Source organism: Psychrobacter sp. CX5 (genome assembly GCF_057621535.2).
This window is the reverse complement of sequence record NZ_CM177735.1, coordinates 1,384,118-1,441,788: the sequence shown is the minus strand read 5'-3', so window position 1 is coordinate 1,441,788 and position 57,671 is coordinate 1,384,118. Positions and strand designations below refer to the sequence as shown.

Sequence of the window (57,671 nt, the reverse complement as noted above, 5' to 3'; positions counted from 1 at the left end):
TCATAGGCTTAGGCGAAAACCAAAGCCCTTATTGGTGGGAAATCAGAAAATTAAGCCATTAGATATTGCAGTATTTGTTCGTCAATTGGCAACCATGATCAAAGCAGGGGTACCTTTGGTTCATTCGTTTGCTATCGTCGCTGAGTCGTTGGAAAAACCTCTTATGAAAGCATTGGTTTTACAAGTAAAAGAAGACGTAGAGTCAGGTATTACGCTTGCAGAAGCCTTAGGCCGACACCCTCAGTATTTTGATACGCTATTTTGTGCCTTAGTATATTCTGGTGAGCAGTCAGGCTCTCTAGAGACCATGTTAGAGCGGGTGGCGACTTATAAAGAGAAAAGTGAACAACTCAAAGCTAAAGTACAAAAGGCTCTAAAATACCCACTAGCGGTTGTGATGGTCGCTATAGTCGTCACCTTTATTTTATTGATTAAAGTCGTGCCTGTCTTTGATGATTTATACGCCTCATTCGGTTCAGAATTACCTGCCTTTACTCAGTTTGTGGTCACGCTATCTAGCTGGGTCAGTCGGTTTTGGTTTATCTTATTAGGTGTCGTGGCGATCAGTGCTTTTGGATTTATAAGCGCCAAAAAACATAATCAAAGATTTGGTATTATTTTAGATAAGTTGGTTTTAAAGTTGCCTATTTTTGGTCGTATTACGTATGAGGCCATTATTGCCCGATTTTCTCGCACACTTGCCACCACTTACGCGGCAGGGGTGCCATTAATTGATGCCCTAAACTCTACGGCGGCCGCCACAGATAATTATGTTTTTTTTGATGCAACGCAGCACATTAAGCAGGCTGTAGCAACAGGCCAGTCATTAACCGATGCCATTCGGCATAGTGAGCTATTTCCTGCATTGGCAATTCAGATGGTTAGTATCGGTGAGGAAGCAGGTAGCTTAGATGAAATGCTGGATAAAGTCGCCGACTATTATGAAAACCAAGTAGATAATGCAGTCGATGGACTGACAAGCCTGTTAGAACCAATTATCATGGTAGTACTGGGTATACTGATTGGCAGTTTAGTCATTGCAATGTATCTTCCCATTTTTCAAATGGGCTCAGTCATCGGTTAACCGTCATTTAACTGAATAAGATTTATACAAACCCTAGTATGGTCTACCCTATCTTTAAAAGGCTATTAAAGCCCACTATTTTTTATGCACTCTATATTTTTTATTCACTCTATATAAGGCATGTCTATGCAAATTTGGCAATTATTACAGCAAGATAATACCCTGGTTTTGGTGTTATTTGCCGTAGTTGGTCTCATAGTAGGCAGCTTTTTAAACGTCGTCATTTATCGCTCACCCCTGATCATGTTTCGGCAGTGGCGAGTGGGATCGGTGCAGCTTTTGCAGTCACAATCTGATATTGAGTCCTCGTTAGTCAGTCCTATTGCCAGTATTGTCAGTAAAGATACCCCGTTATCATTGTCGACACCTGCGTCGCATTGTTCTAGTTGCGCTCATCCTATAAAGTGGTATGAAAACATCCCTTTACTTAGCTGGCTTATTCTCAAAGGCAAATGCTCACACTGTCAACAAGCGATTAGTTGGCGCTACCCTGTCGTTGAGCTTACAACCGCACTATTAACCGTTTTGGTCGTTTACACCATGGGGGTTCAATTACCTACTCTATTTGCCCTACTATTTGTATGGACGCTAATTGCCTTAGCAGGTATTGACTTTGATACTCAGTATCTACCGGATAAACTAACCTTTCCATTAGCAGGCTTAGGACTTGCGGTTAATACGCAAAGCTGGTTTGTATCACCGACACAATCTATATGGGGCTTAATCCTTGGTTATTTGAGCCTATGGATTGTGGTACAGATTTTTTATCTTATCACCAAAAAGCAGGGTATGGGTCAGGGAGATTTTAAGCTATTGGCGGCACTTGGTGCATGGCTTGGCCCTTGGATGCTTCCTTTTATCATCTTGCTATCTTCCCTGCTCGGCTCTATTATTGGACTCATACTCATGTATAAAGCGAATAAAAGTCAGCCTTTTGCGTTCGGGCCTTATCTTGCGATCGCCGGTATAGTCGCCCTTTTGTATGGCCCTGCTATTACGCAGTGGTATCTGTATTAATGAATCGCTAAATTGCCCACACAAGTATTAACGCTATGATTTGTTACTAAATCTAGAAATTAATCTATCTAAGAAGACATCTCCAAAGGCAACCAATCAAACACAATAAGCCAAACGCGACAAATAGTAGGGTCAATGGGCTTGACCGCATCTAGCAATGATAGGTTGTTTTATAAATGATAGGTTGTTTTATAAAAAAGTATGACAGCGTCGCTGATTGAAAAGTATGACTCTATACTTTTATCTTGCAGAACCACCGTTTTAAGGTATTAATATGACACAATCCAATTCTATCCATTCAAATACTTATTCCAAACATCAAACCGTCTCAAAAGATCAGAGCGTACAGAGTGACCGAGACGCCCCTCAAAAATTTCAGCAATTTTATGTTGAAAAACCGATAATAGGATTAACGGGAGGCATCGGTAGTGGCAAAACGGCGGTATCAGATTGGTTCGCGCAAAAAGGCATCGATGTGGTGGATGCGGATGTGGTTGCCCATCAGATTATGCAAAAGGGTAGCCCAACTTTACAAAAGTTAGTGGCGGCACTGGGCGATTGGGTCGTAGATGGCAATGGCGAAATGGACCGTCGCGCCGTACGTGAGCATGTTTTTGCGAACAATAAGGCATTATTAACGCTAGAATCCATCACCCACCCTGACATACGAGCAGAAATCAAAAACCAATTAAGCGAAGCCACTTCCCCTTACGTCATACTTTCTGCGCCCTTATTATTAGAAAGCTATGAGGCAGGGCTGGTGTCATTATGTGACAGAGTATTGGTAGTCGATGTGGATGAAGACACTCAACTTAAGCGTGCCAGTAACCGCGATACCCAGTCGATAGAAAAAATAAAAGCCATTATGGCCAATCAACTGTCACGGGAAGCCCGTCTTAAAGAGGCAGATGATGTGGTTCGTAATGATGGTGATTTAGATCATCTTTATCAACAACTTGAACCATTACACCAAAATTATTTAGTGCTTAAAAAATACAAGTCTTAATAAAATGTCCTAAATATTGAACAAACCTCGTATGAATAGCACTGTCGAACTAATAGCGCTGACGGCTCACCTCGTATAACACCATGCCAGTTGCGACACTGACATTTAGGCTTTGGAGTGAGCCATGCTTATTGCCCGTCATCGGTATATAAATTAATTCATCACAGCGCTCAGTGGTTAAGCGGCGCATACCCTCGCCTTCTGAGCCCATGATAATAGCTACTTTACCTGTCAAATCAATATCTGGTAGGGCTTTAGCAGTTTCATCAAGCGCCGTACCATAGACAAACACACCTGCTTGCTTTAGGGCTTCAATACAGCGGGCTAAATTAGTGACCGCCACAACAGGCATGATCTCCATCGCTCCAACGGATACCTTTGCCACAGTCGGGGTTAAGTTGGCAGAATGATGTTTGGGACATATCACGGCATCCACCCCCATAGCGGCAGCGGTACGTAAGCAAGCTCCTAGGTTATGGGCATCGGTAATTTGATCTAAGATTAAAAATAGGGCATTGTCTGATTTGGCCAACGTCGGCAACTCTCCTTCATCAGCCATTGCCAATGGGCGCGCATGTAGCACGACCCCTTGATGTTGCGGACTACCACATAGAGCCGTTAATTTATCTCGGCTGGTCTCTTGAATACTGACGCCCATTTGCTCAGCCAACTGTAATATTTCTTGCAGATTAGAATCGACCTCACCGTCACCTGCCTCATTACGGCGACCCTGCTGTATAAATAATGCCATCGCATCCGTTGGGCGATGATTTAATAATGCATGGATAGCATGGATGCCATAAAAATAAACTGGCTTAGCCATAAAACACCTTTTTTAATTGATATAGTCAGCGAACTACTAAAAGGTTACGTCGTTAACCTCGTTAAGCCTACTACAGTAGTACTGGCACTCGGTTGCCTTGTAACCATTTTAGACTTCTTTTACTATAGTTGTGTCAGCGATTATTCGGTTCAGTAAAGATTCTTTTAAATGAGTAGGTCTTGAGCATAATAAAAATTATAATTTTTATTTAAACCAATGACAAATAAAGGCACTCGTAGCTAAAACTAGGAGCGCCTATAAAACAGATTACTGGCTTAATAAGAGTATATTAATAATCCGTAAATGACATTAACATCTCTCAAAGCCATTATCCTTCAAGATGGCAAACATACTGTACAATTTGATCCGTACGTAGTGAGAAGCTACTATCGCCAGCCACCACAAAAGCTTGTCCAGCACGGTAATAGGTGTATTCTTTTTCACCCGTAATCTTCACTTCACATTCGCCACTAATGATCTCCATGCGCTCAGAGGTGTGGGTTTCAAACTCATATTCACGCACTTTTTCATCACATGGCAGGATAATGCCAAGCATTTTTTTGCTACCACCTTCAAACAATACGGTGTGACTACTGCAACGCCCATCGTAGGAGATAGTGGCTTTTTTTACGACAGAAACCTGATCATAAGTCGTCGTTGGCATGATGACTTCCTCAATTTTAGTCTACTTTATGATATCTATGGGCTAAAATCAGACGATACTAACCGACAGCCCCACCTATTTTTATAGATGCAATATGGATGCAATTTTATGTTATTCAATCCTACCACAATATTGCTACTATAATTGTGACAAGTCATATACTTTTTTAAATTTAACAGTCATTAAATTCAATTAAAGCCTCGATTGAGTCGATTTTAGTCATTAGCAATCGAAATTTGACTGTTCAACTCTCTCCTTTCTCTTAAATAAACATGGATAAAATTTATCAATTTTCTTACACTATTATTTTTGAAATAAAGCCATAATAATACGATAAAAGCGATACAGTTATTGAATCCTTTATATAAATTGAACCCTTAAGCTTAACCATTACTGTTAAGGCACTTGATGTTAAATGTAGTTGCTGTTAAATAAAGGGTCGTTTGCTTTTATACGGTCATAGCGATACGATAGTCCTATCTTTATAATCTAGTTTTTAGTGTTGTTAATAATAAACCATTTTGAGAGTGCTGATGCTAACTTCGCTTACACTACAAAACTTCGCCTTGATTAATCATCATGAGCTTTCTTTTTTTGATGGTTTTAATGTGATAACCGGAGAAACCGGTGCTGGTAAATCGTTACTGTTAGATGCGTTATCCCTATGTATTGGCGGTCGTGCTGATAGTAGCATGGTACGCCACGGCAAAGACAGTGCGGACATTTACGCTCAATTTGATTTTGAGACTGCTGCCGGCCAAAGCACTCCTTATAACAATGACAACAACGATGACAATAATGACGACAATACCGCCTCTATTCTTGATTGGTTTATCCGACATGAGCGTGACTTCGATGGCGAGATCCTAATACGTCGTCAGCTCAGTAGCAATGGACGCTCTAAAGCATGGCTTAATGGCGCACCCGTCAGTATCACTGAGCTAAAAGAGCTTGGCGCTATGTTGGTCAATATTCATAGCCAACATGCCCAACAAGCGCTTTTAAAACCTTTGTTTGTGGTCGAGTGGCTTGATAGTATCGCTGGCTTAAAACCATTAGCTAAGCAGACAGAACAGGCCTTTAAGACCTATCAAAAGCTCAAACGCCAGGCGGATGATATTGCGACTAAAGAGGCACATCGAAATGATCGAATCGAGCTACTAAAAAGCCAATTAGCAGATATTGCCCCTTTATTAGAAGTGGATTATGAGCAAGTCGAAGCGGAGCATGATGAGTTATCAAACTTAGAAGCATTGATGCTAGAGGCAAGTCAAGCGGTACAATTATTGGACAACGACAGTGATGATCCAGATGCCATGGAGCTACTAGGGCGAGCCATTCGACTCTGTGAAAATCAATCAGACGTCAGCCCGACTTTTAGTCAGGTCAGTGAGTCTTTGTATCTAGCTCAGCAGCATATTAGTGAAGCAACCGCCTCATTGACTGATTATGCAGAACAGCAGTTGCCTGATCCTGAGCGTCTAGAAGAGTTAAACGCTTTGATTAGCTTAGGTCATCGTTTGTCTCGAAAACATGGCTTACCTGCTTCAAATCTTGTTGAAGAGGCTAAAGAGTGGCAACAAGAGCTCGACTCTCTCATGAGCCAACCAAGCTCAGAAGTGCTAGAGGCTCAGATTAAAGACGCTTGGCAGACTTATAGATCTATTGCTAATAAACTTGGAGATGCCCGTCAGCAAGTAGCGCCTAGCATCAGTCAAAAGCTAGTTACCCAGTTACAGCCTTTAGCCCTACCCAATGCTCGCTGTGAGTTTGTCTTTACAGAAAAAGAGGAGGCTAACTATAACGGTCAAGGGAAACATGATATTGAGCTGATGTTTAGTGCTAACGTGGGCATGCCCATGCAGCCTTTATACAAGATAGCATCTGGCGGTGAATTGTCCCGAATGGCGTTGGTCATGCAAGTGTTGTTAGCAACTCAAGACCCACAAGCGCCCGATAAAAATACTAAAACGGATGATATAAAAGCCCCCAAACCTATGCTGGTATTTGATGAGGTCGATGTCGGCATTAGTGGCGGTACGGCGCAGATTGTGGGTGAGCTGCTTCGTCAATTAGGCGCCCATCGCCAGTTACTTGCGATCACTCATCAAGCGCAAGTCGCGGCACAAGCGCATCAACATATACTAGTACAAAAGCATCATGATACTGATGAGGGGCAAACCAACAGTCAAATTGATATTATCAGTGGCGATGCCCAAGTTGATGAGTTGGCGCGTATGTCAGGTGGGGTGAATATCACAGAAGTAACCCGTGAACATGCTCGTAGCTTACTGGCAGATGTGTCTCAATAGGGTGTATCTGATTGAGTTTTGAGGGCAGCGTCCTCGACCTGCTTTGAAAAACTTGCTTATCACTCATTTAACCCCATCATAGTAGGGTGTACCCTCACTTCGACAATGAGTCGTCCCTTAGTTTAACCTGTTGCACACTACCCTTTTAAATTGAGCTTATACTGTCTATGACCCTTGATAATTTAACCCACCACTTCTTAATTGCTGCGCCGAGTATGCCAGATGAGCGTTTTGCGCAGACATTAATTTATATCTGTCGTCATGACAAACATGGGGTGTTAGGATTGGTGATTAATAATCCTATCTTAGATGCCACCGTTGGTAAATTATTAGAGAACTTAGAGATTGAGATCAATGATAAGTCGGTCATGCATGACTTAGCGCTTGATGGCGGGCCGGTATTTCCTGAGGTTGGCTTTGTGCTCCATACTGGGCAGCCAAATTGGGCCTCATCTTTTGCCATCTCCGAAAATGTTTGTATTACCACCAGTAAAGACATCTTGCAAAGAATCGCGGCGGGTGAAGGCGTCGGTCATTATCACCTGTGTCTCGGTCATGCCAGCTGGTTTAAAGGACAACTGGAAAAAGAGATTAACCAAGGCGATTGGCTCGTGTGTCCCGGAGATTTGTCTTTATTGTTCGAAATTCCGTTTGAAGAGCGTTGGTATCATGCTGCTGAAAAAATCGGCGTTCATCTAGACTTTTTAAGTGATGATATTGGGCATGCTTAATCTTTTAAAAGACGCAATATATGAATGACACTTTAAAAGACACTGTGGATACTACCCTATCTCAGCCAGAACCAATGCTAGCCCCTGAATTACAGACGGTCAAAGACGAGAGTGTCTTATTGGGTCTCGATTATGGGGTTAAAAAAATGGGTATGGCATTGGGCAATACGGTCACACAAGATGCTCGCCCCTTTGATATCTTAGCTATGAACAATGGCCAGCCCGCGGACTGGGATAATTTACTAGGCATTATCGCCACTTGGAAAATTGGTACCGTGGTGGTGGGGTTGCCTCTAAATATGGATGGCAGCAGCTCAATGTTAGCGAAGCGTGCGCATAAGTTTGCGCGACGCTTGGCGCATCGCCTTATGGAGCAGCGCATCGTTGTACCGGTTCAATTATTTGATGAGCGCCTCACCTCAGTTGCAGCGCGAGAAATGGCGTGGGAGTTGGGCTTAATAAAAAATGAGCGTGATCCCATTGATGATATTTCAGCATGTTTGCTATTGCAGACTTATTTTGCGGCTCCAGATCACGCCAAAGACATCCTGACCTATAAACCTGATGCTTAAAGGTTGGCTCTTAATGACTGGCGCTTAATGATTGATGCTTAAAGACTGGCGCTTAAAGACTAAACGTGCTAAACAGTCCTAAAAATCAGGCTTTGCCATTGCCGTTACCATGTTTTAATAGTCCATAGTCTTTATTATTCCGTTATTTAAACCCTTTTAATGAAAGCAGCTTGCCATGAGCCCAGATACAAAACCAGATACTAAAGACAAACGCACTACCCAACGCCCAGCGCTTGCAAAAGACACTATCGTTGAAGATGCAGCTAGCCATACAACAGGTTCACAACATAGTATCGCTGGGTTTCCCCGCTTAGCTATCGAGGCGTTACGAGGTGCTCAAAAGTTAAATAAAGTGTCAGTTTTACTGATCGTATTGGCTATCTTTGCGTTTGTGGTATTTGGAACACTCGCCAGTTTGAAGATGTTTCATGGCAGTCGTAATATGTATTTATTGTTCCACTACCTGCCTTATATCTTGGTTGGGCTAACCATTCCCTTGACCTTATATCAGGCTTTTTTGGTACATCGCTACCGGTTAAGTCAGCCATCCATGCTACTAATCAGTGTCGGTGGTGCCAGTTTATTACTGGTGATTTGTTTACTTTTTTCGTTATCTGATTGGTTATGGCTAGCGATGGCGGCTTGGATTGGCGTTGCTTATTGGTTTCAGGCAACCTTCAAACGTTTCTTTAACTTTATTGACACCAAACAGCAGTGAAGTCAAATTTAGATTAAGTTTAAACTGAACAACATTGAAAGACTAAACGGTAAATATCATTCTTTTAATAAAACCGATGACATTAATAAAACCGATGGCACTCTTATGACAAACTCTTACACCTCATTCGAATCTGAAACGGCTACTCATGATAGCGACGATATCCAACATCATCTGGACACTCAAGGACTGATTTGCCCCGAACCGGTTATGTTGCTGCATCGCACCATTCGTAAAGCGGAAGCTGGTGATTATATTGAAATTTTAGCTACTGACCCTGCGACAACTCGAGATATCCCAAACTTCTGTCGCCATCTGGGACATCATTTAGTCAAGAAGTCTGAAAGTAATAATCCAACTGGTAGTCCTGATAATCACACCGATACCCTTTATCGATATGTTGTACAAAAGAAAAGAAGCTAATTAAACGTTCAGTTGTTTTTTCTTATGGCTACTATTAATAGTATGCAACCGCTGTCTTTATTTTGTCTATTGTTCTGCTTTAGAGCCGATTTGTATCAAGTTTGCTTACTAACACCTTTTATCTGTATCGCTAATCTGATAGATACATTATCTAACAGGGGCTTTAACATCGTTAAAGCCCCCTAACACGCTTGTTTATAAATTAAGATTTTATTAATAAACCCATCTAATAAGTTACTTATTATAAACAATTGTTCATTGTCAATAAACAGTATTGAGTTCAGTTTATGATACGATTTAGTGACTTAGTTGCTAAGCTCTGTGCTAGGCTTTAAAAATATAAGTTTTGATTTTAAACTCTGATTGTGACCTATCATATTAAATATATAATCTAATAAGGACAAATAAGATGAGTAATAATAACAATACAACTCCCTATAGTAATTTTGATTTACAGTTTATCGGCGGCGAATGGGTAAAAGGTAAAGATGACAGTGTCAATAAAGATACCAACCCATACAATGGCGATACTCTTGTTGAAATTCCTCAAGCTACCAAAGAGCAACTGGATGAGGCGTTCAAAGCAGCAAGTAAGGCTCAAACTGAATGGGCCAAAAAGCTACCTGGTGAGCGTACAGCTGTTATGCATAAAGTTATAGAGCTTATGGATCAGCGTCATGATGAAATCGTTGACTGGCTTATTAAAGAATCAGGCAGCACCCGTATGAAAGCGGAAGTGGAATTAAAAATTGCCCGTGCAGTGACAGTGGAAGCCTCCACCTATCCCAACCGTATGCATGGCGAAATTCGCCCTTGCAATACACCGGGTAAACAAAACTATGTGTTCCGTGATCCTGTTGGCGTTATTGCCTTAATCAGTCCTTGGAACTTCCCACTGCATTTAACTCAGCGCTCACTTGCGCCAGCTATTGCTTTAGGTAATGCAGTCGTCTTAAAACCTGCCAGTGATACCCCAGTGACGGGCGCCTTATTATTGGCCAAACTGTTTGAAGAAGCAGGCCTACCAAAAGGGGTTCTCAACGTGGTGGTCGGCGCAGGTAGTGAAATCGGCGACGCTATCGTGACCCATGATACGCCAAGCCTTGTGTCATTTACAGGTTCAACACCTGTTGGCAAACACATTGGTGAGCTTGCCTTTAGCGGCGACTATATCAAAGACGTGGCATTAGAGCTAGGTGGTAATAACCCATTTGTGGTACTAAAAGATGCGGATATGGAACAAGCGGTTAAAGCGGCGGTCTTTGGTAAATTCTTGCATCAAGGTCAGATCTGTATGGCCATCAACCGTATTATTGTCGAACAAGATATTTATGATATATTTGTCGAGAAATTTAAATCTATGGTTGAGACCATAAAAGTGGGTGATCCAAATGATGAAGATACCTTTGTGGGTCCTATCGTCAACAAAAATCAGGTAGAATCATTACAAGAAAAAATCGCCACGGCTAAAAAAGAAGGCGCTAACATGATTCTTGAGGGCAAAATCGACGGTCAGCTAGTACATCCTTACATCTTCACGGATGTCACCCCTGAGATGGACTTATTCCGCAATGAGATATTTGGTCCCTTAGTTGGTATTGTTAAGGCCAAAGATGAAGAAGACGCGTTAAGACTGGCCAATGATACTCAATATGGCCTATCTAGTGCAGTATTTACCAGCGATATGCAACGTGGTATGAACTTTGCTAAACGTATGGAAGCCGGTATGACCCATATCAATGATATGCCAGTGAACGATGAAAGCATGGTTCCGTTTGGTGGAGTGAAAAACTCAGGTATCGGTCGTTTTAACAGCGACAAAGTGTTAGAAGAGTTTACTAAAACTCATTGGGTATCTTTCCAAAATGAACCCCGCGATTATGGACTTTAAGAAATTATTGACTTTAAAATATAAAGTATAAATATAAACATAGATAAATTTTATAGGCTACACTTGCTCAAATGAATTTTGAGCAAGCCAATCAAAAAGCAAATTAATAAGCCACTTAAAGCAATCATATAAAAAAAAGAGGCAACGTTATGTGGCCTTTGATTTTAATGCTATGCTATATTCATTCTCTATCCAAAATAAAATGTATTAAGTGAGCATCTTCAATGAGTCGTGACAGAGCCGTTCAGCCAAGACAACCCAAAGCCTTAGCCGTAGATGACGAACCTGCCTATATCACCGAGTTTCGTCAGGCGATGCTGTCCCGTGGTCTGTCCACACGCACTCGCAATGCCTATGTCCGTGACTTAAAACTCTGCGAAACCACTAGTCCAAAAGCCATAACCGTCTGGACTGACCTTGATGTCATGCAGTGTCTGACCACACTTAACAAACAAGGCAAAACGCCGCGTACTCAAGCCCGTATGTTATCCAGCCTACGCCAATTTTATCTATGGATGGTGGGTAATGAGCGCCGTGAAGACAATCCTTGCGAGCGTATTAAAACCCCTAAAATCGGACGCTCACTGCCCAAAGACTTGTCAGAGAGTGATGTCGAAAATCTACTCTGTGCGCCCGATACCAGTACCGCTATGGGACTGCGTGATAAAGCAATGCTTGAGGTATTGTATGCCTGCGGTCTACGTGTCAGTGAGCTGATGAACTTATCGCTTGAGCAGGTCAATCTTAATGCCGGCTGGTTACAAATCACAGGTAAGGGTAATAAAACCCGCCTTGTACCACTCGGTGACTATGCCAGTGAGGCATTAGACGATTATCTGCAACATGCTCGCGGAGAACTGGTGGCGCATCTTAAGTCTGGCAACTGTCAGGCGGTATTTTTGACCACACAGGGCGGCTATATGACGCGGCAAAACTTCTGGTATATGCTCAAGAAATACGCCAAACAGGCCGGTATAAAAAGCGACATGTCACCCCATACCTTACGTCATGCCTTTGCTACCCATTTGCTCAATCACGGGGCGGACTTACGCAGCGTGCAGTTGCTCCTTGGGCACAGTGACTTGTCCACCACGCAGATTTATACCCATGTGGCGACAGCTCGATTGCAACAGCTGCATGAAGCGCATCATCCTAGAGGTTGAAAATCTTTAAAACACAGTACTGCTTTGTAAGGCTTTCCTTATTATATATCAGAGCAATTAAGTTTATAGCTTGTAGATCGTCAGCTTTTTTAATTTTTTCGTGCCTAGATGTATCAGTCAATAATTCATCAATATTTTAAATTCTTCAGTTTTATCAGCTAGTTTATTGCCATTCACATCAATCACATATACCTCTTTATTTGGCATAAATGCTGTGTATAGACCCCTATAATTACCAACAACGTCATAAGTTAAAAAAGGATAGTAAAGAGGTAAATTTAATTATGCCACTACACTCGCACCTTTAAAATAGAGTGTTATTCATGGTGCACGGGGCGCACCCTACTACTCTCTATCGTGTAAAAGATAGAACTCAATGAGTTATCTTAGTGTGCAAAGATGGGTTTGCAAAGCGTAACCCACCAACTAAATAAAATAAACGTCATTTTTACAATAAATTAATGGTGGGTAACTATTATTTAAATCGTCAAAAAAAAACAAAAATCGAACCTACCTCCAACCTATGATGATACCCTTTTTACCGCATTTCTAGTTTATTCATCTCTTTGAAATTACCATGTATATACTTTCTGCGCTAAATCTTCACCTGTTTTATTATCGTAATATACTAAATCAGCTTTAATAGGTACTGCTGTAGTCACAGAAGAATCTTTTGCATTCTCAGGTAATATATCAAAGTAAACCATCCCTTTCACTCCTAAACCGTTGTATGCATTTACAATATCTTCTATTTTTTTTGCCTTTGCTTGATCTTTAATTATAAGACCACAGCGCAAGTCATCATACATAACGAAGTGAGAACCATTAGAAGATTCAATATGAGTATTAGGCCCATATGAAATTTCTCTTGGTAGAAAATTAGACAGAGCAAGATCATGGTCATCTACTTCTCTACTAATTAATTTTATATCGAAATTCTGATTGTTATCACAAACCCTACTTCTAAACATTTTATTTTCAAAATCATATGAATCTAGTAAGAAATCATAACCATCTATATAGCTTACTTTATTACCTTCTGGAAACGAATGTTCTTCGTTATAGCGCTTTTCGCTCATCGATACAGGTATTTTAATACGTGCGCCATTATTTTTATAAGTTTCAATCTCAGCTTTTATCTTTGGTAAATCCATATCCATGATTTCTTTTTTTTCAATCGAGTTTGAAGTGCTAGCATACTTATCACTCATTTTCTTCATGAGCAACTCATTACTCTGTTCATTTTCAACCCACTTCTCTTCACCTGGAGCGTTATCAACCCAATATGAATTTGAATTAGGTGAAATGTAAGTAGATTTAAAATAATTAAAAGCATGTACAAAATCAAACCCTCCTAGATTATTTACATCTTCATAATCAGATAAGGAGGTTGCTGGCAGTTTTTTAAATTTATATCTTGGATCATCCTCAGTTGGTAGATATTGTTCAGTATCTTCTACTTCTGATAATTCCGCATCTGGAGTCTGCAGAATATTCTGATGCTTACTTTCTGAACTTGTAGTGTCTTCATTGTTAATCTTAGAGGATTCGTTATTACTATCACTGTTGCATGAAACTGATAGAACTAATACCGCAGGAAGTAAAGCAATATACAAAAGCTTATGCATTGTTATTTCCTTCTAACATAAGAAAAATTAAAATCTAGTCGAAAGAGATATAATTAATTAAATTATTTACATCTCTCAGACTTTTGCTAATCCATTATCCCACTTTTAAAAATCTAAAATGAATTAACACTTAGACCCGCTTAATGCCCCCTTCTCAACAAGACTTTGGGATATATAGCTATTCCAAAGAGAGCAGTAGTACTTATTTAATTATTTCTTATTGAATTTATGTCTTGTGCTAATTTATCAGCAATTTTTTCTGCTATGATTTCTCTCTCGGCCTCAAGGGCATTTCTGCAATTTTCTTTTAATGTACCTTCAACTTCATAACCTTTTTCGCTCTCGTTATGACATTTCTTTAATACCTCTTTAGCTTCATCTCTATTATCGACATAATAAGAAACAGTTCTGACTTTCTCTTCACAAGCACTTAAGGTAAATAATACTGACAAGGCCATAAGTGCCGTAGAGATTTTTTTAGTTGTCATAAATAATATCCTTAACGTGAGATTATAAACCATAAGTATAACTATTTAAGATTAATAACTTTGAGTGAAGTTCAGTTTATACCAAGGCTAGAAATCTAAGAGCAACAAACTTTGTACCTAAAATATGCCAATAATATCATGTACTTAACATAAGTTCAATTAACAACTTACGCAAATCTTTACATTCATCAGAACATGAATTACTTTGTGGCTTTTTGAAAACCAAAGGGAATCTTTCAGGTTATCACAACGTGCCATAGGCATTCGTATGGGTATCATTTATTCTTTTATAGGTAAAGAGAAGACTGGATGTGATTGAGTTTATTGAGCATTTCGATGCACTAAATTTGGATGCAAGTGACGTTATTAGACTAATCCAAGATAAATCTATGGCAGGTGATGAGGATTAATTTAGCAGCGTAGCATAGTTGTTATGTAATGAAACCCCTATTATTAACGTGTTAAACATAGTGGGTTACGCTTCGCTACACCACACGCTACGGCTAAATGTTAACTTTGAAGGATATAAAAGGGTCGACTTGAGATGCGGTTTAGCCCCGATTGTAGCGGATATACTGTTTAAATAGACGAGTTGCAGTCGCTTGCTGTGGCGGGGCGCACAAAGTAAGCGACACGCCACATCTTAGCCACTGCCTCGGGTAGATAAACAGATAGTAGCGAAAAGCGGGAAATAGCTCCAAATATGCCTACTTCTTAACCAGTTCATACACCACAAATTTGGCCTTTGTATTAAAATCTTGTGTCTCGGCTTGAGTTAACAACGCCTCACGTTTTTCCGCTTTAGCACGGTAGGAATACGGGGTCATGGTCAATAAATCAGCGAGTGATTCAACGTTAAGCGATAAGTCGCATTGCACTTGATGAGTCTTTTTAAGCTCAAAATAAGGCGCAAGCTCGTCTAAAAACTTATCCGAATCATGCGGACGGACGTCATCAAACAAAGCATCCCGCATACGTTGTAGATGCCCAGCGTCTGGCTTGGCAATAATCAATCTGCCGTCAGTTTGTAACACTCGTGCAAACTCTTTGGGCAATATCGGGCTAAAAATAGTGCTGATGGCGTCAATACTAATATCCGCTAATGGCAGATGGGCGGCACTAGCAACCATGGGATAAATGGCGGCTGGGCGTTTAGTCAGGCCATTGGTTATCACCTCCTTATTTATAGACGTCGTATTTATAGCCGTAGGGGCTTGGTCATCATTTGACTTAATCTGATACCAGAGTTGCTGATTCTGTTTGGCGGATTTTGCCTGCTGAATGACCGCAGGTTTGCTGATATCTACGGCTATCAGATTATTCATCGCTTGACCTAAGCGATGGGTCAATGCTGTCGCTATCGCGTCAGTGTAATACCCTTCTCCACTGCCAATATCAAGCCAAGTCAGGCTTTCTGCAGTATCTTCATTGTCATTAATCTTAGTTGCAATACTAGCGATCAGTTGCTGTAAGGGTTGATAAAAGCCTTGATGTAAAAACCGATGTCTTGCTTCTATCGAATCTTGTGAGTCACCTGGGTCTTTAGACTTTTTGTGCTGTACGGGCAATAAATTGACATAACCTTGACGGGCCACATCGAAGGGATGCTGGGTATGTTTGTCATTTAAGCTGCCATCACAGTGCCATGTTTTGCTATCAATAATCAAAGGTGATTGACAATAAGGGCAGGTAAAATTGGGATGAGTGACGTCTAACGTTGCAACAGGGGTAGGCATGATAAATAGCTCGTTTGTGCAAATGAATATCAAATAAAGGTAATAATACCAAAACTAAAAACGGTGCTGATACTGCGTGAGCATCACCACCGTTACTGTTTGACATTGCTAAGCCTTATTGAGCTTTGGTAGATAGGGCTTTGTTAACTGTATCAATGGGCGTTAGCGAAGCTTCAATGTCATCAAACCAAGTACCACTAGCAAAATTGCGATAATCCAAAATCGAGTGACCACTTGCGTCTCTTTCCAGCCAAGCTCCTCAAAGTGGTGATGTAGGGGCGCCATTAGGAAGATACGTTTTTTGCGCAGTTTATAAGAGCCAACTTGCAATATAACCGACACCGCTTCGGCGACAAATAGACCACCCATAATAGCAAACGCAATCTCTTGACGGGTCATCACCGCAATCGTACCGAGCATAGCGCCTAGTGCTAATGCGCCCACATCGCCCATAAACACTTGCGCCGGATGCGCGTTGTACCACAAAAAGCCCAAACCTGCACCAATCATTGCCGCGCAAACAATGGTGACCTCAGAGTTATAGGCGATATAAGGCACATGCAAGTACTCTGCAAATCGCACGTCGCCAGAGACATAACTAAAAGCCCCGAGCCCCGCCGCCACAAAGACCACTGGCAAAATAGCCAAGCCGTCTAGTCCATCTGTTAGGTTTACCGCATTAGATGAGCCATTAATAACAAAGTAGGTGAAGATGATAAAGGCAAGACCAAAAGGCGCGGCTGAAAAAGGAACATACCAATCTTTAAATACGGGCAGTAGTAAGTCCTGCATAGCCCGAGTTGTTTCGACGTCTGGTTGCTGTGACGCTATATAATATAATGATCCACCGACAAATAACGCACCCAGCGACAACCAAAAATATTTTTTTCGGGCGATCAAACCTTTGGGGTTTTTATATTTAATTTTGAGCCAATCGTCCGTCCAGCCCACGCCGCCAAAGATTACCATGACCACCATCAAAATCCAGACATAAGGATTGGTGAGGTCTACCCAACATAAGGTGGCAAAGCCAATGGAGGTCAATATTAATACGCCCCCCATCGTCGGCGTGCCTGTTTTTGCAAGGTGAGATTTAGGCCCATCATCTCGGACTGCTTGTCCGTATTTGACGCTTCGTAAATAAGCAATGGTACGCGGACCGAGCATAATACTAAAAGTAAGCGAGGTAATAACGGCCAACAAGGCACGTAAGGTTAATGACGAAACCGCTGAAAACGGTGAGTATAGTTGACTCAGTACACTGTCAAATAACCAATATAACACCGCTTACTCCTCATGAATGACTAAAAAATTTTATTATGAATTAAACCACACTATGTATGACAAGTTTAATGAAGACCAGAATAAAGCTAAGACCATGTGTGGCTATACACGTCCGTCTAATAAACGATGCCACGCAAACTACCACAAAAATCAACAACTAAAAAAGTCCTGTGTTTGATTTTCATCAAAAAACCACATTACCCTGTGATTTTCTAGAAAGACTCGCTGTCATCAGTCTTTGTCACTAAATCTTCGATCAGCGTTTCTATAGTCGTACTACGTGATCCTTTGAATAGCATCGTACATACCTGATTCTGGCTTGTTTGTTGTTGTAAGATGGCCTCAAGTTTTTGTAACAAAGCTGACTTGGATGGGAAAGCATATGCTTGCGTCATACCTTGTTCAATCGCACCAGCCACCGTATCCGTCGCGAACTGACCTACACATAACAGGGTATCTATGCTTTTGTTGGCAATGGCATGACCAAGCTTAGTGTGTTCCTCTTTGGCAGCATCACCTAACTCCCCAATATCACCCAAGACAAGGATTTTGAAGCCTTGTTGGGCTGCTAGGACATCTGCCGCCGCCCGAACTGAGTTTGGGTTGGCATTATAAGTGTCATCGATAATGTGATGCTGACCTAAACGTTGCCTGCCCAGTCGACCTTTGCTCGATTGGGCATGGCTCAGTCCTGCTGCAATGACATTTGGTTCAATACCAACGGCATACGCACAAGCGGCTGCGGCTAGCGCATTGCTGACATTATGCTTACCTGCCATAGGCAAGGTGACTGCCACTATGGACTCACGGGTATCGTTGGCCTGTGGGAAATGGATATTAAATGTGCTTTGCAGTGCGGTGGTGGTGACCTCAGTGGCATAAATTTTAGCGAGCTTTGACTCACTGTCGTTAAGCTGTTGACATCCAAACTGTATGAGGTTATTGGTATATTTTTGAGCGACTGAGGTTAGCTGCTTAGTATAATCATCATCAAACGGTACTACTGCTGTGCCTTTGGAATTAAGGGCTTGATAAATCTCCGACTTGGTAATGGCAATATTGTCTCGACCGCCAAACTCGCCTAAGTGCGCTGTGCCTATATTCAAGATACACGCCACATCAGGTTTAACAATATTGGCGGTATAGCCGATTTCGCCCACATGATTGGCGCCTAATTCGAGCACGGCATAACGATGATGCGCTTCTAACTCGAGTAGCATCATGGGCACACCAAAATCATTGTTTAAATTACCTCGGGTAACTAATGCTGATAATGGCTGTGTTGATAATGGCTGTTCTGATAATGGCTGTTTAGCATTGGACGTTTGAAGATCTGGGTATTTGAGAGGCGTATGGAGATTGGACGGTTTTTGATCAGATAATTCTAGATTGGCATGACTGGTTTCGGACTGAATAAAAATGCGTCGTAGCATTTCTTTAACGGTTGTTTTTCCACTTGAGCCAGTAATGGCAATCACTTTTAAATTATTGTGTTGCTGACGGCGGTAAGCAGCGATATGACCAAAGGCAAGGCGGGTGTCTTCAACCACTAACTGCGGGATAGTCGTATTCTCAATGAGATGGCTGACAATAACCGCGACTGCCCCTTTATCGATAGCGGTCTGCACAAAATCATGACCATCAAACTTGTCACCGACTATAGCCAAAAATATATCGCCAGATTGCACTTTACGCGTATCAGTGATAATTCGAGTAGCGGTAAACGACGGTTTAATCGAGCCATCTATCGCATTTAACGGATGCCATTGACCATTTACTGCGACTGTCGCTGCTTGTAAATGCTCCGTATTCCAGATAAATAGCCCGTTACTGGTGTCCGCCTCGCTGTCTGTTTGGTTCATGTGTTCAGTATCTCAATGGGTCAGTGTCGAAAAAAGATTGTCAGCGTTTTGAATAAAACTTTCTAGTGTAACAAAAAAGATTTGTCTGTTGCACCTTGTTAATGCAAAAAAGCTTAATGCAAAAAAGCTTAATACAAAAAATAAATGCCGAAAAAATAAACGCTAGCGTTGATTGCTATTGGTGGTTGTTTAAAGTGGTATTAAATCTTTTTAAATGCGTGTTCGTCAATTATTGACGTCGTCTTAAAGCCTGCTGTAACACGTCTCTATCGTCAAAATCATAACGCACGCCGTATATTTCTTGATACGTCTCATGCCCTTTGCCCGCGATGACCACAATATCTTTAGGCCCAGAATGAGCCACCGCATAGCCAATAGCATCACGTCGGTCTGCTATCACCACTGTCTTAGCGTGTTGCTCGTCACTCATACCTTGTTGCATATCCTCTAAAATGACAATCGGATCTTCATTGCGAGGATTGTCTGAGGTTAATACGACCTTATCAGCCATTGCCAGCCCTGCTTGTGCCATTAATGGGCGTTTGCCGGTATCTCGATTACCCCCAGAGCCAAATACGGCCCAAAGATTGCCTTCACAATGCGGTTTTAAACTGGTCAATACTTGGGTTAACGCATCAGGCGTATGGGCATAATCAACAATAAAACAGCCTTTGCCGGTATCAGCACTAATACGCTGCATACGTCCGCTAGCGCCCTGTAGCTGACGTACAAGGGGTCCAATATCAGCGAGGGTAACGTCAAAATCTGCACTTAATGCCATAAAACCAGCAACCGCTGCCAGCAAATTTGCCACATTAAATCTCCCTAGCAGCGGACTGTCTAACCAAACCGTCCCAAATTCAGAGACCAGCTCAATCTTCACACCATCAAGACTTGGTTGAATTTGCTGAGCGACAAAAGTAGCCTTGCTGTCTGCTTGAAGGCTATAAGTCCACACCGTCAAACCAGATGCACGGGCCGTTTCAATCATTAGGGGCGCAAAGTCATCATCAAGATTAATCACTGCATGGGTCAAGGTTGGAAAATAAGCCGTATCAAACAGGCGAGATTTTGCCCGTGCGTAATCTGCCATATCAGGATGATAATCCATATGATCTCGGCTTAAATTACTATATATAGCAACGCTAACAGGGACAGCTTGCAACCGCTGTTGATCTAATCCATGAGAGCTTGCCTCTAAGGCGATGAGATCAACTCCGTCATCCTTCATTCGTCGTAAAAAGCTCTGTACTGCTTGGGCATCGCCTGTGGTATGTGTCGCTTGGACGAGACTGTTTAAACGTCCGTTCCCTGCCGTTCCCATGACCGCGCTATTTTTTAGATTTTGCAGCTTAGAGAACTGACAAAGCTGGGCGACCAATTGGCTAATGGTAGTCTTACCATTAGTGCCAGTGATCGCAATAACTTTCGGTAAATAGTGAGACAATTCATCGGTACTTGTGAGTGAGTGTCGTACCGGCGAAGGCAACAGGCTTAACTGAATTAAGCTGCCTAAAATATCACGGATAAAAGGCACATAAACGACAGGACAACCAAACTCAGTTGATGGAGCATCTGGCTGAGGCTGCTGATCGAGTTGAAGAACGTCAACCTCTGAAAGGATAAAAGCGGCTTTTTTTAAAGCTTCTTTGGCGTATTGTTGGCTTTTTTCGAGGGGTTGTGTCTGACTTTTTAAGAGCACAAAACCATCTTTAGCCGTTTGTTGGTGCTTAGTATCTATTGACTGGTCGTCGGTTGATGACATTAATTGGCGACTGTCTAAGACAAAGCGACCAAACACAATATCGACAATCTCAGTGTGTGCCAATAACACACTCAAAGCCTCTGCCTGACTTGGCAGTAGTATTATCAGCTTTTTAATTAATTGACGTAAGGTTTTTTCATTACTCTGTTGCCTGCTATCTGATGGTATTGTCGATACAGTATCAGTCATCTTATTAGCCTTATTACTTTTAGCCTTATCACTTTGGTTGCTTTATGCGGCTTATTTTTTGTTTCTTATGCTTAGGTATTCTTGGTGGTTAAGTGCTCTGTCTGATTAGGTTTTACCCTTACAGCGCGACGATTTAAGAACTTAAATATCTATTGCGCTTTTAAAGGCTTATCCAAAGGCACATTATATAAGCGTAGTGCCTCTTGCATCACATTATGGAATACTGGCGCTGCAACCACACCGGCATAGTGTGCTTTTCTTGGATCTTCAACCAGTATGACAGCAACGAGTCGAGGATTTGACGCCGGCGCTATCCCTGCAAATACGGTACGATATTGGTCAGTATAGTAGCCCCCATTTGGGTTCGTACGGCGTGATGTCCCCGTTTTACCTGCAATACGATAGCCATCAATAGCTGCTGCTACCGCTGTACCCCCCGGCTGAGTGACACTCTCCATCATCTTAACCACGGCCATTGCATTGTCTTCAGCGATGACCCGTTTTCCAGGTACTTTTTGATCTTGTTTTAACAAGGTTAACGGATGCATTACACCACCGGAGCCAAGTGCTGCATATGCTTGGGCAATTTGTGCCAACGTGACTTGAAGACCGTAACCATAACTTACGGTGGCGCGGCGCGAAGTTTCATTCTCTTTTGGCGTCGGAATAATACCCGCCTGCTCTCCTGGTAACTTTAAGGAGGTCTTAGATCCAAAGCCAAAGTCTTTTTGAATGTTGGTAATAGCATCAGGCGGTAGTGACAATGCTATCTTGGTGGACGCCACGTTACTCGATTTTTGAATTAAAGTGGCCATATTAATGACCCCAAGATTGTTATGATCTCTAATGGTATAGCCTTTGACTCGAATTGACCCTGGGTTAGTATCGATTAAAGAGCGCTCCGTATATTTTCCAGAGTCTAAAGCAGCGGCTACCGTAAACGGTTTCATAACAGAGCCTGGCTCAAATACATCAAGCACAGCTCGATTGCGCTGGTTATTACCGGTCATCTCATTTAAGTTATTATTATTAAACGAGGGCCAAGTCGACAAGGCCAACACCTCACCGGTATGGACATCGACCACCATCCCAGTTGACCACCGGGCTTCTTGTATACGCCCCACATGTTCAAGCTCTTTATATAGCAAGTACTGTAATCGAGAGTCTATCGACAAGGCGATATCTTCACCAGGTACTACAGGTTTAACCTGTTCTAGCTCTTCTATACTATTTTGATAGCGGTCTTTTAACACGCGAACCTTTCCGTCCTCGCCCGCTAGCCTCGCCTCATATTGGCGCTCGATACCGGCACGGCCCTCATAACCACTGTTTGGATCATTGGCATTGTAGCCCATAAATCCAAGTAATTGAGCGTTAGGCTGCGGCTGGGGGTAGTAGCGACGGAACTCTTGCTTTTCATAGACACCAGGGAAATGAAGTGCCATCACCGCATCTGCAATTTCAGGGGTTACTTTATTTAATAACGGAACATAGTGTGACCCTGGACCCTTTGGTAGTGCATTTTTCACTGCCTCTTCATCCATTACATCTACTGAATTATCAATGGCGACGGCCTGCTGTAACCGCTCAAGCGAGATACCTGAAACACTGGCCAAATGCGCCAAATCCATTTCTTCTCGTTTTGCTAAAAGCCGTGACTGGGCCTCTTCATCGTCTGCATTTTTCAAGATACGCTTTTGGAGCTCATAATAGGTCTGCGCATAATCGTAAGGACTAAATGTCACGCTAGACAAGGGCGCACTAATCGCTAATGGCTGATTATTACGATCTGTGATCATGCCACGGTAAGAGCGCTGAGTGCGCTCACTGGTAATGATCTCATTGCCTTTTTGAATCAGAGTCTGTGCGTTTATCACTTGTAAATAAAAGGCGCGTCCGAGCAATATCGTTAAGATAACTAACGCGATACCCCAAATAATCTTAAAACGAATCAGATCGCTTTCAGCGCTACCTCGACTTGAAGCACCGACCGTTGCTGGTTTAAAAAATTTACCGCCACGGTGTTTTACACTGGTATAAACGCTTTCGTTTTCCTGCTTTTTCCAAAACATGAGTTTACTGAGAGCACTACTATTTCCAGTATTTTTACCAGATGCTCGTTTAGACGAAGCCTGTCCTTTAGACGCCGTACTTTTTGACTGGCTTTTTGACTGACTTTTTGAAGACTGGGATTTCTTAGGTTGTACTAAAGGTTCAGTGACTTTGCCATGCATTGGCTTATTAGCCCCTGATGTTTTGGCAGACGTTTTATTGGTCTTTGAGGATGAAGAAGGCTTTTTAGTCATCATTGCCCCCTTGACTGGTTGGCGCAGCTGTTGACGTTGGCGCTGAGGCTGTTTCTACTTGATCAGAGGGCATTTGTGGATCTTCGTTTAGTCTATCACCCGGTTTGGCGCTCATAGGTTGAAGGATAAGCTTGTCTTTAGTTGATGGCGAATACATACCTAATTGAGTCACTGCGCGACTGGCAATTTGCGGCGTGGCGCTAAAGGTTTGTTGTTCGATGACTAAGCGTTGATTCTCAATCTGTAAATTACGGTAGTCAACTTTCATTTTTTGCAGTGTCATATAATCTTTATGATACTGTTGTACCTGTTCAGCAGTCAGTATGGCCGTCCAAATAATACCAATGGCTATCAAAAACATGACAGCACCATATACACTAACGCCACCATAGCGCTTAGTGAGTATTTCACTAATTTCCAATGACTCTTTATCAATTTGGCTATCAAGGTTCTGCTCAAACTGGTTGTCAATTTGGGAGGTGTGTTTAGATTTATTATTTGCCATATAGTGACTGATAGTAAGACCGTCAGGGACGTGTTTTAGGTGAAGGTTCATTAGGGCTAAAGGGTTATTAGCGGTAAAGTGTCTTAGGGCCTGCCGCACATTCAAGCCACACATTTAAACAGTTACTAGCGGTAGCGACGTTTAAGTCACACTAGAAGAGGTAACAGATTCAGACCCTAATCATACCACTCAACGCATCATGAAAACCTAATATTTATCTTAATCTCTTAAGGTTTAACTGTGTTGCGGACTAGGCTCGGTATTATAGGGGGAATCGGTGCGGGTTACCACTCTTAACCATGCACTTCTTGAGCGATTATTGCCCTGAACTTCTTGCTGACTTGGGGCAATACGTTTAGGCTTACTAAAGTAGCGCGGTCGCACTGGCGGCATCGGCAGATTTTGATCTTCTGGATACTGACCACGACTGTGACGCTGCATAAACTGCTTAATACGGCGGTCTTCCAACGAGTGAAAGCTTATCACAGCTAATTGTCCGTTTGGCGCTAACAAGGTCAAGCTTTGCTCTAAGAAACTATCGATATCGCCAAGCTCATTGTTAATAAAAATACGCATCGCTTGAAAGCTTTGGGTGGCAGGATGTTTACCCTTTTGCCACTTGGGATGAGCAGCTTTTATGGTTTCAGCCAGTTCGAGCGTTGAGGTATAGCGCTCCATTTGTTTAATAGCACGCGCAATACGGCGACTGTGACGTTCCTCCCCAAAGTCATACAGCACATTGGCCAGCGTTTCCTCATCGACAGTCTCAAGCCACTCGCCAACTGACTGCCCGCGACTGGTATCCATGCGCATATCAATAGCACCATCACGCATGAAGCTAAAACCGCGGCTACCATCATCAAGCTGAGGTGAAGACACTCCTAGATCTGCCATAATACCGTCGACTTGAGTAACCCCTTGCGCTTGTAGACAGTCCGTTATATTGGCAAAGCTATCATGCACGACAGTGACACGTTTGTCATTTTTTGCTATTTCATTGGCAACGGCAATCGCTTCTGGGTCTTTATCAAACACAAAAAGCTTCGCTTCATCACTCAAATAATCTAGAAGTAGCTTACTATGCCCACCTCGGCCAAAAGTGGCATCCACGTAGATGCCTGAATGCTGTTTATTCGCCTGACTCAATGACTTTTCACCTAATACCGCTGCCACTGTTTCAAAAAGTAGTACCGTATCGTGGCTGAACTTTTCTTTGCTATGATCATTAGACAGTGCTTTGTTCTGATTTTTAGGTTGTGATTCTGACTTTGACTCTAACGAATTGACATCGGTCACAATAAATTGGCTCCTAGATAACACCACATTAAATAGCGATAACGATTGGGTCTACTTTTTCAGGTTCTATATAGCGACTGATATATTTTCTACCTTTTTTAAGGGTAATTATCCAATGCAATCCTTGACCGGGTAATGAAATATCATAGTTTATTACCTCATTATTATTAGAACGATGATTTAATCAGTGAATATTACTGCATCAATAAGCCTATGGCCTTCATTATCGCAAGCCACACCCGCATGTCAAGTAAGCAAGATAATAAATCTGAATATCCAGATAACTTGACCGTTTGTTATGACAAATTATGCCATATCTAAACGTTTCGAGAACCTGCCTAGTATTTACAAAACCGTCTGGATTTTAACGATATGTAAGTCCGATAACCTCATTCTAAACTCTTAACGTAGGCTGTGGCTTTAGCCCAGCGTTTTTGATTACAGGTCTTGATTTGATGGGCTAAAAGCGCCAGCCCTGTACAGTAAATTTTAATAAGTTGAGAACGGGGCAAATATTTCTAATCATTAATTTTCTAGCACTTAATTTTCTTAAAAGGAGCTGTCTAGTACTTAAAGTGCCAAAACAACCCCCTACAACTTATGAACACTGTGATTTATCAGTACTGAGGTTTATAAGCACTGAGCCAAACCTGTTATAATACAACTTAATAGCCTAATTTATATCGACACACCGATTTTGCGGTGTGAGTTTTTCGCATTCTAAACAGACTACCTAAAGAAACTATCAGAGAATTTTCATGACACAAACCAATTCAAACCGCCCTGTTCGCACCCGTATTGCCCCATCGCCTACTGGCTTTCCTCATGTAGGTACTGCCTATATTGCACTATTTAACTTAGCGTTTGCTAAAGCCAATGGTGGCGAATTTATCTTGCGTATTGAAGACACTGACCAGAGCCGTTCTACCGAGCAGTCTGAGCAAATGATTTTAGACGCCCTACGCTGGGTAGGATTAGATTGGGCAGAGGGTCCAGATATTGGCGGACCACATGCGCCGTATCGTCAAAGCGAGCGTAGTGAGATTTATAAAAAGTACGCTCAAGAGCTTTTGGATAAAGGTCATGCATTTCGCTGTTTCTGTACGCCCGAAGAGCTAGATGAGATGCGAAAAGAACAAATCGCTCGTGGTGAAAACCCTCATTATGACGGCCGTTATGCTGACTTTCCCAAGGAGGAGTCAGACAAATTAGCAAGCGAGGGTAAGCCTTTCGTCATTCGCATGCGCGTTCCTAAAGAAGGGGTTTGTAAAGTACAAGATATGCTACGTGGTGAGGTCGACATCCCATGGGAACAGGTCGATATGCAAGTCTTGCTAAAAACCGATGGACTACCCACCTATCATCTTGCCAACGTGGTGGATGACCATCTGATGCAAATCACCCATGTCATTCGCGGTGAAGAGTGGCTAAACTCTGCGCCAAAGCATCAATTATTATATGACTACTTTGGTTGGGAAATGCCGGTTCTTTGCCACATGCCACTGCTGCGTAACCCAGATAAATCAAAGCTGTCAAAGCGCAAAAACCCAACCTCGATCACCTATTACCGTGATGCGGGCGTATTGCCTGAAGCGTTGCTCAACTATTTGGGGCGTATGGGCTACTCCATGCCCAATGAGGAAGAACAGTTCACTCTTGAGGACATGATTACAAGCTTTGACATCACCCGTGTATCTTTGGGCGGTCCGATATTTGATATTGAAAAGCTGCACTGGTTGAACGCGGAGTATCTACGTCAGCTAACCCCTGAACAGCTAAAAGACAAAATCTTAGCGTGGGCCAATGACTCAGACAAGCTAACTGCTATTGCAGCAGCTATTCAACCCCGTATTCACTTGTTATCCGATGCGGTCAATTGGGGTGGATTCTACTTCCAAAACTTACCTGACATTAAGCTTGAAGACTTTGAGCACAAGACACTGACCCAAGATCAAATCATTGAGATATTACAATTTGCGACGTGGAAGCTTGAGACGCTACCAGAGTGGACAGAAGACAATATCTTTAAGACGCTAAAAGGCTTAAGCGCAGCACTTGATATTAAGCTGCGTGACATGATGGCGCCATTCTTTATCGCAATTGCGGGTAGCACTTCCTCAACACCTGTGATGAACTCAATGTACATTATCGGTGCGGATATGACTATGGCTCGCCTGCGTCATGCTATTGAGGTATTGGGCGGACTGGGCAAGAAAAAGCTGAAAAAACTTGAGAAAACGGCGGCTGAGTTGCCAGACTTTTTGGTGGAAGCAGAAGGTTAAGTAGTTATTTATTTAATTAATTGGCTCAAAAAAACGCAAGTTTTACACAGATAGAACTTGCGTTTTTTATTGTCTGTCATTTGATTGAGTGACTGTAGCTAGTCCTGCCAACTGATTTTTTACACTAACAAGGAAGTTTAGCCTCGATTGTAGCGGATATACTGCCCTACTAGGTGAATTGTTGTGGCATGCTGTCCTTGTGGCTACGCGAAGCAAGAGACACAAAGCAGCTTAGCCACTACTTCACCTAGCAGGGCAGATAGTAGCGAAAGCGAGATGAGCTACTAATAAACTATCTAATTCGCTTCTCTAATTCGGTCATCTAACCTCCCTCCCCCAACTCCAGCCACAATAGCCAAAGTCTCGTATCGAGCTCAACTTGATGATAGTCAGGCTGCATATGACAGCACAACTGATAAAAGGCTTTGTTATGGTCGCTCACTTTAAAGTGCGCCAACTCATGCACCACGATCATCTGCAAAAACTCTAATGGCGCTTCTTAAAAGATACTCGCCACCGTGATGCTGTTATGCGCTTTAAGCTTACTGCCCTGCACTCTATATTGATGCGTATGAATACCAAGCGCATTTTTGAGTACCGATAACTTGCTGTTGTAGCTTACTTTGGTCAAAGTTCCAACTTTGCCTAGATGGCTGTTTTTAAGATCGTTAACGTACTCATACAGAGCTTTGTCATTTTGTATAGAGTGAGGATGGTTAAAGGTATCGGGATATTGCTGCTGTAAATAGGCGCCTAACCGCCCCTCTTTAATAAGCTGCTGCGCTTGGTGTTGTATTTGCGCAGGATAATGGCTGATGAATTTCGATGAATCCAATGAAGATATCCTTTTTATAGATCGAAGAACGTTTTATAGAGTCGAAGAGCTCTCTAACATGGTGACAAGGCAACCGAGTGCAAGTACTAATAAAAATTAGCTTGGCGAGGTTTACACCCTAACCGTTTCTTAGTTCGCTGACTATAGGTCGACTTTTAATCAAATGATAACTAGCTTATCACGATAAAACTATTGAAAAGAGCGATTGCAAAAACGAATGCTATTGATAAGTAATTCTAAATCTTAGAATACTTAGTATTATGATATCTTTAAAATAAAAATAAACTTATCACAGACCAACAACACTCTAACCCCTTGAATTTTAAGCAATGAGTACTTAAATACAAGGTATAAACGAGGCTAATAAGCTAATAATAAGGCCGAGTTCAGACTAATATGGAGATCATTATGACAACCTCTAATGCAAATAATGTCAGTGACAGTGTTTTTGTCAATGGTAATGTTAGTATCAATCGCCCACGTTCTGTAGAGTATTTATATGAAGGGATAGACACTCAAGATGGTGCAGGTGTCAAACTAACCCGTGTTTTGACTCAGAACTTACAACAACGTCTTGACCCCTATTTAATGTTGGATAACTTCAAAAGCGACAATCCTGATGATTATATTGCAGGTTTCCCAAGTCACCCTCACCGTGGCTTTGAGACCATTACCTATATGATTGAAGGCCGTATGCGACACAAAGACAGCGCAGGTCATGAGGGTCTTCTTGAGAATGGCGGCGTACAATGGATGACGGCGGCCAGCGGTGTGATTCATTCTGAAATACCTGAACAAGAAGACGGCGAAATGGAAGGGTTTCAGTTATGGTTAAATCTGCCTGCCAAGGATAAAATGAATGACCCTTGGTACAAAGATTTCCAAGATGCCGATTTGCCTAAATTTGAAACTGAAAATGGTACCAAAGTTACTGTGATAGCCGGTGAATCAAACGGTGTTGAAGGTGCGGTAACCCGTCCCGACACTGAGCCGACATACTTAGATATTCATCTGCCAGCAGGCGCAAACTTTAGCCATAACATCCCCGCTAATCATAATGCTTTTGTGTTTGTATATCGTGGTGGTGCTAGCATTGACGGTCAACAAGTGCCTATCAAAACCATGGCTATCTTGAGCAACGACGATGACTCTGATGGCGTAACAATAACCGCTGGCCAGGAAGCAACTCGCGTTATCTTAGTCACTGGCCGTCCACTCAATGAGCCTATTGCTCAGTATGGACCCTTTGTGATGAATACGAAGCAAGAGATTATCCAAGCGGTGACTGACTTTCAAGAGGGTCGATTTGGTGAAGGTGCTTAGTATTTAGGATGAGTACATACCTCGTTTTATCATTAATAGCGCATCAAACAGTTGACTTGATGCGCTATTTTTATCGTTCAAAGTATATCTTTATACAATAACCTATCCTTTTTAAACTCGGTCAGGCTGACTGAATCTACTATTTTGAATCTGCTATTTTGAACCTTGTATTTTTAATTGAGCGTCAGTCTTACTATAGTAGGTTTTGGGCTAAGGCTTTACAAAACATATCCCAAAACAATTAAATGAATAATTAGCTTAATACCGTTATTTTAAACCCTAATATGCCTTTTTTTGGGCGAAACAATGACTTTTTTTAATGAATTCGCCAATTATCGTCAATTAATCCAAAATAGGTATTGACAACCTGCTCTTACTTGCATAAAATACGCCCACTCTTAGCGAGGGGCTATAGCTCAGTTGGTAGAGCACTTGCATGGCATGCAAGGGGTCAACGGTTCGACTCCGTTTAGCTCCACCAATAGCTAGGATTAGTTGATTTTTGTACTATTCAATCGTTTATGACGGTTTGATAGTAATAATATCAGCGGCACCAACGTAAGCACCTAGGCAACGCTCATTTAATAAATAAGCACCTTACGTTGTAAAACTATCTCATGTTCGCATGATTTTGTGTCCCGTTCGTCTAGAGGCCTAGGACCCCGCCCTTTCACGGCGGTAACAGGGGTTCGAATCCCCTACGGGATACCACCTATTCGAGCTTATAGTTAGACTATTTTAAAGTCATTATACTTAATTGACGCTAAGCTATAAGCAACTAAACCTCCAATCGAAGTGATTGGAGGTTTTTTTATAACTTGCAATTTAGTTATTACAGCTTGCATCTCTTTGCTGTCTATTAACTGTCTCTAAACTACTCCCCTGTTCTTACCCTCTTTATTTAAGTTTTACACCATGAGTTAACAGTTAGAGGTCTTAAAAGCCCTTTAATAAAAATGGTTAAGGTAAACGCAGCTCCTATAATATATTTCACATAACCGCTAATTTCTTTATTTAACGTTACACAATTAGACACACTACAAACATTTATCCGTACTAGTATACATTTCGTGTCAAAACCTTACCAAACATAATCATTTTAAATTTTGGCTGTGATAGTATTCGAAAATCAAGACTAAATACAAATTTAAGTCAAATGTTAAGTCATAGAGTAAAAAAATAAATACCCTTTATTTTCAATGCTGAGCACCTGACAATTTGGCTTTAAACGAATACTTTCTATGAGGATCTTAATATGATGCCATCTTATACACCACAACGACGCCCATCTTGGCGCGGCGTAATAGCAGGACTTTTGATGGGTTTGATCGTGGTTATGGCCATGATTGCACTAGCTCTAGTCTTAAGCTCTTTCCTACCTTTTAGTCTGCAAGGCACTAGTATAGCCGCTGGTATTTATGCCGCCGTTACCGCCTTAGTCAGTGCTTATGTGGCAGGCTATTTTGCTGTTAAATATTCAGCACCTGAGACCCTTTTTGGTGATGGAACTGAAATTGATCCTAAAGATGCCACTTTAACAGGTCTATTAACAGCAGCAGCGATGGTTGCGTTAACCACGTTGATGGCTGTTAATGGCGCTACAAGTATTTTATCATCAGCAACTAATGCTGTCGGTAGTACAGTTAGCACTGTAGCGAGCACTGCGGCATCAGCTGCTGGCGGTGTTGCCACGGCTACTTCTGGTGCAGTTGGCACAGCGGTAGAGCAGTCAGACGTTAATGTGCAACAAGAAGCTAAAGATATCTATAACAAAGTAACCGGTGACATCAGCCGTAGTGATATCGAAAGCTGGGTTGCTAAAAACACGCAAGGCCTAGACCAAGAACAGATCAGTGCGACCACTGATGTGGTTGAAGAGATGGTCAATGAGCAAAAATCAGAAGTAAAAGATCTTGACTTCACTAGCCTTGATACTTGGAAAAACATTGATGAAGTTGCTAAAAACCGTTTAGCTGATATCGAACAAACGTTAACCAGTGATGAAATTATCACTCGTTTACAAGCTGAAGGTCTAAGCGAAAGTGAAGCTCAAGAAGTTCGTAACGAAGTTGTTGCCTCTTACAATGAGTACAAAACTGAAACTGAGCAAATGGTTGCTACTGCCCAACAGAAAGCGGACCAAGGTATGCAAAAAGTTGATCAAGCCTTAGATACTGCTGAAGATGTAGCACGTAAAACTGCGTTATATTCAGGTCTATTTTGGTTAATTAGCGCCTTATTAACTTTCCTTGCCAGTACTATGGGTGCAAAAAGTGCCGCTGCTAACTACCGTTTAGACAAACCAATCGTTAGAATGGGTGACAATGTACGTTAATCAAATCGTACGTTAATTGAACCGTTTCTTTTAAAACAATGTTATTAAAATAATGTTATCGTTTTAAAGAGAGTCGCTCATTTAATACTTATATCCTAATACGGATATTCCAAAATTGAAAAGCACCCTAATAGGGTGCTTTTTTTATGGCTACGTTTAAGGATGAAAAAGGTAAGTTTAAAAAAGGCGATAAGTTATAATAATTTTAAGTAGTTAAGTTAACTGAGTCTCAGACCAATAATTGCCGGAATACCTTGTCGTATAACTTCAATCGTCACCACCCCCTCTGTTGGAAGTTGACTTAACGCCTTTTGGAAGTCTTCAATACTGCTAATCGGTCGTTGATGTAAGTTGGTAATGACATCTCCTGGACGAAGACCTGCACGGGCAGCCAGTCCTGTCGGATCTATTTCAGTAATTAACACGCCTGCGCCTCCAAACTGGGCTTGGTTTGATTTCGGAATACCTTGAATACGAATGCCTAAACGCAGCTGGTTCTCATTGGCTTTAGTATTGGTATCAGAAACCGTATTCCCTGGCATTACTGCCACCTTACCGGTAATGGTCATCTGCTTGCCTTGACGCAATATTTGAGCATTAAAACTATCGCCGGGCTTACTGCGACTCACTAAGTTGACGAGATCGGCAGCCTCTAAAATAAGCTTACCATTGTAATAAGTAATGATATCCCCGGATTTTAAGCCAGCCGCTTCTGCAGGCGAGTCTGGTGACACCTTAATTAATAAGGCACCTTGTGGTTTACTTAACCCATAGGCTTCGGCTAAATTGCGATCTATATCTTGTGGGAACACCCCCAGATAAGCACGTGATACGACACCATTATCTTTTAATTGCTGATAGATATCTATTGCGGCATTGATCGGGATTGAAAAGGAAAGCCCCATATAACCGCCGGTACCACTGAATATACGCGAATTAATACCAATAACCTCCCCATTGCGATTAAATAGAGGCCCACCTGAGTTACCTGGGTTTAAAGCCACATCGGTCTGGATAAAGGGCACACTAGTATCCCGAGAGAAGTTTCTTGAAGTGGCACTGACGATGCCTGCAGATGCCGAATAATCAAATCCAAATGGTGAGCCGATAGCCAGTACTGGCTCGCCTACCCGCACTTTACTAGAGTCGCCCATAGGCAGAGCTGGATAAGGCTTGCCAGTCATAGGTTTCACTTTTAGTACCGCGACATCTGAACGCTCATCACTGCCTACCAAGGTGGCATCAAGTTCAGTGCGATCTTTTAAAGTTATGGTGATTTTATCGGCACCGGCAATCACATGATGGTTGGTCAGTAAATAACCATCCGATGTGACAAAAAAACCAGTTCCGTAGCTGTATTCAATAGCTGGTGTCTGGGCCCCTGGAATTCGTACCCGATCGCCAAAAAATTGACGTAATAACTCCGCTGTTTGGGCTTGAGCCAACTCTTCTTCGCTCACTTGTTTCACCACATTCACGCGTGCCACCCCAGGGGTCACCTGCTCTACTAGGTCCGAAAAGTCGGACGCCACCACCGCTGCCTGAGTAGTGACTGGGGCAGTAGCAAATAAAGCACCGGCTGTCACAGCACTCATTCCGATACCGCTCATCCCTATACCACTAAGCCCTAAGCCACTAAAGCCCAAACTACTTAGCGCAATAAGTGACCCTGCCCCCACTGACTTAACCGTCTGCTGACTCTTGTTTATTCCCTTTGCCAATAAGCGCTTCAGTGCGGCTTGTTGCAATGGCGTTTGTTCCAATGGATCACTTTGTATAGGCAGAGGTTGTGAATCAAATCTTAGCGTGTCAGGGCTATCTAATTGACTATCGCTCAAGATGCCCTTTGTCCTCTCTTCCGTATTTTTCATTATTCAATATCCTCCAGGATAAATAGCTGGTCAACATAGAGGCTGATCAGTCATAGACAATCAATTTAATAAGCTTGCAGGCAAAATACTACCCACTGTAGGCTAAGCGCGTTTGACGAACTTAGGTTCTTTTATTACTGGCAACATTCAAAACTGGCAACATTCAAAACTGGTAATATTCAAAAAGGCTAAACTCTGAAATACTCTCATGATAAGTGCTTTTGTGTCTATAAGCTAGACTGTTATAGCACAGCATTCACACACCTCAATTACAGTTACTTTTGAATTTAGTAAACATACTATGACATCTATCCACTGAGCTTGTTATTCACCAATCTTTATAAAGTGATGTGGCTTTAGGCATTAATAATAGGTATTTTTAATTGGGGTCTGCTAGGCGTGGCCATTATTTGAATGTCATGTGCTATTTCGTGATATCATAACCTTCGAATGTTTGCTGATTTTTAACAGGATTTCAATTGACTGTCATGTTACTCTCTTAATATAAAAGAGTGTTAATTGCGTTAGAGACCATTCGTTTTAAATAGGGGCTGAATAATTAATGGTTTTTCATCGGCTTTTTTTATTGATGCTTCTTAGTTAAGAATTGCTTTGTTCACCTTATTTTAAACAAAAACCTTGAGTCAGCACTTTGATATTTCATGATACGTCTAATGACAGATGTAAAAACCTAGTGCTAATACTTAGATATTAAAAGCTGGGTATTAAAAACTGGGTATTACCCCTCATTATTAAACGATAAACGTTAAAACCCATCTGTTAGACGAAATCTGTTAAAAACCTTTGTTTAAAGAACAGACGTTAAATAATAAAAGCCGAATAATGAACGCCGCTACTCCGCAAAGCCTAGAAATTTTAACTAGGCTTTTTTTTACAATGGTGATTAGCCTCTGTTGAACATTATGAACTTTAGTTATTGCATTTAAACCATACTGTAACCGTTTAAACGGCATCTCTTCTCTTTTGATAAACTGTGCAACAGAATTGATGACAGATCGAGGTCTCAGCTGACACAAAATGGCATCGTAATGATGTCTTGCATCTACAAGGAATTATTCATGGATACCGCGTTATTATTATCTGGCGTGCTTGGGCTTGGCATTGCTGCCCAATGGCTCGCTTGGTATTTAAAACAGCCCTCTATATTGTTTTTATTACTCATCGGCATTTTTGTTGGTCCAGTAATGAATTACTTCGATCCTGATGCTGTCCTTGGCGAGTTACTTTTCCCGTTTATATCCTTAGGGGTTGCCATTATCTTATTTGAAGGGTCCTTAACTTTAGAATTTGATGAAATTAAGCAACACGGTAAAGTAGTACAGATGCTGGTCTCAGTCGGTGTGGTCATTACCATCGCCATTGTTGCCCTATCGACTTACTTGCTCTTTGATGTTGATCCGCTGATTGCCTTGTTATTTGGCTCATTAGTCTGTGTCACTGGTCCGACTGTGATCATGCCTTTGCTCCGCAGTGTACGCCCCAATAAGACCATCTCTAATATTCTTAAGTGGGAAGGTATTATTATCGACCCTGTGGGGGCAATTGCTGTCGTTTTGGTCTATGAATACATCATCTCAGGCGGTGAGGCCAATAGCATCTTCTTATTTGCTGAGATTGTTATTATCGCTAGTATCATCGGTATGTTTGGTGCCTTTGTATTAGCAAATCTTATCAAACGCCATATGATTCCTGAGTTTTTGCACAATGTCTTTACCTTAGCGTTTGTGTTGTTACTGTTCTCAATCTCGAATCACTTAGAGCACGAATCTGGTCTATTAGCCGTCACCGTCATGGGGGTAGCATTAGCTAACTGGAAAGGTTTTCCACGCGATCAAATTTTAGAATTTAATGAATCATTAACCGTCTTGTTGATCTCTGTATTGTTTATCGTTTTAGCAGCTCGCGTTGAGCTCGACAGCCTGCTAAGTGTAGGCATCCAAGGGCTCGTGCTATTGGCTATTGTGATGTTTATTGCCCGTCCGCTATCCGTTTGGGTCTCATCGATGGGCTCCAATTTGAAAACATCAGAAAAAATGATGATCAGTTGGATTGGTCCGCGCGGTATTGTCGCAGCCGCTATCTCATCTTTGTTTGCTATTCGCCTGCAAGAATATGATATCCAAGGTGTCGAACTACTGGTACCTCTGGTATTTATGGTCATTATCGGTACAGTATTGATTCAGGGCTTAGGCGCTAAAATGGTGGGGAATCTATTGGGGGTTCGTGAGCCTGCCAGCAATGGGGTACTTATCGTGGGTTCAAACCCTGTCGCTATCAAAGTAGCCGAAGCTCTGCAAGATCAAGGATTTGATGTATTGGTGGCGCATAATAACTACACCAATATCGCTAAGGCACGTATGTCTGGACTGCGAACCTACTTTGGTAATCCCATCTCTGATCATGCCGATCGCCATTTAGACTTAATTGGTATTGGTCATCTGTTTGCGATGAGTATCGATAAAGAGATGAACACCTTATCAGAGTTGCATTATCGCCATGAGTTTGGTGATCAAAAGATTTACCGCCTTAAATTTGCTGATGATAAAACCAAGACTGAACGCGAGTCTAAACGTTCAGGGTTCACCTCACACTGGTTATTTGGTAAAGATGTCACCTACACCAAGATGGCGAGTATGCTGTCTAAAAAAGCACGGGTAAAGATTACCAATATCACTGATAGCTATACCTATAGCCAATACCAGGCTGACAACAAACAATTTGTGCCGTTATTTACCATTGATAAAGAAGGCCATTTGCATGTCATTACTGATGGCTCAGAAAACGAAATTACCCGTGATCAAAAATTAGTCGCGTTAGTGATTGAAGATAACGTACAACCTAAAAATGTTGACGTTACTGACAAACAAAACCAAGCCCGCGCCTTAGCAGACTCTCAGTTTAAAGCGTCGTCCAAAGCACCTGAGAAGCGCAAAGAAAAAGCCTTATCTGATGATGTTCGTGATCCCTCTTATGAGAGTGATTCTGATGTCACAAAAGCATCAAATAGCACCTCAAAACCGACGCAGGCATCGACAACTGATAACGCTACAAAATCGGAAGTGGATACTCAGTCGGCACCCACTGTGCTACCCCCCAAAACGTTAGAGGCTGAGCTTGCAACGAAGCTTGAAAAGACTATACAAAAGCACGCTGACAGCTCTGAGGGAGCACCCAAGACGGCTAAATCACAAACGTCTGTCAAATCATTACAGTCAAAGGACAATGGTAACTCTCAAGCCCCAAGACAGGCCAATGGCAGCTTAGATCCTGAGCGCTTACCAGACACAGCGGCTCGTAAAGGCAGTGAAGCTACCAAGAGTGAGACTACTAAGAAAGATGACAAATAGTTTCATATTAAGCCTACTCGCCATAATGGTAGACAAAAAAAGAGCACTCAATTGAGTGCTTTTTTTATGCCTGGCTTATTTGGATTGTTTCATTTTGCCTGGCTTATTTTGAGTGAGTCATTATAACTGACTGATACTGCGAGTGACACTAGATTGCTTGCATAGTCAAATCATTCGCAATATTGACTAACCGCCTGCCAAATCCGCTCAGACACGACCGCTATCTCACCACTGGCATCGATACGCTTGATACGCTTCGGATAAGCTTGGTACTGCTCATAAAAACCTTGATATACACGCTCAAAAAAGGCCAGCTTCTCTTGCTCGAAGCGATCTGCCTTACCGCGCTTACCAGCACGCGCCACCCCTTCTGCCACGGGTAAATCCAGCCATAGCGTCATGTCAGGCAATCGGGGTACAAACTGCCTAATCAAGCTGTCAATTTTGCTTAACATCGTGGGATCAGCGCCCCCTCTTCCATAGCCCTGATAAGCAACCGTAGAGTCTATAAAGCGATCACATACTACCCATTTACCTGCATTTAAGGCCGGCAATATCACCTTGTGCAAATGGTCACTACGGGCAGCAAACATTAATAATAGCTCTGTGTTATCGTGAATATCGGTCTGTGGATCGAGCAACAACGCTCGCAGCTGCTCAGCAAATGGACTGCCTCCCGGCTCACGGGTGCGAACATAGTCGATACCTTCTGCATCTAACTGAGCACATAAGCCATTAATGGCAGTGGTTTTACCCACACCCTCCGTGCCCTCAAAGCTTATAAACTTACCCTGACTGGTCGTCGTTGGCACAATCGCTGTCATAGATGCTGTCATAAAGGATCACTCACTTATTGATTGCTCTTTTGTTGACGCATGACGTTGAGATACTCTCTTACCGCTTGATTATGCTCAGCGAGCGTCTTCGTAAACTTATGACCCCCTGTACCGGTTGCGACAAAGTACAATGCATCACTGTCTGCTGGGTGCATCGCCGCCTCGATAGAGGCGATTGACGGTAGTGATATGGGCGTCGGTGGCAAGCCATCGATTTGATAGGTGTTGTAAGCGGTTTTCTCATCGATATCTTTACGGCGAATATCGCCATCATAGCGCTTACCCATTCCATAAATAATAGTAGGGTCTGTTTGTAAGCGCATACCTTTTTTTAAACGGTTAACAAATACGGCTGAGACCACTTCACGTTCGCTTGGTACACTGGTCTCTTTCTCGATAATAGAGGCCATGATGAGCGCATCATAGGGCGACTCATACGGCAGATCGTCTGCTCGATTTTCCCACGCTGTATCAAGCGCTTGTTGCTGACTTTGATACAAGTCAGTCAATACCTGCTTGTCGGTTACCCCTTGATTATAGTAATAGGTATCTGGGGTGAACCATCCTTCCAAGTTATCAGCAAACTCTCCATCAGGTGTATAGGCATCAATACCCAATAGCTGCTTAAAGTTGTCTTTTGGCGTTCCGTCAGCTTCTAAAACCTCTAATGTAATGTTGTCATTACTCGCCAAAACTTTGTAAAGATCCTCTGCCCGCTTTCCTTCAATGATTTGGACGGTCGCCATTTCAACCTTAGGCCCTTGCTTAAATATGTCCATCAACTGCATTAAGCTTGCATTCTCAGGTACTTCATACTTCCCTGCCTGCAGTGGCGTATCAACAGTAGACTTGATATATAACTTAGCTAAATTTGCTGAAAACATGGGCACATCGCGCTGAAACTGTGGTAAAAACCCATAATAACTCTGGCCTTCTTCTACCATCATGTCGCCCTTAGGTTGCGACGAATGACCAAAGAGGGTTTGATAGCCCATCGCTAGTACAAAGGCAAACATCAGTCCTAAAACCAACAGCAATTGGTAGCTTCGCTTTGAGGTAGTTCCTGAGGCAGGCTCTTTTTTAGTCGAGTGTTCATCACATACCAAAGACACATCGGTCTGAGGGGATGCCGATTTGTTCTCACTTTTTAGGGCGCTTGCCTTTGTTTTGTCTTGAACTGGCGGGGTTTTTGAAGGAAGATCGGTGTTATCTTCTGGCAAATTTGGGTTTGAATCGCTCATACATACTCACGAGATAAAAGTTTTGTAGAATTTAGCACTGTATGCAAGTATATTCAATGATGATTACACAGATAAGTCTGCTATTTTTAACGATCATACAAGATGCGGGACTCAAATATGAACTTACAGTTTGATAAACAGTTAGCAAAAGGCTATAAATCGCCCAGTCAAATAGCCAGAGTCCTGAGTGAAGATTGGGTAAGTAAACAAGGTTACTGTCCCAATTGTGGCAATACCCCTTTACAAAACTTTGCCAATAATCGTCCTGTCGCTGATTTCTTTTGTCAAAGCTGTCAAGAGCAGTATGAACTTAAAAGTAAAAGAGCGACACTAAGCAACGTCATTAATGATGGGGCTTATAACACCATGATAGAGCGCATCAGCAGCGATACCAATCCCAATTTTTTCTTTTTAACTTACTCTAATGAGCTGACAGTTAATAACTTTCTAATTATTCCTAAGCACTTTTTTACACCTGATATTATTATCAAGCGGCCTCCCTTGCCTGAAACAGCGAAGCGTGCAGGATGGGTCGGTTGCAATATAAACCTGAGTAAAGTGCCTGACCTTGGTAAAGTATTTTTGGTAAAAAACCAAACCGTAATTCCGCCAAATCTTGTCACTACTCAGTTTCATAAAACAACTTTTTTACGTACTCAAAATGCAAAAAACAGAGGCTGGACGTTAGAGGTCATGCAATGCGTGGATAAATTGCCCATTGCCTTTAATCTTAAAGATGTTTATCGGTTTAGCGACTACCTTAAATCTCGTTATCCCGACAATAATAATATTGAAGCCAAAATTCGTCAGCAATTGCAGATATTGCGTGGCAAAGGCATTATCGAATTCTTAGGTAACGGACAATATAGAAAGCGTTCATAAAATAGATAAAACACCCTGCATCGTTACAAACGACGATCAGAATTAAAGCATTAGCCCTCTATAATTATAAAAAACCCTCTCAAAATTAAAAACATTAATATCTTTGGATCATTAAAGACAAATAAGGTAATAGCAATGAGTAAACAGACTTTCTCGATTGAAATTATCGAAACCTTGTCATCGGTAGTTGAGGTAGTAGCGGACAATAACTTAGAAGCAGTAGAGAAGATTCAAGCACAGTATAAAGACGAAGATATTGTTTTAAATAGTGAACATCACATAAGCACTGAGTTTCATGTAAAGGGTTGCAATGACAACGCCAAGCGCTGATCCTTCACCAGCAGCTCACGCACGGGCATAACACCACGCACCGCATTGCAAAAAAACATCGAATGAATATTTTTTAAATCTTTACTGGTTAATATTCGAAGGGTGACGGGTTGATTGGCGCACTCAAGTCTATCCATAATGGCTTGACGCAATGTGCCTGCGACCCCAGAGGCTTCAATAGGCGGTGTTAACCACTTATTTTTAGTGCATTGAGACTTAGAATCAGTCGGTTTTAATTGATAAAAGACATTACTAGATACCCCCTCAACCCAGTGACCTGCCATATCACTAACCAAACCTTCTGCGACTTCAGTGTGCGTCATCTTTACACGCTGGAGCTCACCAGCGATCAAGACACTGTCTAGTCGATTTAAGGTTTTTAGACCCGCAAGAGGCTTAGGTAAGCTTGCCAGTTGTGAGGTTAGACATGTGGCAACGATTGGCGGTTGCTGAAGAATAATACCTGTTCTATAAAATAACCTATTTTTGTCAGGCTCACTGAACCTACTATTTGTAGTGTTTGCATTCGCCTTCCTCAATAGATTAATTTCTAGATTTGGTATAAGGTCGCAATTCACCATGTCGTCTAGCTGTTCAAGTGAGTTTTCAAGAGGAGAGCATTGACGGTCTTCATTAGGATTGGATGACATTATTGGGGTATCAACATGAGCAATACCATCAGAAAGGAAGGTGGCTGTTTTATCAGATAATGGATTACTTTGCAGCACCCCAATCCAGACCAAAGCGGAATTATCCTCTAAAGTCGCGGCATGCGCATAGCCCCTCAAGTCTTGTTCAACACGTGAGATAATAACTTTGATAATACCGTGTTGTATATTGTTAGCTAAGTCTATAATCGCTCGCCATAGCAGCTTTTGACGCTCTAAATGAAAATAGAGATAAAGCGCCTGACAGTGACTGTGGACTCTCGCTTGATGGTAGTGCAGCCCTAAAGGATCGCCCTTATGGACACCTATGGTGGTAAAAAAGCCATCACCATAGGCCATCGCGCGCGAACTGGGTATATCAGAGGGATCTAGGTATGAGGATTGTATAAGTGAAGGTCTGGCGACAAAAGCGGTATCGTCAAATTTAGCCATACCTGCATCGGTCAGTTGATACCAAGTCATGGCCTGAGACATATTTTATTCCTTTCCTAAAATGGCGTCACCTGCTATGACCCTGATTAGAACATGACGCTGATTAGAAAGAGTTATAACACTAAACCGTGATAAGGTGATATCAGCATCTAAAAATACACAATGAACATCGCAGTTAAGAAGCGATAGCGCGTTACATAATCACCTTAACTACCTTTGTTTAAAATCAGCATACAACTATAAAATTCACATTTTGCCAGTTCAACTTGCTTGCCACCGACTTCGCTATCTTTGGTTATTTGACGCCCTAACATGCTGGCAACTAGTTGACCCCCTTCATCGCCCATAAGGGCAGTGGCCACCTGATAGGCCTTTTTAGCATGATCAACACTTATCTGTTTTTCTTTATCTGAGTCATTGGGGTTTGCATAATACCAGCCAAACTCTAAATAGTTAGGAGAGTCGATAATATCTAAATAAGGTTGATCCCCTTCCATAAATCGGTATTTTACGGCGCTATTACTGGCGTAATCCAAGCTATTTTCATCCGTGGCGGTCACTTTACCAAACATTTTCTTCATTTGGTCAATGTCTTCTACACCAATATTAGTATTGCTGTTTGCTTTCCAATTTTGCACATCATAGCTAACAGGCTTTCCTTCAGGCTCAGCGGTTACGGCATTACTATCCTTAATATCTTGTTGATGCGCCTGCAACGCATCGTTGGTCGCTTTTGTTTCAGCAGATAGAGCTTCTGATGAGCTTTTTTCTACAGCACCTGCGCTACTTTCTTGATCCGTTTGCCCACAACCCGTGACTACCAAGCAGGTTGCCAATCCAATCGCTGCTATACGAGGCAACATTGAGTATGCTAAAAGCTTAGGGCTCTTAATAGACTTAGTACTGGAAAACTTGGTACTAGAAAGCTTGGCACTAGAAAACTTAGTCAAAATCATGCTGAAATTCATTCACGCACACCTTTTATTTATACTTATTTGATCTTTTAGGGCGAAAACGTTATCCAGATTTGAAAACGTTATTAGAGTTAGTAATTTGTTAATATACCTTAACCTTGGTACTTCAGCCTAACCTTTTTATGCAACCGAAACTTTTTATTAATCCTAACCATTTTGTTTAACAAGTATCTATTCAATAAGTTTCTTTTCAATTAGTTTCTATGTCATAGGTAGCTAGTGTATCCAAATCGCCGCCCATTGCATAGTGGAAAAAACATGAACCACTGCTAAAATCTTGCTAGGGCCTCTCCCTAAGATAGAGTGTTTGTTATCTTAACTTAGGGGATGTATAAAATCGACTAAGTAGGAAGACTGATAGCCTAAAAGCACGAGACTGTTTTGGTAGATTTTTTATCCTTTAACAACCATGAGACAATAGAGATCACATAATAACCATCAAGCCTTTTTATAGACTCTACCTTATTTATAGAGTCTTATAGACTCTAATACTACCAAATCGAGAAATAAACGTATCGAGCAAGGCCAGTCCAAACGCAACCAATCAAACTAATAAATCAAATGCTACCAATAGTAAGTTTAAACAACCTGACCGAGTCTAACAAACATTGGTTATTTTATAGAGCAGGTATGACTTATAATAATGCTTAATAAATGTACGACCTATCTCTTACTAACGAGTGACTTATGACAAACCCTGCAACTCACAATTCAGCTGCTAAGCAACACTCAGCTGTTAAGCAACACTTCATTGTTATTGGCAATCCGATTGCCCACAGTAAATCTCCTGACATCCACCAGCAGTTTGCAAAACAAGCTGGACTGTCCATCGAGTACAATCGTCAGTATTGTCCAGATGATGCGGCAAGCTTTGAGGCCGTGGTTGAGGCTTTTTTTAATGGCGGCGGTATCGGCGCGAATGTCACCGTGCCTTTTAAACAGGTGGCTTATAAACTGTGTGCGCAGCGTGGCGGATTATCCGACCATGCCAAAGTCGCGGGCGCCGTCAATACGTTGATGTTAAAAGATTCTAAGATATATGGCGACAATACAGACGGCCAAGGCCTCGTCAACCATCTTAAGACACTCGGTTGGCCGTTAAAAGCAGCTAACGTTGCTATATTAGGGGCAGGCGGCGCTTCTCGTGGGGTTATATTGCCGCTGATTGAAGCAGGGGTCAGTCAATTGACGATTGCGAATCGCACCGTGAGTAAAGCCGACGCATTGGTTCAACACCTGTGTGATGCCAGCCCTGATATTAAAGAGATTCACCCTAAAAGCGTAGCACTGACTGACTTAACGGGACCATTTGATATTATCATTAACGCCACCTCCATTGGCCTATCTGGGGACATGCTGCCACTTGATGAGAATCTTAGCTGCCACTATGCCTACGATATGATGTATGGTCGTGAACTTCCTTTTTTACGCCATTTCCAAGCACAAGGCGCTCATACTTCAGAAGGCTATGGTATGTTAATCGGACAGGCTGCCTTAAGCTTCGAGCACTGGACAGGGGTCAAAGTCGACCCCACCGCTGTTGCCACAACCGCTTAGCTTTTGTGCTTAACTTGTATGCCTATAGTTTGTGCTTAGACTTTTTGGGTAACCTTGTGCTTAATCATTTTGGCCTCAAGTGTCATCAGAGGCCGTCTAAGCCAAGTAGAGTGCATCACCACACCGCCTACTAACGCTATGGAGCATCCCAATACCGTATCCCAAAATCGTGCCTGAATGATGGCATTATGAGCAATAGTACCCGCCCCTTCTAGCGCGGCATGACCTCTTCCGTATTCGGCAATAAAAATAGTCATGGGGGTAATCATCACAACGGCTAACGCATAATGTCGCACAATGATGCCCTCAATCCAAAGAAACATCATAAAAATAACCAGCACCACCCCCATATTGCTCAGCGGCAGTGCCAGTAATAACCACGCCACCCCAACGCCGATACCCGTCCCCAATATACGATGTAACTGCTTAATCCATATTGTTCGCAGATGTATGCCTTGCAAAATAATATAACAGCTAACCGGTACCCAATAAGGATAAGGCATATGTAGCCACATCGAGGTCTCTAGCGCCAGTACCACAAAGGCAGTTACAATAACCGTCTCAGTCAGGAGTCCTTTCTCATAACGTCCTCTTTTAGGTGCTAGCTCGTCTGACGGCTTGACAATAAAAAGGTTATACAACAGGCCAGCGAGCCAAGCAAATGCCGAACCACTTGCCACCACCGCTATTTTTGCAGGCATCTCTGACCACCCTACTGGACTAAACATCGCAATAGTAGATGCCATCATAATAAACATACCAGCAGGCGGGGGTAAATGTAGGTAACGACCGATAAAGACTAACACCAATGCCACCATACTAAATATGGGCATCCGCAAGTGGGGTAGATTGTAGGCGATCAACCCCAAACTATAGCTGCTAACCATCACGAGTGCCATAAACAACAGCAGCCCCTGACGTTGGCGCAAATTGCCTGTGGACGGCTGATTTAGAATAATCATAGCGCCAAGTGATGCCAAGATACCCGTCGCCATTTGATGATATAAAACCCCAATTAAGATAGTCGCTGTGATCGTCGCTGCGGCTGTAACGACGAAATGCCAAGGTCTCGTGGTCGTCTTTAGGGTAAACAAATGACTGGCTTCACGCCTCGCAAGCTCTTTTATGCGCTGTTTGTACATAGGTCAGCTAATCTTTTAAACGGTTGGATGAGAGGATTATGATCGTATAGAGATCGAATAGGATAGAGGATGATGGTTAATGCATCTTTGAGCAGTCGTCAACAAATATAAACTCAAAGTGACATATGAACAACATCAATATAATGCGCCTAATTTTTAAACGCTATACTATATTGAGGGGTTCCTAATACTAAATACTAAGATACTAAATACTAAATACTAAATACTAAATACTAAATACTAAATACTAAATACTAAATACTAAATACTAAATACTAAATACTAAATACTAAATAAAAGAATAGAGCATCAGTATGAACCTTAGCCATAAATTAAATTATTATAATAATGTCAGTTCAGATATTCCTAGATATTGAACCATAAATATAATTATATCAAAATCTTACATGAACTCTAATAAAGTGTAGCTATACTCATAAAATCATAAAATATCTGTATTTTTGAGGGTTAACGCAACTAATTATTATAATATAGATGTTCACTAATGAATAATAGTTATAGATCATAGGTTTTTATATTAATTACCGTTATACTAAATTCAATGTCGTGATGCCATTATCGAATGCACTATGGCTGACTACTATACACCCAATTTCAAAGAGACCAATTATGTTAAGTTATAAAGCCCCCCTCCGCGATATGAAGTTCTTACTAAATGATGTTTTTGACTTTCAAACTCATTTTAAAGACTTAAGTAATGGTGAAAATGCGGATCCAGAAACCGTCGATATGATCCTTCAGGGCATTGCCGACTTCTCTGAAAACGTCATTGCTCCCCTGTATCAGCCTGCAGATGCAGAAGGGTGTCATTTTGAAAATGGTGAAGTGACAACCCCTAAAGGCTTTAAAGAAGCTTACGACATGTTCGTAGAAGGGGGTTGGCAAGGCATTTCATACCCTGAAGAGTACGGCGGTATGAACTTGCCAATGTCCATCAACCTTATTAAGTCTGAAATGATCGGAACCGCTAACTGGCCGTGGACTATGTATGCTGGTCTAACTACTGGCTGTATTAATACCTTACTTCAGTATGGTACTGATGAGCAAAAAGACACCTACTTGCCAAAGCTTGTCGAAGGTACGTGGTCAGGCACTATGTGTTTGACTGAACCACAATGCGGTACTGACTTGGGTCAAGTAAAAACCAAAGCAGTACCTCAAGAAGACGGTACTTATAAACTTAACGGTACTAAAATCTTCATCTCAAGCGGTGAGCATGACCTAACGGATAATATTATCCATATCGTTCTTGCCCGTCTTCCAGATGCGCCTGAAGGGACTCGTGGTATTTCACTATTTATTGTGCCTAAGTTTGATATCAATGAAGAAGGTGAAGCTGGCGAACGCAACGGTGTTTCATGTGGTTCAATCGAACATAAGATGGGGATTTCCTCTTCAGCTACCTGTGTCTTGAACTTTGATGACGCCAAAGGTTACTTAATCGGTGAGCCTAACCGTGGTCTTAAAGCCATGTTTACCTTTATGAATACAGCGCGTATTGGTACAGGTATTCAAGGTCTTGCCCATTGTGAGCTTGCGTTCCAAAACGCCCTACCTTATGCCAAAGAGCGTCGTTCAATGCGTACCCTATCTGGCACCAAAGAGCCGGATAAAGTAGCTGATGCCATCATTCATCATGCAGATGTACGTCGTATGCTATTGACCATGAAGGCATTCGCTGAAGGCGGCCGCTCAATGATTTATCATGCTGCCCGCTATGCGGATAAAATGTCACAAGGCGTCGCTGAAGGCAACAACGAAGAGTTTGAGAAGTGGGATGATAAATTAGGCTTCTATACGCCTATTATTAAAGGCTTCTTAACTGAGCTTGGTATTGAAGCGGCGAAAGAAGGTCAGCAAGTATATGGCGGACACGGCTATATTAAAGAGTGGGGCATGGAGCTTATCGCTCGTGATGCACGCATTGCTACCCTATACGAAGGTACCACTGGCGTTCAGGCGCTTGATTTATTAGGTCGTAAGGTGATCTTACAGTCTAAAGGTAAGGCTATCCGCGACTATACCTCAAGCATTATGAAGTGGTGTGGCGAATATGCCTTAGACAAAAACATGCGTAAATATGTTTGGGCACTTACCAAGCTATGTGCTGAGTGGAACACCTTAACCGTTCGTCTAATGCTAAGCGCGCGTAAAGATCGTGAGATTATATCTGCCGCTTCAGTCGATTACTTAATGTATTCAGGCTATGTGATGATGGCCTATCATTGGGCACGTATGGCAGCAGTAGCGCAAGAAAAGCTTGAGAACGGTGGTACTGAAGCGCCTGAGTTCTATACCGCTAAAATCCAAACGGCAAACTTCTATTTCGATAAGATTTTGCCACGTACCTCAGGTCATGCCGAAAGTATGGTAGCGCCAAGCTCGTCAATGACGGATATGGACATCGAGAACTTTGCGTTCTTAGATTAAGTCTTAATCTTTATAAAGTTTAACCTCCACAAAAAAACGCCCTAATTTATTAGGGCGTTTTTTTGTGAAGGTTGATTTGTGAAATTCTTTTAAATATTGATATCTTTGTCGCACTCTTTATTTTATAAAACCAATCAGTAGCTAATCCTGCCAACCGCTTGTATCTACTAAGTTAGGCGGTGCGAGCTCTAAGGCTATCGGCATTCCTGTTATCTCGATACTACCGCTAGCCAAGTACTCGCAACCGCCTAACTCAGTAGGATACCGCTCATGTCAGGGCTAAACCGCTCTTTCTTTTGACAGTCATTTCAGGGATAGAGTCGTTAAATGAGTGATTACTCACTCATAGACAGCGACTTATAAGTGCCGTATTACACGCCGTTTAATGGCGACAAACAGCTCAAAAAGCTGGCTATCGTACAGAAGCGGTGGTACTACCTAAAAGCGTCAGTAAAGACTTATGTGACTCGTAGATAAGTATAACTATTACCCCATTCTCAACTCTTAACGTAGGCTGTGGCTTTAGCCCAGCATTTTTGATTAAAGGTTTTAATTTGCTGGGCTAAAAGCAGCAGCCTACAATGAGTTTTAATAAGTTAAGAACCAGGTAGCTATTGCTTAAATGCACCAGTTCTACAGGTATCACTTAAGTCAACTTATCATTAAACTAAAATATAGTCAGCGAACTAGTAAACGGTTACGGCGTTAACCTCGTTAAGCCTACTCCAGTAGTACTTGCACTGGGTTGCCTTGTAACCATTTTAGACTTCTTTGACTCTACTTGAGTGTCTCAGAGACTCTTGTCGTTAATAGACTATACTTGTGTGGTTTACATGGTTTGAGTGACTTGCCTGTCATAAAATGCTAAAAAGCTAAAAGGCTAAATCCTACTCTTTTTATACGCGGCGCTTAACTCCACCACCTCTACACAGTATTGTACTTTAACCCTGCCGGACTGCTGACCTTGAACCGTGTCTTGCAAACACTGATGTAGTTTATCAGCCAAATCATCTCGGATCTGCTGACTGCGTCCCGGCATCAGTCGCAACTGGATATAGACAAACCCTTCAGCCTGTTGGTCATCCTCTGTGCCGACTAAGAAGGTTTCTAGATCCATTATTCTGGCTTTAATCGCGTGCGGAGAGCCAAAATGACCAGTATCCCATAAGGTAGTATTCAGCTGCTTTAATAAATGTTCAGGGTTTTTGATAGTGACGTTGGGTGTGGCTTGTACGATGACATGTGGCATAGTGTATCTCTTTAAAGTAAGGTTTGAATGAGGTCTAGTCAACAATATCGGCAAAATTAGCCGACAACGCGTTGCTCAGCTGCTGTGGCGGTAGCTCAATCTCAAGCCCGCGCTTTCCACCGCTGACATATATACTCGCCAATGACGCAGCTGACTGATGAATAACCGTCGTTAGACGCTTCTTTTGACCTAAGGGACTTACCCCTCCGAGCACATAGCCTGTCGTGCGCTCAACCACTTTTGGCTCCCCCATTTGTACCTTTTTAACTCCCAAAGCCTTAGCCATCTTTTTGAAGTTTAGCGTGTCACTTACGGGCAAGATTGCCACGGCTAATTTATCGGCATCGGTTGTCACTACTAAGGTTTTAAAAACGTGCTCTGGTGCGACGCCCAATTTGTCAGCAGCCTCTAAGCCATAAGATTCTGCGCTCGGATTATGTTCGTATTCATGGATTTGATAATCAAGTTTTAGCTTTTTGGCTACATTAACAGCGGGCGTCATGGCGTTTGTTTCCTACCTCTTAGTATCTTAAAATAATTAAGTTTAAGGTTAAGGTCAATTTTTTATCGTTATCCCTATCTTATAGCAAATCTAGAAATTAAACTATTAGGGCGTGTGGAACATTCGCAAATTAGCACTGCTGATAGCTAAAATCGTTCCATTGAGCATGACCGAGTTTAACTAGGATTGGATGTTTTTTAGAAATGATGTCAGTAAAAAAGGTGTGAAAAGAAAGAGCGGTTTAGCCTTGATTGTAGCGGATATAATGTACGGTTGAGTGAGTCTTTCAGAAAATCGCAGATTTTCTCTTGCGTCGGGGCAAAGCAGTGCTTTGCTTTATCCCTCCTCAGGCTAGGTTTGGGGTGGCGACGCGAAGCAAGCGACGACCCAAACGGTAGTCACTGCCTCGCTCATAGCAGTAGATAGTAGCGAAAGCAAGATTAGCTCCTAACTACTATCTGAATCTTGCGGCGAGTGCTAAGGTTTAATAGCGACCAAGATTCGAATACTATCTGGCACCAGTGATAGATTGCCCAGCGCTTGCTCCCCTTGCGCTTTAAGGGACTGTAATCGCTCAATCTCTTCGTCACGCACGTTGGGGTTCACTTGTTGTAGGTGCTGAAGACGGCTAATTTCACGCTGCCAAATCTGGCTAAAGCGTGCTAACGCTTGCGTACTAATATCATCAAGCTTGCTTTGGGCAATGGCTTCGGCATCCTGATAACGCGACTCAATCACCTCACTGCGCACTTTGACCACTTGACGAGCTCGGTTCTTATCTAAGCGTTCGATATGCGGCACAATCATGTCAGCGGTGATGCGATCTGATAAATCTCCGCCCTGCTCGCCCAAAAATACGCGTAATACTTGCGTCGGTAAATTGGCAGATAAGTTGAGCACTTTTGGCGCAATAGTGGTAATCCTAAAGTTGACCTCCAACAGCAACATACCCTCTGGCACAGTGTTGCTTTTGAGCATCGCCACCGTAGTATTGCCAAACGTGCCCGAGTTTGCCATGTCATAAATGGCTAGCATCAGCGGATGCTCATGGGTGATAAAGTCCATGTCCTCACGCATCAAGGCTTGGCTACGCTTGAAGGTTAGGGTCATGCCATCTTCGGATATTGGTAGATTTTCGACATCGGGATGCTGACTGTTTTCCGCTTCTGGCGGATGCACCACCCACGAGCCATCACGCTGGACACTGTGATCTAAATTCACCGAGGCGAAGAAGCGATCTAGGAACGATGGCAATAGATTGTTGGCATCAAAGTCGCTCATCGCATCGGCAATACGCGCGGCGACACGGGGACGACAGGAGTTGTATTCGAGTAGACGATCTCGACCAGACTGTAGCTCTGCTTCTAACTGCTGACGCAACGTACGGGCATCATCAATCAGTTCTGCCAAGGCTTGACGGTTTTCATCACTACTCTCACCCTCAAGCAGCGGCTTTAAGTCCATAATAAACTGCTCTTGGACGACTTGAGCGGTTGGTGATATGTGATTAAAGATATCGAGCGCCCCGTCATACCACTGGTACATACGCTCTTGCGCAGTGCCTTGGACGTAGGGAACGTGTAGGGTAATCTTTTGGTTTTGACCGATACGATCGAGGCGCCCAATACGCTGCTCTAAAGTGTCTGGGTTAGCCGGTAAATCCCACAATACTAGATGACTGGCGAACTGGAAGTTGCGACCTTCAGAGCCAATCTCAGAACATAGCAATATCTGTGCCCCAAGCTCATCGGCAAAAAAGGCAGCCGCTTGGTCACGCTCAAGTAAGGTCATTTGCTCAGTAAAGATGGCGGTTTTGATACCGGCATGTAGACGCAGCACTGCCTCTAAGCTTTCAACGGTAGCGCCACTACGAGCAATGAGCAGCACCTTCTCGTGCTTCAGATCCTCTTTGAGTAACTCAACCAACCAAGGGACGCGGGGATCATCTTCTAGCCAGCTACCATCGGGTTGGTTTTCCTCACCCCACAGTTGCTCACGTAACTTGCCACAGGTTTGATAGTTGCCTATCCAAGCGTCAGGGCAAGGCAGAGGGTGCGGGCGACTGGCTCGACCGTGAAAGCCCTGTACACTATCGCGCGTATTGCGGAATAGCACACGGCCTGTACCGTGACGGTCTAATAACTGATTGAGTGCGTAAGTGCGAAGCTTATCGTCTTCATTGATATTGGCAAGCTCATCCGCATCTTGCAAGCCAAGCAGATGAGTCAGCGCACTGATTTGGCTCTCAGTCAGCGGCTTTTCATCCATCAGTATCTCTGCCACGGCGGCCGTATCAGAAAACGCCTCTTGACCAGCAACAAAGTCCTCTAAATCATCAAAACGGTCTGAATCTAGCAAGCGCAGTCTTGCAAAGTGACTCTCGACACCAAGCTGCTCTGGTGTCGCAGTGAGCAATAACACGCCAGGCGTTTGATGCGCAAAGTCAGCAACCAGCTCATATTTATCATTACCGCCCTGCTCTGGATCCCAGTGCAAATGATGCGCCTCATCGACCACCAACAAATCAAATCCTGCCTCCATCGCTTGATCGTACAAATCGTGATGGTCGACCAATAGATCTAAGCTGGCAATGATGCACTGCTCTGTGGTAAAGACGTTTTGATCAGGATTGTGCTCTTTAATAGCCGCGGTACGCACTAAGTCAAAAAGGGCGAAATTTAGATTAAAGCGGCGGCGCATCTCAATCATCCACTGATACTGCAAGCTATCTGGCACCAATATCAGCACACGCTGTGCCTTACCCGTAAGCAGCTGCTGATGGATAATCAGACCCGCTTCTATGGTCTTACCTAGACCGACCTCATCGGCAAGCAAAACTCTCGGTGCGATACGCTTACCCACTTCATGAGCGATATATAGCTGATGCGGGATAATATCGACACGGGCGCCCATGAGCCCTTTTAGAGGATGTGCCGCTAGTGCCGACTGCATACGCAATATGTCTTGGCGTAGCTCGTACCAGTCGCCACGCTCTACTCGCCCTGCTAGCAATCGTTCTAATGGTTTTGCTAACGTGATATTGGCTGCCAAACGGGTTTCCATAATACCACGCGGATGCCCCTCCACATGATACTTGAGTACCCCCATCACCTCGTCAATACCTTGCACGATATGGGTATTGCCATCTTGATCGGTGATTTCATCCCCTACTTTGAACGCGACCCGAGAGAGCGGGGCTGAATTTTTGGCGTAGACCCGCGTCTCCTCGCTTTGGGCAAATAAAATATGCACACAGCGGTCATCAACATCAATAACAACGCCTAAGCCTAGTTCGGCTTCGGTGTCAGAAAGGTAACGTTGACCTACGGCGAATTCGGGAATTAAAGCAGCTATTGTCATAAATCAGTCAGTTCTATTAGTAAAATATGGATTGTGTCACGTTTTTGCTAAGCATTAAATTAATCGTCAGTCAGTCATTTTATTGACAGTCTCTATTCATTTTCATTTGCCTTTTTAATAGGCTTTGTCTGACGAGTCCATTCATTTGAGACTAAGCTATTTAAGACTAGGCGCTTTCAGATGCCTATTATAGAGGATTATAGTGACTATCTGCCTAGCTTTATGAGGTCAAAGTAATTAATTTCTATAGTTAAAGTCAGCAAAATTGCGCTATTTATCATTTATGCTGATTTTATTCCTTTAGCAAACCCTATAACTCTATGATTTTTAGGCTTTTAAATTTTAACCCCATCTCACCTAATATCAAGAGTCAATGCGTTAATTACCCCATTAATTTGTAGCGATAGCTTTCAAATTCTTATTGTTTCAACCTCTTTTTTGTTGTTTGCCCCATTAATCAAAAACAATACAAAAGTAATAAGCGTTGTGTCATCACCCTTAACGGCTTTTAGTTACAATCTATACTATTAGGATTTAGCGAAAATAATATCACGATAAATAAAACAATAATAAGGAGCATGTCATGACATCAAGTACAACAAAAGGTAAAACCGTCCTATTGGATGAAAAAAGATTTTCAAAAGGCTTAGAACTCACGCCACCAGAGAAGGTAGGCGAGTACATCACCTATTACGAGACCCCGCAAGATAATAGCGTTATTATCGAGCGCTGTCAGGATGCCGAGATTGTCATTGTTGGATCATTAAGAATTGAACGTGAAGTGATTGAAGCGCTGCCTAACCTAAAGCTGTTGCAAGTGACCTCTGTCGGTACCAATCAAATCGACATGGACGCTTGTAAAGACAATGACGTCGAAGTGTACAATGCGCCAGGCTTTGCGACCCAAAGTGTGGCAGAGCATGGATTTATGCTTATGCTAAATGCCATGCGAGCAGGTGTCCATTATCACAATGCAGTGCTCGATGGTACGTGGCAAAAGTCGCGTCAAGTGTCTTATCTCGATGAAGAGCTGATTGATATCCATAACTTAACCATCGGCATCATCGGCGTCGGCTCAATTGGCAAACGTATGGGCGAGCTTGCCAATTCGTTTGGCATGACGGTGTTGTGGGCAGAGCACAAAGGCAAAGCGCCTCGCGATGACTCTTATACTGACTTTGACTCTGTGCTTGCCGCCTCTGATGTGCTCAGCCTACATGCGCCGCTGACAGAAGAAACCAAACACCTTATTAATGCTGAAGCCATTGCAAAAATGGATAAAAAGCCTCTCATCGTCAATGTTGCCCGTGGTCAAATTGTCGACAGCACCGCCTTAGCTGAGGCCATAAAGAACGATAAAATCTTAGGCTATGCCACCGATGTGTTCGAAAAAGAGCCTGCGAAAGCAGACGACCCCATCGTACAACTGGCAAAAGACAATCACCCCCGTGTTATTCTCAGTCCTCACCACGGTGCCGGTAGTAAAGCGGCGCAAAGAAAGCTGTGGAACATCGTGTGTGAGCAAATAAACGAGTTTATTAAAGAGCAGTCCTAAAACCTGTATTCACCGTTAAGATTCATGACAACTCAAGGTCCGTCGAACCATCTATATCATAAGTTATAAATTATAAAAGGTTATATTATGAAAGCCGTATTTTTAGATAAAGGTACTTTTTTAGATTCAGTCGACTTATCAGCACCTGATGGCGTCACCGATTATGTCACTTTTGACGACACTGAGCAGGACGATGACTTGATTATTGAGCGTTGCCAAGATGCCGATATTATCCTTGCAAACAAGGTTAAGATTGGCCGTGAAGTTATCGCTGCCCTCCCCAATCTCAAGCTCATTCAACTGACTGCGACTGGCATGAATAATGTCGATAAAGACGCATGCGAAGAGCATAATATCGAGCTTTACAACGTCGCTGGCTATGCGGTCAAAAGTGTGCCCGAACATACCTTTATGCTGATGCTTGGGGCACTGCGGGCGGTGGTTCATTATCATCAAAAGGTCATCGACGGCAGCTGGGAGGAATCGGGTAGCTTTAGCTTAATGGATGTGCCGCTGATTGACTTAGAGGACAAAACGTTAGGCATTATCGGTGTCGGTACTATCGGCGAGCGAGTGAGTCATATTGCCAAAGCCTTTGGTATGAAAGTTCTTTGGGCGGAGCATCAAGGCAAAGCGCCACGTAATGATGACTATACTGACTTTGACACGGTACTCAAAACCTCCGATGTCATTAGTCTGCATTGCCCATTAACTGAGGAAACCAAACATCTCATCAATAGCGACACCTTAGCGAAAATGGATAAGCACCCGTTAATCGTGAACGTCGCTCGTGGTGGTGTGGTCGACTCGCAAGCCATGTTTGATGCGGTACAAAACGAGCAGGTCATCGGCTATGCGACAGATGTATTTGAGCAAGAGCCTACCACTGAAGACGATCCGCTTCTCAAGCTTGCCAATGACAAGCATCCTCGAGTGATATTCAGTCCGCACAATGCTTGGGGTAGTACTGCCGCTCAAGAGAAGCTGTGGGAGATATTGAGTGAGCAGGTGAGTGAGTTTATTGAGAAGCAGTAAGTGAGATGCTTTTTTATGACTCTCTAAATCTTAAATCCTCTTTTTGAAGAGGATTTTTTTGGTTGAAGGGTTATGCGGGGTGACGGTAATCGTTCTTTAAAGACTGTGGTCGTACCTCGTCCCTCAGCGAAGGTCAAAAGCTTGCCTAATTATTGTTGGTATTGGCTTAGAACCGTAAAGGTGAGGCTTTAGTTTTTGTTTTTGTTAGGGCAATTATTTAAAACAATTGAACCGTAGGCTGTGGCTTTAGCCCAGCAATTGATAAATTTTTAAAATTTGGCTGGGCTAAAGCCACAGCCTACCTAACCTTTTCAATCCGAATATGGTTTGCCTAATCATACTTCACATCGATAGTATCGATTAAACCATTTTCACCCCAATCTTCCGTATATATTCCTGCATCAAAATATTTACGCAATGTGGAATACTGCCAATCCTTTGGACTATTCACATAGCGATGCTTAACGGGATTAAAGTGTATATATTCTATATGTCTTTGATAGTCTAAATTATTACGTATGCGATGTTCCCAAAATCTTCTTTGCCATATACCTCTTTCACGTTTTTTATGTCGTGATTGAGATATTGACTCATCTTTATTCATTCGACGAGAGAATTGGCTTTTTAAACTGGCAATAATTATTGAATAGTTATCGCTGCTCTCTGGTAATGTCAAAATTATGTGAACATGGTTGGGCAGAACGACCATAGCATCCAATGTGAATTCATGGTTATTTTTAGTGTCACGGTATGCCATGCGAAACTCAGCGATGTAATCCGTCAGCAGTGATGATTGCCTATCTTGTAAAACGAAGGTTATAAAGTAGCAACCGCCATAGGTGTTGTCTCGTATATAGCGACGCATTAATTGACCTTGTGAATATGGGTTTTATAAACCAGATGCTTTACTGTAATGGCGCATGGGTTTGAAAGCTTCTAGATTTGACTTTATTCTACCTCATGAGTATCAATTTAGCTTACTTAAATGATTAACCTTAAGTGTAGGCTCTGGATTTAGCCTTTCGCTTTTTTGTTAGGGCAATTACTTAAAACACTTAAACCGTAGGCTGTGGCTTTAGCCCAGCTATTGATTAATTTTTAAAATTTCGCTGGGCTAAAGCCACAGCCTACATGTCTGATTTAAGATCTAAAGCCAAATATCATCGCCATCACAGTTTATTAAATAGTAAAAATTATGCAGGGTAATGTTAGTCGTTCTTTAAAGGTTAGCTCAGTGCTCATACCTCGGCGTAGGACGAGTGCTTGGAAAAATTTAATGGTTTTTTGAATTAGCAACCTGAATCTCAACTATTTTTTTCTTAAGCCTTAATATAGCAGGGCTTAAAATATTTTATTGAAAGATTTGACCTTTATAAGCCTTAAATTATCAATAACTCATAAAGAATTGAGAAAGGGGCATTAGAACTTAGGTTTTATTTCAGTGTCTATAAAAGTTTAGGATAAAAAAATGGGCTAAGTTTAAACCTAGCCCATCTTATACAAGGAAGATTCGAAGCTATGCTGCGTTAAGTTGCTCGTAACGATATGGTGCATGAATTCGTCTAAACTGCTCCATAGATTCAGGATGCTTTTCAACAAAATCGTTTATAGCTACTTTTCCAACAGCGTAGTATTCAGGATAGTTAAGCAAGTCATCCAAACCTACATACTTCTTACCATTTTTACGAGTTTTAACGCATTTAAGATTTCTCCTAATGGCATCTTCGATAAAGTAGGGAATCAAAATATGTCGTATGAAATATTGAGCAGTGTATACAACTTTATCAGACAAAATAATCTCAGGTATTAAAATTATATATTGCTCTTCATTAGTCTTTGGATCAATAACATGTGGCAAGTCAAAATAATCAGCTTGCCATTGCATAGTCAATTCACAGAAGTACATTAACTTCTTCTGAGTACGTTGCATTGGAATTAAGTGTTTAAGACATTGGCTTTGAGTGAACTTTATGAAACCAA

Annotated in this window: 44 protein-coding genes and 2 tRNA genes (2 of these 46 running past the window's edge); 22 read left to right on the top strand and 24 right to left on the bottom strand. The window is 42.3% G+C overall.

Annotation, left to right across the window (positions count from 1 at the left end):
- From AC21OG_RS05605 to coaE, 3 genes are all read left to right on the top strand, one after another.
- A protein-coding gene (locus AC21OG_RS05605) for a type II secretion system F family protein (RefSeq protein WP_487376354.1) crosses the window boundary here: on the top strand, positions 1–1,084 show its 3' portion. The gene continues 140 nt to the left of window position 1, outside the view; 1,084 of the gene's 1,224 nt are visible here — the last part of the coding sequence; its start codon lies off the left edge, out of view; it ends in the stop codon at positions 1,082–1,084.
- Positions 1,085–1,210: 126 nt separating this feature from the next.
- The gene (locus AC21OG_RS05600; RefSeq protein ID WP_487376353.1) at positions 1,211–2,101 is read left to right on the top strand and encodes a prepilin peptidase; all 891 of its coding nucleotides are present in this window, start codon (positions 1,211–1,213) and stop codon (positions 2,099–2,101) included.
- A gap of 274 nt (positions 2,102–2,375) precedes the next feature.
- Positions 2,376–3,107 (top strand): dephospho-CoA kinase, encoded by a 732-nt coding sequence (gene coaE / locus AC21OG_RS05595; protein WP_487376352.1) that lies wholly within the window; start codon positions 2,376–2,378, stop codon positions 3,105–3,107.
- 49 nt (positions 3,108–3,156) lie between these two features.
- Here coaE and rlmB read toward each other — a convergent pair whose 3' ends face one another.
- A complete protein-coding gene (rlmB, locus tag AC21OG_RS05590; RefSeq protein WP_487376351.1) occupies positions 3,157–3,930 on the bottom strand; it encodes a 23S rRNA (guanosine(2251)-2'-O)-methyltransferase RlmB in 774 nt (257 codons plus the stop codon).
- Between the two features lie 328 nt (positions 3,931–4,258).
- Positions 4,259–4,594, bottom strand: a complete 336-nt coding sequence (locus AC21OG_RS05585) for a pyrimidine/purine nucleoside phosphorylase (protein WP_486545608.1) — start codon at positions 4,592–4,594, stop codon at positions 4,259–4,261.
- 533 nt (positions 4,595–5,127) lie between these two features.
- On the opposite strand from AC21OG_RS05585, the gene recN reads away from it, so the two are divergent.
- The 7 genes from recN to xerD all read left to right on the top strand — a co-directional run bounded on the left by recN (position 5,128) and on the right by xerD (position 12,404).
- Positions 5,128–6,906, top strand: coding sequence for a DNA repair protein RecN (gene recN / locus AC21OG_RS05580; RefSeq protein WP_487376350.1), 1,779 nt, complete (start codon positions 5,128–5,130; stop codon positions 6,904–6,906).
- Positions 6,907–7,073: 167 nt separating this feature from the next.
- On the top strand, positions 7,074–7,637 hold the full coding sequence (locus tag AC21OG_RS05575) for a YqgE/AlgH family protein (protein ID WP_487376348.1): 564 nt from the start codon (positions 7,074–7,076) through the stop codon (positions 7,635–7,637).
- Between the two features lie 74 nt (positions 7,638–7,711).
- The gene (gene ruvX / locus AC21OG_RS05570; protein ID WP_486545667.1) at positions 7,712–8,209 is read left to right on the top strand and encodes a Holliday junction resolvase RuvX; all 498 of its coding nucleotides are present in this window, start codon (positions 7,712–7,714) and stop codon (positions 8,207–8,209) included.
- Positions 8,210–8,384: 175 nt separating this feature from the next.
- Entirely contained in the window at positions 8,385–8,927 is a 543-nt protein-coding gene (locus tag AC21OG_RS05565; protein WP_487376347.1) for a hypothetical protein, read from the top strand.
- Between the two features lie 105 nt (positions 8,928–9,032).
- On the top strand, positions 9,033–9,350 hold the full coding sequence (tusA, locus tag AC21OG_RS05560; RefSeq protein ID WP_487376346.1) for a sulfurtransferase TusA: 318 nt from the start codon (positions 9,033–9,035) through the stop codon (positions 9,348–9,350).
- Between the two features lie 409 nt (positions 9,351–9,759).
- Positions 9,760–11,241, top strand: a complete 1,482-nt coding sequence (locus AC21OG_RS05555; RefSeq protein ID WP_487376345.1) for an aldehyde dehydrogenase family protein — start codon at positions 9,760–9,762, stop codon at positions 11,239–11,241.
- A gap of 224 nt (positions 11,242–11,465) precedes the next feature.
- Positions 11,466–12,404 carry a site-specific tyrosine recombinase XerD gene (xerD, locus tag AC21OG_RS05550; RefSeq protein WP_487376344.1) on the top strand — a complete coding sequence of 313 codons (939 nt, stop codon included), beginning with the start codon at positions 11,466–11,468 and terminating at the stop codon, positions 12,402–12,404.
- Positions 12,405–12,976: 572 nt separating this feature from the next.
- On the opposite strand, the gene AC21OG_RS05545 is transcribed toward xerD, so the two are convergent.
- From AC21OG_RS05545 to rsmH, 9 genes are all read right to left on the bottom strand, one after another.
- On the bottom strand, positions 12,977–14,032 hold the full coding sequence (locus AC21OG_RS05545; RefSeq protein WP_487376343.1) for a hypothetical protein: 1,056 nt from the start codon (positions 14,030–14,032) through the stop codon (positions 12,977–12,979).
- Positions 14,033–14,238: 206 nt separating this feature from the next.
- Complete coding sequence (locus AC21OG_RS05540) at positions 14,239–14,520, bottom strand: EexN family lipoprotein (RefSeq protein WP_487376342.1); 282 nt, start codon at positions 14,518–14,520, stop codon at positions 14,239–14,241.
- A 707-nt stretch (positions 14,521–15,227) separates the two neighbouring features.
- A complete protein-coding gene (locus AC21OG_RS05535; protein WP_487376341.1) occupies positions 15,228–16,256 on the bottom strand; it encodes a putative RNA methyltransferase in 1,029 nt (342 codons plus the stop codon).
- Positions 16,257–16,418: 162 nt separating this feature from the next.
- A complete protein-coding gene (gene mraY / locus AC21OG_RS05530; RefSeq protein WP_487376340.1) occupies positions 16,419–17,540 on the bottom strand; it encodes a phospho-N-acetylmuramoyl-pentapeptide-transferase in 1,122 nt (373 codons plus the stop codon).
- A 212-nt stretch (positions 17,541–17,752) separates the two neighbouring features.
- Complete coding sequence (locus AC21OG_RS05525) at positions 17,753–19,402, bottom strand: UDP-N-acetylmuramoyl-tripeptide--D-alanyl-D-alanine ligase (protein ID WP_487376339.1); 1,650 nt, start codon at positions 19,400–19,402, stop codon at positions 17,753–17,755.
- A 229-nt stretch (positions 19,403–19,631) separates the two neighbouring features.
- Complete coding sequence (locus AC21OG_RS05520) at positions 19,632–21,356, bottom strand: UDP-N-acetylmuramoyl-L-alanyl-D-glutamate--2,6-diaminopimelate ligase (protein ID WP_487376338.1); 1,725 nt, start codon at positions 21,354–21,356, stop codon at positions 19,632–19,634.
- Positions 21,357–21,505: 149 nt separating this feature from the next.
- Positions 21,506–23,662, bottom strand: a complete 2,157-nt coding sequence (locus tag AC21OG_RS05515) for a peptidoglycan D,D-transpeptidase FtsI family protein (RefSeq protein WP_487376450.1) — start codon at positions 23,660–23,662, stop codon at positions 21,506–21,508.
- The gene (ftsL, locus tag AC21OG_RS05510) at positions 23,655–24,167 is read right to left on the bottom strand and encodes a cell division protein FtsL (protein ID WP_487376337.1); all 513 of its coding nucleotides are present in this window, start codon (positions 24,165–24,167) and stop codon (positions 23,655–23,657) included. Before ftsL ends, AC21OG_RS05515 begins: the two co-directional genes overlap by 8 nt.
- Before the next feature lie 234 nt (positions 24,168–24,401).
- Complete coding sequence (gene rsmH / locus AC21OG_RS05505) at positions 24,402–25,400, bottom strand: 16S rRNA (cytosine(1402)-N(4))-methyltransferase RsmH (protein WP_487376448.1); 999 nt, start codon at positions 25,398–25,400, stop codon at positions 24,402–24,404.
- Positions 25,401–26,221: 821 nt separating this feature from the next.
- On the opposite strand from rsmH, the gene gltX reads away from it, so the two are divergent.
- On the top strand, positions 26,222–27,745 hold the full coding sequence (gltX, locus tag AC21OG_RS05500; protein WP_487376336.1) for a glutamate--tRNA ligase: 1,524 nt from the start codon (positions 26,222–26,224) through the stop codon (positions 27,743–27,745).
- Positions 27,746–28,067: 322 nt separating this feature from the next.
- Here gltX and AC21OG_RS05495 read toward each other — a convergent pair whose 3' ends face one another.
- On the bottom strand, positions 28,068–28,220 hold the full coding sequence (locus AC21OG_RS05495) for a YgjP-like metallopeptidase domain-containing protein (RefSeq protein ID WP_491185059.1): 153 nt from the start codon (positions 28,218–28,220) through the stop codon (positions 28,068–28,070).
- A 24-nt stretch (positions 28,221–28,244) separates the two neighbouring features.
- The gene (locus AC21OG_RS05490; RefSeq protein ID WP_487376335.1) at positions 28,245–28,580 is read right to left on the bottom strand and encodes a hypothetical protein; all 336 of its coding nucleotides are present in this window, start codon (positions 28,578–28,580) and stop codon (positions 28,245–28,247) included.
- A gap of 408 nt (positions 28,581–28,988) precedes the next feature.
- Here AC21OG_RS05490 and AC21OG_RS05485 point away from each other — a divergent pair, with 408 nt between their 5' ends.
- The 4 genes from AC21OG_RS05485 (at position 28,989) to AC21OG_RS05470 (ending at position 32,238) form a co-directional block, all read left to right on the top strand.
- Positions 28,989–29,903, top strand: a complete 915-nt coding sequence (locus tag AC21OG_RS05485) for a pirin family protein (RefSeq protein ID WP_487376334.1) — start codon at positions 28,989–28,991, stop codon at positions 29,901–29,903.
- Between the two features lie 405 nt (positions 29,904–30,308).
- Positions 30,309–30,384, top strand: a tRNA-Ala gene (locus AC21OG_RS05480).
- A 154-nt stretch (positions 30,385–30,538) separates the two neighbouring features.
- Positions 30,539–30,614 (top strand) — tRNA-Glu (locus tag AC21OG_RS05475).
- A 544-nt stretch (positions 30,615–31,158) separates the two neighbouring features.
- Entirely contained in the window at positions 31,159–32,238 is a 1,080-nt protein-coding gene (locus AC21OG_RS05470; protein ID WP_486545579.1) for an MFS transporter, read from the top strand.
- A 218-nt stretch (positions 32,239–32,456) separates the two neighbouring features.
- Here the strand turns inward: AC21OG_RS05470 and AC21OG_RS05465 are convergent, their stop codons facing one another.
- Complete coding sequence (locus AC21OG_RS05465; protein WP_487376447.1) at positions 32,457–33,833, bottom strand: Do family serine endopeptidase; 1,377 nt, start codon at positions 33,831–33,833, stop codon at positions 32,457–32,459.
- A 1,355-nt stretch (positions 33,834–35,188) separates the two neighbouring features.
- Here AC21OG_RS05465 and AC21OG_RS05460 point away from each other — a divergent pair.
- On the top strand, positions 35,189–37,477 hold the full coding sequence (locus tag AC21OG_RS05460; protein ID WP_487376333.1) for a cation:proton antiporter: 2,289 nt from the start codon (positions 35,189–35,191) through the stop codon (positions 37,475–37,477).
- Between the two features lie 170 nt (positions 37,478–37,647).
- Here the strand turns inward: AC21OG_RS05460 and tmk are convergent, their stop codons facing one another.
- Positions 37,648–38,313, bottom strand: a complete 666-nt coding sequence (gene tmk, locus AC21OG_RS05455; protein WP_487376332.1) for a dTMP kinase — start codon at positions 38,311–38,313, stop codon at positions 37,648–37,650.
- 14 nt (positions 38,314–38,327) lie between these two features.
- Positions 38,328–39,554: an endolytic transglycosylase MltG gene (gene mltG, locus AC21OG_RS05450; protein WP_487376330.1), complete on the bottom strand. Its 1,227-nt coding sequence runs from the start codon at positions 39,552–39,554 to the stop codon at positions 38,328–38,330.
- A 117-nt stretch (positions 39,555–39,671) separates the two neighbouring features.
- Here mltG and AC21OG_RS05445 point away from each other — a divergent pair, with 117 nt between their 5' ends.
- Positions 39,672–40,436: a DpnI domain-containing protein gene (locus AC21OG_RS05445; protein ID WP_486545572.1), complete on the top strand. Its 765-nt coding sequence runs from the start codon at positions 39,672–39,674 to the stop codon at positions 40,434–40,436.
- 135 nt (positions 40,437–40,571) lie between these two features.
- Positions 40,572–40,766 carry a DpnD/PcfM family protein gene (locus AC21OG_RS05440; protein ID WP_487376329.1) on the top strand — a complete coding sequence of 65 codons (195 nt, stop codon included), beginning with the start codon at positions 40,572–40,574 and terminating at the stop codon, positions 40,764–40,766.
- Here AC21OG_RS05440 and AC21OG_RS05435 read toward each other — a convergent pair.
- Both AC21OG_RS05435 and AC21OG_RS05430 read right to left on the bottom strand, forming a co-directional pair.
- The gene (locus tag AC21OG_RS05435; RefSeq protein WP_487376327.1) at positions 40,730–41,908 is read right to left on the bottom strand and encodes an aminotransferase class IV; all 1,179 of its coding nucleotides are present in this window, start codon (positions 41,906–41,908) and stop codon (positions 40,730–40,732) included. The two genes, AC21OG_RS05440 and AC21OG_RS05435, sit on opposite strands and share 37 nt — an antisense overlap.
- A gap of 164 nt (positions 41,909–42,072) precedes the next feature.
- Positions 42,073–42,834, bottom strand: a complete 762-nt coding sequence (locus AC21OG_RS05430; protein WP_487376325.1) for a hypothetical protein — start codon at positions 42,832–42,834, stop codon at positions 42,073–42,075.
- Positions 42,835–43,527: 693 nt separating this feature from the next.
- On the opposite strand from AC21OG_RS05430, the gene aroE reads away from it, so the two are divergent.
- Positions 43,528–44,397, top strand: a complete 870-nt coding sequence (gene aroE / locus AC21OG_RS05425) for a shikimate dehydrogenase (protein WP_487376324.1) — start codon at positions 43,528–43,530, stop codon at positions 44,395–44,397.
- A 35-nt stretch (positions 44,398–44,432) separates the two neighbouring features.
- On the opposite strand, the gene AC21OG_RS05420 is transcribed toward aroE, so the two are convergent.
- Complete coding sequence (locus tag AC21OG_RS05420; RefSeq protein ID WP_487376322.1) at positions 44,433–45,539, bottom strand: FUSC family protein; 1,107 nt, start codon at positions 45,537–45,539, stop codon at positions 44,433–44,435.
- Positions 45,540–46,169: 630 nt separating this feature from the next.
- Between AC21OG_RS05420 and AC21OG_RS05415 the strand changes: the two genes are divergently transcribed.
- A complete protein-coding gene (locus AC21OG_RS05415; protein WP_486545563.1) occupies positions 46,170–47,990 on the top strand; it encodes an acyl-CoA dehydrogenase C-terminal domain-containing protein in 1,821 nt (606 codons plus the stop codon).
- An 880-nt stretch (positions 47,991–48,870) separates the two neighbouring features.
- On the opposite strand, the gene AC21OG_RS05410 is transcribed toward AC21OG_RS05415, so the two are convergent.
- The 3 genes from AC21OG_RS05410 to rapA all read right to left on the bottom strand — a co-directional run bounded on the left by AC21OG_RS05410 (position 48,871) and on the right by rapA (position 53,101).
- Positions 48,871–49,239: a 5-carboxymethyl-2-hydroxymuconate Delta-isomerase gene (locus AC21OG_RS05410; protein ID WP_487376321.1), complete on the bottom strand. Its 369-nt coding sequence runs from the start codon at positions 49,237–49,239 to the stop codon at positions 48,871–48,873.
- Between the two features lie 34 nt (positions 49,240–49,273).
- Positions 49,274–49,741 carry a Cys-tRNA(Pro) deacylase gene (ybaK, locus tag AC21OG_RS05405; RefSeq protein WP_487376319.1) on the bottom strand — a complete coding sequence of 156 codons (468 nt, stop codon included), beginning with the start codon at positions 49,739–49,741 and terminating at the stop codon, positions 49,274–49,276.
- Positions 49,742–50,218: 477 nt separating this feature from the next.
- Positions 50,219–53,101 carry an RNA polymerase-associated protein RapA gene (gene rapA / locus AC21OG_RS05400; protein WP_487376317.1) on the bottom strand — a complete coding sequence of 961 codons (2,883 nt, stop codon included), beginning with the start codon at positions 53,099–53,101 and terminating at the stop codon, positions 50,219–50,221.
- 583 nt (positions 53,102–53,684) lie between these two features.
- On the opposite strand from rapA, the gene AC21OG_RS05395 reads away from it, so the two are divergent.
- Complete coding sequence (locus AC21OG_RS05395) at positions 53,685–54,656, top strand: NAD(P)-dependent oxidoreductase (RefSeq protein ID WP_487376315.1); 972 nt, start codon at positions 53,685–53,687, stop codon at positions 54,654–54,656.
- Between the two features lie 87 nt (positions 54,657–54,743).
- Positions 54,744–55,691, top strand: a complete 948-nt coding sequence (locus AC21OG_RS05390) for a D-2-hydroxyacid dehydrogenase (RefSeq protein ID WP_487376314.1) — start codon at positions 54,744–54,746, stop codon at positions 55,689–55,691.
- 331 nt (positions 55,692–56,022) lie between these two features.
- Here the strand turns inward: AC21OG_RS05390 and AC21OG_RS05385 are convergent, their stop codons facing one another.
- Together AC21OG_RS05385 and AC21OG_RS05380 are read right to left on the bottom strand one after the other, a co-directional pair.
- A complete protein-coding gene (locus AC21OG_RS05385) occupies positions 56,023–56,556 on the bottom strand; it encodes an REP-associated tyrosine transposase (protein ID WP_487376313.1) in 534 nt (177 codons plus the stop codon).
- 651 nt (positions 56,557–57,207) lie between these two features.
- Positions 57,208–57,671, bottom strand: the 3' portion of a protein-coding gene (locus AC21OG_RS05380; protein WP_487376312.1) for a DUF8370 family protein. Its footprint extends 445 nt past the window's final position; the window shows 464 of its 909 coding nt (coding positions 446–909); its start codon lies off the right edge, out of view; its stop codon occupies positions 57,208–57,210.

Bases quoted from the DNA above. Each gene is read 5' to 3' on its own strand.
- xerD (WP_487376344.1), top strand. From the start codon at position 11,466: ATGAGTCGTGACAGAGCCGTTCAGCCAAGACAACCCAAAGCCTTAGCC.
- AC21OG_RS05420 (WP_487376322.1), bottom strand. From the start codon at position 45,539: ATGTACAAACAGCGCATAAAAGAGCTTGCGAGGCGTGAAGCCAGTCAT.
- AC21OG_RS05485 (WP_487376334.1), top strand. From the start codon at position 28,989: ATGACAACCTCTAATGCAAATAATGTCAGTGACAGTGTTTTTGTCAAT.
- rlmB (WP_487376351.1), bottom strand. From the start codon at position 3,930: ATGGCTAAGCCAGTTTATTTTTATGGCATCCATGCTATCCATGCATTA.
- AC21OG_RS05465 (WP_487376447.1), bottom strand. From the start codon at position 33,833: ATGAGTGCTGTGACAGCCGGTGCTTTATTTGCTACTGCCCCAGTCACT.
- AC21OG_RS05520 (WP_487376338.1), bottom strand. From the start codon at position 21,356: ATGACTGATACTGTATCGACAATACCATCAGATAGCAGGCAACAGAGT.
- tmk (WP_487376332.1), bottom strand. From the start codon at position 38,313: ATGACAGCATCTATGACAGCGATTGTGCCAACGACGACCAGTCAGGGT.
- AC21OG_RS05585 (WP_486545608.1), bottom strand. From the start codon at position 4,594: ATGCCAACGACGACTTATGATCAGGTTTCTGTCGTAAAAAAAGCCACT.
- AC21OG_RS05555 (WP_487376345.1), top strand. From the start codon at position 9,760: ATGAGTAATAATAACAATACAACTCCCTATAGTAATTTTGATTTACAG.
- ruvX (WP_486545667.1), top strand. From the start codon at position 7,712: ATGCTAGCCCCTGAATTACAGACGGTCAAAGACGAGAGTGTCTTATTG.
- AC21OG_RS05430 (WP_487376325.1), bottom strand. From the start codon at position 42,834: ATGAATTTCAGCATGATTTTGACTAAGTTTTCTAGTGCCAAGCTTTCT.
- AC21OG_RS05600 (WP_487376353.1), top strand. From the start codon at position 1,211: ATGCAAATTTGGCAATTATTACAGCAAGATAATACCCTGGTTTTGGTG.
- rapA (WP_487376317.1), bottom strand. From the start codon at position 53,101: ATGACAATAGCTGCTTTAATTCCCGAATTCGCCGTAGGTCAACGTTAC.
- AC21OG_RS05410 (WP_487376321.1), bottom strand. From the start codon at position 49,239: ATGCCACATGTCATCGTACAAGCCACACCCAACGTCACTATCAAAAAC.
- tusA (WP_487376346.1), top strand. From the start codon at position 9,033: ATGACAAACTCTTACACCTCATTCGAATCTGAAACGGCTACTCATGAT.
- gltX (WP_487376336.1), top strand. From the start codon at position 26,222: ATGACACAAACCAATTCAAACCGCCCTGTTCGCACCCGTATTGCCCCA.
- mltG (WP_487376330.1), bottom strand. From the start codon at position 39,554: ATGAGCGATTCAAACCCAAATTTGCCAGAAGATAACACCGATCTTCCT.
- aroE (WP_487376324.1), top strand. From the start codon at position 43,528: ATGACAAACCCTGCAACTCACAATTCAGCTGCTAAGCAACACTCAGCT.
- recN (WP_487376350.1), top strand. From the start codon at position 5,128: ATGCTAACTTCGCTTACACTACAAAACTTCGCCTTGATTAATCATCAT.
- AC21OG_RS05395 (WP_487376315.1), top strand. From the start codon at position 53,685: ATGACATCAAGTACAACAAAAGGTAAAACCGTCCTATTGGATGAAAAA.
- AC21OG_RS05460 (WP_487376333.1), top strand. From the start codon at position 35,189: ATGGATACCGCGTTATTATTATCTGGCGTGCTTGGGCTTGGCATTGCT.
- AC21OG_RS05435 (WP_487376327.1), bottom strand. From the start codon at position 41,908: ATGTCTCAGGCCATGACTTGGTATCAACTGACCGATGCAGGTATGGCT.
- AC21OG_RS05540 (WP_487376342.1), bottom strand. From the start codon at position 14,520: ATGACAACTAAAAAAATCTCTACGGCACTTATGGCCTTGTCAGTATTA.
- AC21OG_RS05565 (WP_487376347.1), top strand. From the start codon at position 8,385: ATGAGCCCAGATACAAAACCAGATACTAAAGACAAACGCACTACCCAA.
- AC21OG_RS05385 (WP_487376313.1), bottom strand. From the start codon at position 56,556: ATGCGTCGCTATATACGAGACAACACCTATGGCGGTTGCTACTTTATA.
- AC21OG_RS05495 (WP_491185059.1), bottom strand. From the start codon at position 28,220: ATGATCGTGGTGCATGAGTTGGCGCACTTTAAAGTGAGCGACCATAAC.
- coaE (WP_487376352.1), top strand. From the start codon at position 2,376: ATGACACAATCCAATTCTATCCATTCAAATACTTATTCCAAACATCAA.
- AC21OG_RS05470 (WP_486545579.1), top strand. From the start codon at position 31,159: ATGATGCCATCTTATACACCACAACGACGCCCATCTTGGCGCGGCGTA.
- AC21OG_RS05445 (WP_486545572.1), top strand. From the start codon at position 39,672: ATGAACTTACAGTTTGATAAACAGTTAGCAAAAGGCTATAAATCGCCC.
- ybaK (WP_487376319.1), bottom strand. From the start codon at position 49,741: ATGACGCCCGCTGTTAATGTAGCCAAAAAGCTAAAACTTGATTATCAA.
- AC21OG_RS05525 (WP_487376339.1), bottom strand. From the start codon at position 19,402: ATGAACCAAACAGACAGCGAGGCGGACACCAGTAACGGGCTATTTATC.
- AC21OG_RS05515 (WP_487376450.1), bottom strand. From the start codon at position 23,662: ATGACTAAAAAGCCTTCTTCATCCTCAAAGACCAATAAAACGTCTGCC.
- AC21OG_RS05535 (WP_487376341.1), bottom strand. From the start codon at position 16,256: ATGCCTACCCCTGTTGCAACGTTAGACGTCACTCATCCCAATTTTACC.
- AC21OG_RS05390 (WP_487376314.1), top strand. From the start codon at position 54,744: ATGAAAGCCGTATTTTTAGATAAAGGTACTTTTTTAGATTCAGTCGAC.
- AC21OG_RS05575 (WP_487376348.1), top strand. From the start codon at position 7,074: ATGACCCTTGATAATTTAACCCACCACTTCTTAATTGCTGCGCCGAGT.
- AC21OG_RS05415 (WP_486545563.1), top strand. From the start codon at position 46,170: ATGTTAAGTTATAAAGCCCCCCTCCGCGATATGAAGTTCTTACTAAAT.
- AC21OG_RS05545 (WP_487376343.1), bottom strand. From the start codon at position 14,032: ATGCATAAGCTTTTGTATATTGCTTTACTTCCTGCGGTATTAGTTCTA.
- ftsL (WP_487376337.1), bottom strand. From the start codon at position 24,167: ATGGCAAATAATAAATCTAAACACACCTCCCAAATTGACAACCAGTTT.
- AC21OG_RS05440 (WP_487376329.1), top strand. From the start codon at position 40,572: ATGAGTAAACAGACTTTCTCGATTGAAATTATCGAAACCTTGTCATCG.